47 protein-coding genes (1 of these 47 running past the window's edge) are annotated in these 57,671 nt (G+C 70.2%); 28 read left to right on the top strand and 19 right to left on the bottom strand.

Annotated features, from left to right (window positions below; all coding sequences use genetic code 11):
- Positions 1–196, top strand: partial view of a hydroxyacid dehydrogenase gene (locus ACIHAO_RS28115; protein ID WP_396562746.1) — the final stretch only. It extends 812 nt beyond the left edge of the window; only the last 196 of its 1,008 coding nucleotides appear in the window; its start codon lies off the left edge, out of view; it ends in the stop codon at positions 194–196.
- Here the strand turns inward: ACIHAO_RS28115 and ACIHAO_RS28110 are convergent.
- Positions 114–1,349, bottom strand: a complete 1,236-nt coding sequence (locus ACIHAO_RS28110; protein WP_396562744.1) for an epoxide hydrolase family protein — start codon at positions 1,347–1,349, stop codon at positions 114–116. The two genes, ACIHAO_RS28115 and ACIHAO_RS28110, sit on opposite strands and share 83 nt — an antisense overlap.
- An 81-nt stretch (positions 1,350–1,430) precedes the next feature.
- Between ACIHAO_RS28110 and ACIHAO_RS28105 the strand changes: the two genes are divergently transcribed.
- Both ACIHAO_RS28105 and ACIHAO_RS28100 read left to right on the top strand, forming a co-directional pair.
- Positions 1,431–1,994: a CGNR zinc finger domain-containing protein gene (locus ACIHAO_RS28105; protein ID WP_396562742.1), complete on the top strand. Its 564-nt coding sequence runs from the start codon at positions 1,431–1,433 to the stop codon at positions 1,992–1,994.
- Between the two features lie 792 nt (positions 1,995–2,786).
- Positions 2,787–3,032, top strand: coding sequence for a hypothetical protein (locus ACIHAO_RS28100; protein ID WP_396562740.1), 246 nt, complete (start codon positions 2,787–2,789; stop codon positions 3,030–3,032).
- 6 nt (positions 3,033–3,038) lie between these two features.
- Here the strand turns inward: ACIHAO_RS28100 and ACIHAO_RS28095 are convergent, their stop codons facing one another.
- From ACIHAO_RS28095 to ACIHAO_RS28055, 9 genes are all read right to left on the bottom strand, one after another.
- Complete coding sequence (locus ACIHAO_RS28095) at positions 3,039–4,034, bottom strand: LysR family transcriptional regulator (RefSeq protein ID WP_396562738.1); 996 nt, start codon at positions 4,032–4,034, stop codon at positions 3,039–3,041.
- The gene (locus tag ACIHAO_RS28090) at positions 4,031–4,672 is read right to left on the bottom strand and encodes a sigma-70 family RNA polymerase sigma factor (RefSeq protein ID WP_396562736.1); all 642 of its coding nucleotides are present in this window, start codon (positions 4,670–4,672) and stop codon (positions 4,031–4,033) included. Before ACIHAO_RS28090 ends, ACIHAO_RS28095 begins: the two co-directional genes overlap by 4 nt.
- A complete protein-coding gene (locus tag ACIHAO_RS28085) occupies positions 4,657–6,003 on the bottom strand; it encodes an alpha-lytic protease prodomain-containing protein (protein WP_396562734.1) in 1,347 nt (448 codons plus the stop codon). The genes ACIHAO_RS28090 and ACIHAO_RS28085 overlap by 16 nt, the downstream gene beginning before the upstream one ends.
- Before the next feature lie 348 nt (positions 6,004–6,351).
- Entirely contained in the window at positions 6,352–7,950 is a 1,599-nt protein-coding gene (locus ACIHAO_RS28080; RefSeq protein WP_396562732.1) for an alpha-amylase family glycosyl hydrolase, read from the bottom strand.
- A 51-nt stretch (positions 7,951–8,001) separates the two neighbouring features.
- Positions 8,002–8,871: a carbohydrate ABC transporter permease gene (locus tag ACIHAO_RS28075; RefSeq protein ID WP_396562730.1), complete on the bottom strand. Its 870-nt coding sequence runs from the start codon at positions 8,869–8,871 to the stop codon at positions 8,002–8,004.
- Positions 8,868–9,842 (bottom strand): carbohydrate ABC transporter permease, encoded by a 975-nt coding sequence (locus ACIHAO_RS28070; protein ID WP_396562728.1) that lies wholly within the window; start codon positions 9,840–9,842, stop codon positions 8,868–8,870. Before ACIHAO_RS28070 ends, ACIHAO_RS28075 begins: the two co-directional genes overlap by 4 nt.
- On the bottom strand, positions 9,820–11,199 hold the full coding sequence (locus tag ACIHAO_RS28065; protein ID WP_396562726.1) for an ABC transporter substrate-binding protein: 1,380 nt from the start codon (positions 11,197–11,199) through the stop codon (positions 9,820–9,822). Before ACIHAO_RS28065 ends, ACIHAO_RS28070 begins: the two co-directional genes overlap by 23 nt.
- Positions 11,200–11,402: 203 nt before the next feature.
- Positions 11,403–12,407: a LacI family DNA-binding transcriptional regulator gene (locus ACIHAO_RS28060; RefSeq protein WP_396562724.1), complete on the bottom strand. Its 1,005-nt coding sequence runs from the start codon at positions 12,405–12,407 to the stop codon at positions 11,403–11,405.
- 32 nt (positions 12,408–12,439) lie between these two features.
- Complete coding sequence (locus tag ACIHAO_RS28055; protein WP_396562722.1) at positions 12,440–13,636, bottom strand: MFS transporter; 1,197 nt, start codon at positions 13,634–13,636, stop codon at positions 12,440–12,442.
- 55 nt (positions 13,637–13,691) lie between these two features.
- On the opposite strand from ACIHAO_RS28055, the gene ACIHAO_RS28050 reads away from it, so the two are divergent.
- Positions 13,692–14,237: a hypothetical protein gene (locus tag ACIHAO_RS28050; RefSeq protein ID WP_396562720.1), complete on the top strand. Its 546-nt coding sequence runs from the start codon at positions 13,692–13,694 to the stop codon at positions 14,235–14,237.
- Positions 14,238–14,349: 112 nt separating this feature from the next.
- A complete protein-coding gene (locus ACIHAO_RS28045; protein ID WP_396562718.1) occupies positions 14,350–15,732 on the top strand; it encodes a PepSY-associated TM helix domain-containing protein in 1,383 nt (460 codons plus the stop codon).
- On the opposite strand, the gene ACIHAO_RS28040 is transcribed toward ACIHAO_RS28045, so the two are convergent.
- Complete coding sequence (locus tag ACIHAO_RS28040; RefSeq protein ID WP_396562716.1) at positions 15,722–16,618, bottom strand: SDR family NAD(P)-dependent oxidoreductase; 897 nt, start codon at positions 16,616–16,618, stop codon at positions 15,722–15,724. The two genes, ACIHAO_RS28045 and ACIHAO_RS28040, sit on opposite strands and share 11 nt — an antisense overlap.
- A gap of 78 nt (positions 16,619–16,696) precedes the next feature.
- Here ACIHAO_RS28040 and ACIHAO_RS28035 point away from each other — a divergent pair, with 78 nt between their 5' ends.
- Positions 16,697–17,272 (top strand): TetR/AcrR family transcriptional regulator, encoded by a 576-nt coding sequence (locus tag ACIHAO_RS28035; protein WP_396562714.1) that lies wholly within the window; start codon positions 16,697–16,699, stop codon positions 17,270–17,272.
- On the opposite strand, the gene ACIHAO_RS28030 is transcribed toward ACIHAO_RS28035, so the two are convergent.
- Complete coding sequence (locus ACIHAO_RS28030) at positions 17,170–18,534, bottom strand: MFS transporter (RefSeq protein WP_396562712.1); 1,365 nt, start codon at positions 18,532–18,534, stop codon at positions 17,170–17,172. The genes ACIHAO_RS28035 and ACIHAO_RS28030 overlap by 103 nt on opposite strands.
- A gap of 121 nt (positions 18,535–18,655) precedes the next feature.
- Entirely contained in the window at positions 18,656–19,297 is a 642-nt protein-coding gene (locus ACIHAO_RS28025; protein ID WP_125784501.1) for a TetR/AcrR family transcriptional regulator, read from the bottom strand.
- Positions 19,298–19,424: 127 nt separating this feature from the next.
- Here ACIHAO_RS28025 and ACIHAO_RS28020 point away from each other — a divergent pair, with 127 nt between their 5' ends.
- From ACIHAO_RS28020 to ACIHAO_RS28010, 3 genes are all read left to right on the top strand, one after another.
- Positions 19,425–20,273: a shikimate dehydrogenase gene (locus ACIHAO_RS28020; RefSeq protein WP_396562709.1), complete on the top strand. Its 849-nt coding sequence runs from the start codon at positions 19,425–19,427 to the stop codon at positions 20,271–20,273.
- The gene (locus ACIHAO_RS28015) at positions 20,263–22,026 is read left to right on the top strand and encodes a bifunctional sugar phosphate isomerase/epimerase/4-hydroxyphenylpyruvate dioxygenase family protein (protein ID WP_396562707.1); all 1,764 of its coding nucleotides are present in this window, start codon (positions 20,263–20,265) and stop codon (positions 22,024–22,026) included. The genes ACIHAO_RS28020 and ACIHAO_RS28015 overlap by 11 nt, the downstream gene beginning before the upstream one ends.
- Positions 22,027–22,151: 125 nt before the next feature.
- Complete coding sequence (locus tag ACIHAO_RS28010; RefSeq protein WP_396562907.1) at positions 22,152–23,309, top strand: DUF222 domain-containing protein; 1,158 nt, start codon at positions 22,152–22,154, stop codon at positions 23,307–23,309.
- Positions 23,310–23,770: 461 nt separating this feature from the next.
- On the opposite strand, the gene ACIHAO_RS28005 is transcribed toward ACIHAO_RS28010, so the two are convergent.
- The 3 genes from ACIHAO_RS28005 to ACIHAO_RS27995 are packed head-to-tail and all read right to left on the bottom strand — an operon-like array spanning position 23,771 to position 27,008.
- Positions 23,771–24,946, bottom strand: coding sequence for a 4-hydroxybenzoate 3-monooxygenase (locus ACIHAO_RS28005; protein WP_396562705.1), 1,176 nt, complete (start codon positions 24,944–24,946; stop codon positions 23,771–23,773).
- Positions 24,947–24,978: 32 nt separating this feature from the next.
- A complete protein-coding gene (locus ACIHAO_RS28000) occupies positions 24,979–25,749 on the bottom strand; it encodes an IclR family transcriptional regulator (protein WP_396562702.1) in 771 nt (256 codons plus the stop codon).
- 26 nt (positions 25,750–25,775) lie between these two features.
- The gene (locus tag ACIHAO_RS27995; protein ID WP_396562905.1) at positions 25,776–27,008 is read right to left on the bottom strand and encodes an SLC13 family permease; all 1,233 of its coding nucleotides are present in this window, start codon (positions 27,006–27,008) and stop codon (positions 25,776–25,778) included.
- Positions 27,009–27,111: 103 nt separating this feature from the next.
- Between ACIHAO_RS27995 and ACIHAO_RS27990 the strand changes: the two genes are divergently transcribed.
- Complete coding sequence (locus ACIHAO_RS27990) at positions 27,112–28,335, top strand: FAD-binding protein (RefSeq protein ID WP_396562700.1); 1,224 nt, start codon at positions 27,112–27,114, stop codon at positions 28,333–28,335.
- On the opposite strand, the gene ACIHAO_RS27985 is transcribed toward ACIHAO_RS27990, so the two are convergent.
- The gene (locus tag ACIHAO_RS27985; RefSeq protein WP_034316452.1) at positions 28,332–28,682 is read right to left on the bottom strand and encodes a hypothetical protein; all 351 of its coding nucleotides are present in this window, start codon (positions 28,680–28,682) and stop codon (positions 28,332–28,334) included. The two genes, ACIHAO_RS27990 and ACIHAO_RS27985, sit on opposite strands and share 4 nt — an antisense overlap.
- A 113-nt stretch (positions 28,683–28,795) precedes the next feature.
- Here ACIHAO_RS27985 and ACIHAO_RS27980 point away from each other — a divergent pair, with 113 nt between their 5' ends.
- A complete protein-coding gene (locus ACIHAO_RS27980) occupies positions 28,796–30,055 on the top strand; it encodes a PLP-dependent aminotransferase family protein (protein WP_396562698.1) in 1,260 nt (419 codons plus the stop codon).
- On the opposite strand, the gene ACIHAO_RS27975 is transcribed toward ACIHAO_RS27980, so the two are convergent.
- Positions 30,056–31,009, bottom strand: a complete 954-nt coding sequence (locus tag ACIHAO_RS27975) for a helix-turn-helix domain-containing protein (RefSeq protein WP_396562696.1) — start codon at positions 31,007–31,009, stop codon at positions 30,056–30,058. It lies immediately after the preceding gene.
- 102 nt (positions 31,010–31,111) lie between these two features.
- Between ACIHAO_RS27975 and ACIHAO_RS27970 the strand changes: the two genes are divergently transcribed.
- On the top strand, positions 31,112–32,113 hold the full coding sequence (locus ACIHAO_RS27970; protein ID WP_396562694.1) for an NAD(P)H-binding protein: 1,002 nt from the start codon (positions 31,112–31,114) through the stop codon (positions 32,111–32,113).
- Here the strand turns inward: ACIHAO_RS27970 and ACIHAO_RS27965 are convergent.
- Positions 32,103–32,603 carry a D-alanyl-D-alanine carboxypeptidase gene (locus ACIHAO_RS27965; RefSeq protein WP_396562692.1) on the bottom strand — a complete coding sequence of 167 codons (501 nt, stop codon included), beginning with the start codon at positions 32,601–32,603 and terminating at the stop codon, positions 32,103–32,105. The two genes, ACIHAO_RS27970 and ACIHAO_RS27965, sit on opposite strands and share 11 nt — an antisense overlap.
- A 154-nt stretch (positions 32,604–32,757) precedes the next feature.
- Here ACIHAO_RS27965 and ACIHAO_RS27960 point away from each other — a divergent pair, with 154 nt between their 5' ends.
- The 16 genes from ACIHAO_RS27960 to ACIHAO_RS27885 all read left to right on the top strand — a co-directional run bounded on the left by ACIHAO_RS27960 (position 32,758) and on the right by ACIHAO_RS27885 (position 57,318).
- On the top strand, positions 32,758–33,492 hold the full coding sequence (locus ACIHAO_RS27960; protein ID WP_396562690.1) for a response regulator: 735 nt from the start codon (positions 32,758–32,760) through the stop codon (positions 33,490–33,492).
- Complete coding sequence (locus tag ACIHAO_RS27955) at positions 33,489–34,895, top strand: ATP-binding protein (protein WP_396562688.1); 1,407 nt, start codon at positions 33,489–33,491, stop codon at positions 34,893–34,895. Before ACIHAO_RS27960 ends, ACIHAO_RS27955 begins: the two co-directional genes overlap by 4 nt.
- Complete coding sequence (locus ACIHAO_RS27950; protein ID WP_396562686.1) at positions 34,892–35,353, top strand: GerMN domain-containing protein; 462 nt, start codon at positions 34,892–34,894, stop codon at positions 35,351–35,353. Before ACIHAO_RS27955 ends, ACIHAO_RS27950 begins: the two co-directional genes overlap by 4 nt.
- A gap of 303 nt (positions 35,354–35,656) precedes the next feature.
- Positions 35,657–36,406: a 2,3-dihydro-2,3-dihydroxybenzoate dehydrogenase gene (gene dhbA / locus ACIHAO_RS27945; RefSeq protein ID WP_396562684.1), complete on the top strand. Its 750-nt coding sequence runs from the start codon at positions 35,657–35,659 to the stop codon at positions 36,404–36,406.
- A 155-nt stretch (positions 36,407–36,561) separates the two neighbouring features.
- Positions 36,562–37,755: an isochorismate synthase gene (locus ACIHAO_RS27940; protein ID WP_396562682.1), complete on the top strand. Its 1,194-nt coding sequence runs from the start codon at positions 36,562–36,564 to the stop codon at positions 37,753–37,755.
- Complete coding sequence (locus tag ACIHAO_RS27935; protein ID WP_396562680.1) at positions 37,752–39,374, top strand: (2,3-dihydroxybenzoyl)adenylate synthase; 1,623 nt, start codon at positions 37,752–37,754, stop codon at positions 39,372–39,374. The genes ACIHAO_RS27940 and ACIHAO_RS27935 overlap by 4 nt, the downstream gene beginning before the upstream one ends.
- On the top strand, positions 39,371–40,039 hold the full coding sequence (locus tag ACIHAO_RS27930) for an isochorismatase family protein (protein ID WP_396562678.1): 669 nt from the start codon (positions 39,371–39,373) through the stop codon (positions 40,037–40,039). Before ACIHAO_RS27935 ends, ACIHAO_RS27930 begins: the two co-directional genes overlap by 4 nt.
- Positions 40,039–40,272, top strand: coding sequence for a phosphopantetheine-binding protein (locus ACIHAO_RS27925; protein WP_125794394.1), 234 nt, complete (start codon positions 40,039–40,041; stop codon positions 40,270–40,272). The genes ACIHAO_RS27930 and ACIHAO_RS27925 overlap by 1 nt, the downstream gene beginning before the upstream one ends.
- Positions 40,269–41,123: a siderophore-interacting protein gene (locus tag ACIHAO_RS27920; protein WP_396562675.1), complete on the top strand. Its 855-nt coding sequence runs from the start codon at positions 40,269–40,271 to the stop codon at positions 41,121–41,123. Before ACIHAO_RS27925 ends, ACIHAO_RS27920 begins: the two co-directional genes overlap by 4 nt.
- Positions 41,124–41,155: 32 nt before the next feature.
- Positions 41,156–42,160, top strand: coding sequence for an ABC transporter substrate-binding protein (locus tag ACIHAO_RS27915; protein ID WP_396562673.1), 1,005 nt, complete (start codon positions 41,156–41,158; stop codon positions 42,158–42,160).
- A complete protein-coding gene (locus ACIHAO_RS27910) occupies positions 42,157–43,140 on the top strand; it encodes a FecCD family ABC transporter permease (protein ID WP_396562671.1) in 984 nt (327 codons plus the stop codon). The genes ACIHAO_RS27915 and ACIHAO_RS27910 overlap by 4 nt, the downstream gene beginning before the upstream one ends.
- Positions 43,137–44,162: a FecCD family ABC transporter permease gene (locus ACIHAO_RS27905; RefSeq protein ID WP_396562669.1), complete on the top strand. Its 1,026-nt coding sequence runs from the start codon at positions 43,137–43,139 to the stop codon at positions 44,160–44,162. Before ACIHAO_RS27910 ends, ACIHAO_RS27905 begins: the two co-directional genes overlap by 4 nt.
- Positions 44,159–44,935 carry an ABC transporter ATP-binding protein gene (locus tag ACIHAO_RS27900; RefSeq protein WP_396562667.1) on the top strand — a complete coding sequence of 259 codons (777 nt, stop codon included), beginning with the start codon at positions 44,159–44,161 and terminating at the stop codon, positions 44,933–44,935. The genes ACIHAO_RS27905 and ACIHAO_RS27900 overlap by 4 nt, the downstream gene beginning before the upstream one ends.
- Positions 44,929–54,885 (top strand): amino acid adenylation domain-containing protein, encoded by a 9,957-nt coding sequence (locus tag ACIHAO_RS27895; protein ID WP_396562664.1) that lies wholly within the window; start codon positions 44,929–44,931, stop codon positions 54,883–54,885. The genes ACIHAO_RS27900 and ACIHAO_RS27895 overlap by 7 nt, the downstream gene beginning before the upstream one ends.
- A complete protein-coding gene (locus tag ACIHAO_RS27890; protein ID WP_396562662.1) occupies positions 54,882–56,288 on the top strand; it encodes a DHA2 family efflux MFS transporter permease subunit in 1,407 nt (468 codons plus the stop codon). Before ACIHAO_RS27895 ends, ACIHAO_RS27890 begins: the two co-directional genes overlap by 4 nt.
- Complete coding sequence (locus tag ACIHAO_RS27885; protein ID WP_396562660.1) at positions 56,275–57,318, top strand: 3-deoxy-7-phosphoheptulonate synthase; 1,044 nt, start codon at positions 56,275–56,277, stop codon at positions 57,316–57,318. The genes ACIHAO_RS27890 and ACIHAO_RS27885 overlap by 14 nt, the downstream gene beginning before the upstream one ends.
- The last annotated feature ends 353 nt before the right edge of the window (positions 57,319–57,671 follow it).

Genomic DNA, 57,671 nt, shown 5'->3' with positions numbered 1-57,671 from the left:
CTGGCCCGAACCGCCCGGACCGGACTCGCCGCTGTACACGCTGCCGAACGTGGTGCTCACCCCGCATCTGGCCGGCGCGCTGGGCGCCGAACGGGCCCGGATGGGCGCACTCGTCACGCGCGAGCTTCGGCGGTTCGTGCTGGGGGAGCCGCTTCAGCACGCCGTCGCACCGGACCGGGCACACTTGCGGGCGTGATGCCCGCCGCGGCCAGCACCGCCGCGAGACCTTCTTGCAGGTCCTTGACGAAGTACCCGGGCACCTCCAGCGACGGGAAATGGCCCCCGTTTTCGGGCGACCCCCATCGGACGATCTGGCGGTACCGCTCCTGTGCCCAGGGGCGCGGATACTTCTCGATGTCGCGGGGATAGACGGTGATCGCCGACGGGACGTCGACCCGGAGTTCGGGATCGAGCGAGTTGTGGCTTTCGTAGTAGATGCGGGCCGACGACGCGCCGGTCCGGGTCAGCCAATACAGGGTGACGTCGTCGAGGACACGGTCCCGGGAGATCGTCTCGAACGGGCTGTCTTCGGTGTCGGACCACTCGGCGAACTTGTCGAGGATCCAGGCGAGAAGCCCGACCGGTGAGTCGACGAGCGAGTAGCCGATGGTCTGCGGCCGGGTCGCCTGCTGCTTCGCGTACGCCGCGCGGTGGTGCCAGAAATCGTGGGTTTCCTCGGTCCACCTGCGCTCGATCGCCGTCAGCCCGTCCGTGGTCAGCCCGGGCGGCCCCTCCGCGAACGTCGTGTGGATGCCGAGGACGTGCGCCGGGAACCGGCCGCCGAGAACCGTGGTGATATTGCCACCCCAGTCGCCGCCGTGGGCGGTGAACCTGTCGTAGCCGAGCCTGCCCATCAGCTCCACCCACGCGGCCGCGATCTTCTCGGTACCCCATCCGGTGGTGGCCGGCTTGTCGCTGTAACCGAAGCCGGGCAGCGAGGGCACCACGACGTGGAACGCCGGCGCGTCCGGGTTCGTGGGGTCCGCGAGCTCATCCACCACATCGACGAACTCGGCGATGCTGCCCGGCCAGCCGTGCGTCAAGACCAGGGGAACGGCATCCGCGCGGGCGGACCGGCGGTGCAGGAAGTGGATCCCCAGGCCGTCGACGGTCGTGCGGAACTGACCGATCCGGTCGAGACGCTCCTCGAAGGATCGCCAGTCGTACCCGGTGCGCCAGTAGTCCACGACATCGACGAGATCGGCGAGCGGAACGCCCTGCCCCCATCGGCGATCGACCGTCTCGGCCTCCGGTAGCCGCGCCGCGGCCAATCGCGCGCGCAGATCGTCGAGTTCGGCGTCAGATGCGCGGGCTTCGAAGGGTTGTACGTCGCTGGTCGGAAGGGACATGGGACCTCCTGTCATCGCGGAACCGGCTAAGACGGTTCTAGCAGGTCTTCATGCCGGGGTGCAACCGGCTAAGGTGGTTCCATGCCTGCTGGATTCCCTGACTTTCGCCTCGGCACCGTGCTCGCGACCAGCTTCACCGCGACCCTGACGGAGCGTCGCGGTGACGCTGTAGAGCGCATCCCCACGCCGCACCGACTCGTCGACTGGCTGGCGGTGAACGGCCTCGCCGTGGACTCCTGCACCGCCGCCCAGCTCGAACTCGCTCGCGAACTGAGGGAGGCGATTCACGCCGCAGCAACCGCGGGCGCACTCCAGGAAGCGCTCCCCGCTTCGGCTGTCCAGGTCATCAACGACCGCAGCACTCAGGGCCGGGCCGCGGCTGTCCTGACACCGGAAGGCAAGCGACGATGGCAGCTCGGCTCTTCCCAGGTGGAAGACGCCCTCAGCGTGATCGCCGCCGACGCGATCAGCATCATCGCCGGCGAACGCGACGGAAAGCTGGCCCTGTGCGCATCGCCGACCTGTCAGGCCGCCTTCTTCGACACCAGTCAGAGCCGCACCCGCAAATGGTGCGACATGAACACTTGCGGGAACCGTCAGAAGAAGGCGCGGTTCAATGCCAACCAGCGGAAGAGCTCTCTGTGAGCGTGTCGGTGGGTGGTGAGGTTGGGTCTGTTGCCGGGGAATGGCGATGGGCTCGGGTGGTGGGCTGGGGTCCGTTGCCGGGAAACGGCAATCGGTTCGAGTGGTGGTGTGAGGCCGGGCTGGTGACGTGAGCGCTCGAGCCGTTGCCGTTTCGCGGTAATGGGGTCGGGTAGAGGTGTGGCCGGATTGGTGGCCTTGCCGCTCAGGCCCGTTGCCGAATTACGGCGACAGGCCAGAGCTGTGGGACCGGTGCCGCTCCAGGTCGTTGCCGCGAAACGGCGACGAGCAGGGACGGCAGCGGCTTCGTGACCCAGCCGCCCGCCGTTGCCGAAGAACGGCAATAGGCGCAGGGACCGGCGTCGAGACCTGGCCACCGCCGTTGCCGCAAACGGCAACAGATCGGGCGTTGGTGGCATGAGGTTGGTCCTTGATGTGACCGCCGGGCCATTGCCGCGAAACGGCAACACTCCAGCGAAAAGCAGTCACCGGTTCCGCGCCGCAGACGCATACCCCGCCAGGCGAGATCGCCCATTTCTGGTATTTCGACATGAGAAACACCGTCCACTGTGGACAAGAACGAAATCGACCACCTTCTGGACGACGATCTCGGCGGCCGACACCGGCGGTGAGCAGAACGGAGGGCGAACTCCCCAAACGCGGCCACGAGACCCAGCCAGGAGACCCAGCCAGGAGACCCGGCCAAGACGGTCGCCGTGACACTTTCCGGTGACAACCCGGTGAACCGGCCGGATCCGGGGAATCCGCGGGTATCGAGGAGAAAAGGAGAGAACGATGAAGTCACGTATCGCTGCCTTGGCGGCCGCAGTCACGTTCTTGGTCTCCGCGGGAGCTGTTACCGCCTCGTCCGCCAGCGCGGACCCGGTGCCCGGCAACCCGAAACAGTTCTACGCGGCGTGCGCCGTCGACCTGCTGGGTTCGCCGGTGAGTTGCCTGGAAACCGACGAAGCACACGCGACGCACATCTGCCAGTACGTGCTCACGGTGTTCGGGATCGGCCTCGACTGCATCCAACGCTGAGCCGGATCAGGTGCCGAGCCAGCCGGGGTTCGCCGCCGCCCACTCGGGAAGACGGTGGCGGATCGCGGCGGGTTCGGCGATCGCGTGCATGAGTCCACTTCGGACGGTGGTGACGTCGATGGATGAACCGTCGCGCCACAGCAGGAGATGCCGTGTCCTCAGCGGAACACCGCGCAGGGCCACCACCGGGCCGGGCATCGTGGTACCGGAATCGAGGGACTGGACCGGTGCCACCGCGCGCGGATCGTTCCGGACGGCCTGCCACAGCGCCGTCGGTTCCACTTCCCGCACGGTGATCTCGCCGAGGCCGGCGCGGGCGCACTGATCGGTCAGGTGATCGCGGAGTCCGTCGTCCGCCGTGGTCAGCCAGGCCGACCCGGCGAGTTCCGCCAAGGGCACCTCGCCGCGTCCGGCGACGGGATGGTCCGGGGAGACGATCACGAACACCGGCTCCGTTCCGACGGGAAGCAGGTGGACGCCGTCCGGCGGGACGATCTCCTGTCCGGGGTGATCCACGTACAGCGCCAATTCCACCGTGCCGTCGAGAAGCGCGGTGAACAACGCGGTCCTGCCGGTCATCGTGAGCAGTTCGACCGGACGGCCGGGGGCGGCCGCGGCGACCACGCCGCTCAACGGCTCGGCGAAGACGGTCGGGAACGCGCCGATCCGGAGCAGGCCTTCGGGCGGTGCGCGGTGGAACCGGCGGATCGCCAGTTCGAGGTCGTCCGCCGCGGCCAGGACCCGTTTCGCGTGTTTCAGGAGCACTTCGCCCAGCGCGGTGGGGTGGATGCCGTGCCGGTCGCGTTCGAACACCGTTCGTTCCAGTGCCCGCTCGACCCGGTGCAGTTGCGCGCTCAGCGCGGGCTGCGAGAGACCGAGCGCGGTCGCGGCCTTCGCGAGGCTGCCCGCCGACGCGATCGCGTCGAGGAGGCGCAGATGCCGGACATCGATCTCCGCGGGCCAGGAATGGCCGTCCCCGGGACCGATCAGGGGGCTGATCACAGGTCGTCCTCGTCGATGATCGTGCGGAGTTTGTGCAGCGCGCGGTGCTGGGCGACCCGGACCAGGCCGGGGCTCACCCGCAGGATCGCGCCCGCCTCGGGCGCGGTCATGCCGACGGTGATCCGCAAGCGGAGGATCTCCTGCTGGATACCGGGCAGGGTGCTCATCAGCCGCGTCAACCGGTCGTGGCCGTCGGCGGCGAGGGCCTGCCGTTCGGGTTCGTTGGGCTCGGGCGCCGCGCGGTCGGGCAGATCTGGCGTGGGCTCCGATCGGTCTCGCGCTCGCCATCGGAAGGCGGCGGCGACCTTCCTCGCGGCGATCCCGAGGACGGCGGTGAGGAAGGAACCGCCGGTGGTCCGGGCGGTGGGCAGCGCGGTGAGCACGGCGAGGCAGGTTTCCTGTGCGACGTCTTCGGCGGCCATCACCCGCGCGTCGGTTCCGTCCATCCGGCGACGGCAGTAGTTCGCGACCACCGGCTGGACGATGCTCATCAACTCGTCGGTCGCCGCGGGGTCACCGCGGCGGGCGCGGGGAACGAGGGATTCGAGATCCGCCGCCTCCGCGCCGTCGTCAGGGGCAGGAGCCGCCCCCGGCGAGGTGAGTTCGCCGGGGGCGGTCCAGGTCAGGCGAGTTCCCAAAGCGCGGGAACGTTCGGCGGCTCCCAGCCGGGCTGGGAGGTGTGCGGCTGGATCACCCGGTAGTTGCTGCCGCCGTAGCTGGCGGTCGCGCCGGAGCCGTAGTAGGTGTTCGGCGCCCAGGTGCCGCCCGGCGGGTTCGACGTCGTCGGGCTGGTCGGGGTGGTGGTCCTGGTCGGCGTCGTGGTGGTGCTCGACGGCGGGTTCCCGGTGACCGTCAAGCGCAGGTTGTAGACGCTCAGGATCTCCGTGACCGGCTGGAAGTAGATGGTGCCGCCGGAGGTGCAGTTGCCGGAGCCACCGGAGGTGACGCCCTGCGCCTGGTCACCGGTGAGCCATGAACCGCCGGAGTCACCGGGCTCGGCACAGGCGTTCGTCCTGGTCAGGCCGGTGATGGTGCCCTCGGGGTAGGTGACCGAGGTGTTCTTCTGCAGGATGGTGCCGCAGCGCCAGCCGGTGGTAGAGCCGGAGCGGCACACCGAGGAGTTGACCGGGGCCTCGGTCGAACCGGCGACCGGCACGGTGCCGGGGTAGCGGTTCACCAGCGCGCGCGGGGTGTTGCCGGCGTCGGCGCGGACCCAGGCGTAGTCGTTGCCGGGGAAGCTGGAACCGGCGACGCTTCCGCTCGGGTTCGAAGTGCGCGTTCCGGTCGTGCCGCAGTGTCCGGCCGTCACGAAGCCGCCTTCGACCGCGAAGCCGATGGAGCAGCGGCCCGAGCCGAAGGTGTAGGCGTTGCCGCCGATGATGTCGATCAGCGGGCGCGGGTCTTCGGTGCTGGCTTCGACCCGGAACAGGTCGGACGGCACGCCGGACTCGGCCGCCCACGACTTCGCGGCGGCTTCCCCGCCGGCGTTGGCGAGTACGACGATCGAGTTGGTGGTGACGTCGGTGAACCAGCCGGGCACGGTGTTCGGTGCCTTGCCGGACTTGGCGTCCAGCCGCAGCTTCGCCGCGTCGAGATCGGTGGCACTGCGGGCGACGGTCTTCGGGGTGGCGCCCGCGGCGCGCACCAGGTCGGCCTGGGCGGCGTCGGTGACCGCCACGGTGAGCGTGGTGCCGCTGCCGTCCAGCCACGATCCGGCGTACGACGTGCCGAGCTGCTTCTTCAGCGTGTTGTCGGCGACCGCGGCGCGCTGTTCGCTCGCGATCCGGAGCTTGGCCTGCTCGGGGCTGATCTTCAGGTCGCGGGCCATCGCGGCCAGCATTTCGGACTGGACCTGGTCACCGGCGGTGGCTTGCTGACCGGCGCTCGCACTGGGGGTGAGGGCGATGGCGGTGACCAAGCCTGCCCCGGTTATGGCCGCGGCAGTGGCGGCTAAGATCTTTCTGTTCATGTCGGCGCTTTCCTCGAAAGTGGCGGGGGAGGGGGATTCGTCCCCGACCGTACGAGGCGCCTCACTCGACGGGTACATACCATTTGGGTCATATCACCCGGCTTGAACGTGGGGTGGTATGGCGGTATTCCAGGCTGATCCGGCCGATGAATTCGTTGCGGTGCAACGGGTTAGCCGCTAGCGGAAGAAGCTGGGCACGGCCGCGCGATCCGATCTGTCGCGGCGTTCCCTGTCGTGAATACCGTACTTTTGAGGGGTAGGGCAAAGGGAACACCGGAACTTCTCACAGTGTGAGGAAGTGCCCGTCGTGCCGGAGGGTGCGCCGGCACGACGGGCGAGGGCCGGTGATCAGGTGCGCAGCCACACGGCGGTGTCCGTCGGGAGTTCGCCGTCGGCAGGGCCACTGGCCATGAGCACTTCGCGATGCGAGGGCAGCGGGATCGGCGAATCCGAGAAGTTCAGTACGAAGGTGAACCCCGGTTCCCGGGTGAACGCGAGCACGCCTTCGCCCAGTTCCAGCCATTCGAGTTCGCCGGGGCCGAGTGCGGGGAGTTCGTCCCGTAAGCGCAGGCCGGCGCGGTAGAGCGCGAGCATCGATGCGGCGTCGGCCGCCTGCGCCTCCGCCGTGCTGGAGCGCCATTCCGCGGGCTGGGGCAGCCACGTCCCGCCGGTGCCGAAGCCGAACGGCGGTGTGTCGCCGGACCAGGGGATCGGGACACGGCATCCGTCACGGCCGGGGTCGGCGCCGTTCGTGCGGGTCCACACCGGATCCTGGCGGAGTCCGTCCGGGATGTCCTCGATCTCCCACAGGCCGAGCTCTTCCCCCTGGTACACGTACAGACCGCCTGGCAGCGCCATGGTCAGCAACGCCGCCGCGCGTGCCCGGCGAGTGCCGAGTTCGCGGTCCACCGGCGTGCCGTGCAGCCGATCGGCGAACGCGAAACCCGTGTCGCCGTCGCGGCCGTACCGGGTCACATGCCGGGTGACGTCGTGGTTCGACAGCACCCAGGCCGCGGGCGCGTCCACCTCCTCGTGCGCCACCAGCGTCCGCTGGACGACGTCCCGGAACCGCGCGGAATCCCACGGGCACACCAGGAAATCGAAGTTGAACGCCGCGTGCAGTTCGTCGCGGCGGAGGTACCGCGCGGCACGCGACATGTCCGGCAGCCACATCTCGCCGACCAGCACCCGGTCGCCGGAGTAGCTGTCGGCGATCTTGCGCCACGACCGGTAGATCTCGTGCAGCCCCTCCTGATCGGAGAACGGCGTCTCGTCACCGGGATCGACGTCGGGCAGTCGCGGGTCCTTCACCAGGCCGTCGGCGACGTCGATGCGGAAGCCGTCGACGCCGCGGTCGAACCAGAACCGCAGCACGTCCTCGAAATCCTGGCGGATGTCCTGGTTGTCCCAGTTGAAGTCCGGCTGGCGGGAGCTGTACAGGTGCAGGTACCACTCGCCGTCCGGGACCCGTGTCCACGCGGAACCGCCGAAGCGCGACTTCCAGTTGTTGGGCGGCTCGGCGCCGTCCGGCCCGCGGCCCGGCCGGAACCAGAACCGTTGCCGTTCGGGCGATCCCGGCTCCGCCGCGAGTGCTTCCTGGAACCAGCGATGCTCGTCGGAGCAGTGGTTCGGCACGATGTCGATGATCACGCGGATCCCCTTGGCGTGGGCAGCGACGATCAGGTCCTCCGCTTCGGCCAGGGTGCCGAAGAGCGGGTCGATGTCCCGGAAATCGGCGACGTCGTACCCGCCGTCGTCCATCGGCGACGGATACCACGGGGTGAACCAGATCGCGTCGATCCCCAGTTCGGCCAGGTAGTCCAGCCGCGCGCGGACCCCGGCGAGATCACCGACGCCGTCGCCGTTCCCGTCGGCGAAACTGCGGATGTAGACCTGGTAGATCGCCGCGCTCCGCCACCATCCGGCGGTCTGCCCCAATGCGGTCACGGAAGTGTCCTCCTCAAGTCGTTCGTGGATACCCCGAATGCGGCGAAGAATTCAGCCTTTGAGGCTGCCGGCGGTGAGCCCGGCGAGAATGTGCCGCTGGAACGCCAGGAACAGCGCCACCATCGGCAGGCTGGCCAGCACCATGCCCGCGACGAGCACGTTCAGCGGCATGTCGATGGCCACTCGTTGCAGCATCACCGACAGCGTCTGCTTCTCGGTGTCCGGGAACACCAGCAGCGGCCAGATGAAGTCCTTCCACGCGGCCACCACCGCGAGGATCGACACCACGGCCAGGATCGGCCGGGAGATCGGCAGGATGATGCGCCACAGCGTGCGCACCGGCCCGGCGCCGTCGAGCCGCGCGGCCTCGATCAGCTCGTCCGGGATCTGGTCGAAGAACCGTTTCAGCAGGTAGATGTTGAACGCGTTCGCGGCGGCGGGCAGCCAGATCGCCGCCGGGGAGTTGATCAGGTTGACGTGCAGCAGCGGCAGATCGGTGATCGTCACGTAGGTCGGCACCAGCAGCGCTGCGGCCGGAAGCATCAACGTCGCGAGCATGAGCCCCAGTACGACGTTGCCGAATTTCGGCCGCAGCTTGGACAACGCGAACGCCGCGGGGACGTCGATGGCCAGCTGGGCCAGCCAGGCGCCCCCGGCGACGATGATCGTGTTGAGGAAGTACTTGCCGAGACTCAGCTGGTCCCACGCGTCGGCGAAGGTCTCCGGATGCCACTCGGCCGGAATGAGCGTCGCCGGTGTCCGAGCCAGCTCCTGCGGCGACTTCATCGCCCCCGTCACCACCCAGTACAGCGGGAACAGGAACGCGATGACGAACAGAAGCAGGGTGCAGCCGAAAATGACGGCGTAGCCGATCTTGCCGCCGGGGCTGCGAAGCGTGCTGGGGGAGACGAGCGTCCTCATGACTGATCCGCCTTGCGGGTCAGGCGCACGTACAACGCGGAGAACACCCCGAGCGCGACGAACAGCAACAGGCTCAACGCGCTGGCCGAGCCGAAGTCGTTGTAGACGAAGGCATAGCGGTACAGCAGAAGGAGCACGGTGACGGTGGAGTCGTCCGGCCCGCCGCCGGTCATCACGTACGGCTCGGTGAACACCTGCATGGTCGCGACGACCTGCAGCAACAGGAGCACAAGCAGCACGAACCTGGTCTGCGGCAACGTGACGTGGATCAGGCGCTTCCACAGCCCCGCGCCGTCGAGCTCCGCGGCTTCGTAGAGCTCGCCGGGGATCGTGCCGAGCGCGGCGAGGTAGATCAGCGTCGTACTGCCCATGTTCGCCCACGTGGAGACGAACACCAGCGACAGCATCGACGTGTCACTCGAATCGAGCCACTGGCCGCCGGGCAGGCCGACGGCGCCGAGCGCGGAGTTGAACAGTCCGGAACCCGGGTCGTAGAACCACTTCCACATCAGCGCGGTGACCACCGGCGGCAGCATCACCGGCAGATAGACCGCGAGCCGGAAGAACGCCTTGGCGTGCCGCAGTTCGTTGAGCAGGACCGCGGTCAGGAACGGCACCACGAAACCGAAGACCAGCGCGAGCCCGGTGAACAGCAGCGTGTTGCGCCAGGCGACGCCGAACAGCGGATCTTCGAACAGGCGGGTGAAGTTGTCGAAGCCGACCCATGTCGGCGCGTTGACGAAGTCCACCTGCTGGAAGCTCAGCAGCACCCCGCGCACGATCGGATACCAGGAGAACAGCGCGAACACCACGAGCGCGGCGCACAGCAGCCCGTACGCGGTGAGGTTCTCCTTCAGCTTGCGGCGCAACCGGTTCCGCCGGCGTTCGGCCGCGGACGCGACCGGCCGACCGGCCCGCGACGACGCTGTCGCGGGCCAGTCGAGGACGCTACTTGACTTGGGCGAGGACACTGTTGACCTTCGACTCGGCCGACGACAACTGCTGATCGATATCCGCGTTCCGATCGGTGAGCACCGCCTGCATCACACTGTCGAGGACGGCGTAGACCTGCTGTGCGTTCGGCGGTTCGATGCTGCCCTTGATCCGCGAACTCGCGTCCACATAGGACCGATAGTTTTCGGCGGGGACGTTGGCGTGCTTGGCTTTGATCGCGAGCTGCTGGTCACGGACGGCGCCCTGCCAGACGTCCGGGGTCGGCTCGGCCGGCAGCCCGACCGGCTGCTTGCCGTCGACGTACTGCTGGACGTGCTTCTCGAAGCGATCCGGGTTGAGGTACTTCCAGCGGACCCATTCCAGGCCGGCCTTGATCTTCTCCGGCGAGGCCTTGGGGTTGACCATGTAGCCTTCGCCGCCGAGCAGCGTGCCCTGCCCGCCCGGCATCCCTGCGACGCCGTAGTCCTCGTACTTGCCGTTGAACTGCTTGACCAGTACCGGGACGTTGTCCGGCGCGGCCATGTACATGCCGAGCTGGCCCGCGCCCATCATGCGCTGCACGTCCTGTGCCTCCAGCAACTGCTTGGCGCCCATGGAGTCGTCGTCCCACCGCATGGCGCGCAGCTGGTTCAGCGCGGCCTTGGCCTTGTCGTTGTCGAAGGCCGCGACCCACTTGTCACCCTCCTTGCGGGCGACCTCGCTGCCCATGGAGTAGAGCCAGCCGGTGAGGTGCCAGCCGCCCTGGTTGTTCTTGCTGTAGTCGGCGTATCCGACCGTGCCGTTGCCCAGCGCGGCGATCTTCTTCGCCGCTTCGCGGACCTCGTCCCAGGTCTGCGGCGGCTTGTTCGGGTCGAGCCCGGCCTTCTGGAACAGCGGACGGCTGTAGACAAGGCCCATGCTGTAGTTCATCGTCGGCAGGCCGTAGAGCTTGCCGTCGGCGCTCCGGAAGTTGTCCAGCAACTCCGGCTTGATGTCGCCGAAGTTCTTCAGGCCCTTGGCCGCTTCGGTGATGTCGGCGGCCTGACGGCGCGCGATGATCTGCGCGGGGTCGGTGAAGTAGACGTAGTAGACGTCTTCGAGCTGCCCGCCGGCGAGTTTGGCGGAGAACGTCTTCGGGTCCATGAACCCTTCGTGCGGCTCGATGTCTATGTCCGGGTGGGACTCCTCGAACTCCTTGACGTCGGCGTCGAACACGCCGCGTTCGAACGGCTGGCTGGCCGGGGGCTGGCCGGTCACGGTGATCTTGACCTTGCCTCCGGCCCCGGTGGTTTCACCGGAGCCGGATCCGCAGGCGGCCACCCCCAGGGTCAGTCCGCCCGCAAGGAGCAGGCAGAACATCCGGCGGCGCACGGTGGGGGACCAAGTGCTGCTCATCTTCAAGCCTCATCTCGGGATCGCGACGGCTGTCACGTGATTGCGGTCACTCTAAAGTGAAGGCCCGGATTAACGCAATAACTGGATGAGAACTTGCAACTTTGCGACAGCCGATGCGTGCAAGTGTGCCTCGAATACACGAAGGCCCCCTTCCTTGCGTCTGGCGCAAGGAAGGGGGCCTGATCGACCCCGCAAGTAGGTGACTAGTTGCGGCGGGCGGTGGAGCCCCGGACGACGAGTTCGGGGGCGAAAAGCAGCTCCTCGGCCGCCACCTCGCCCCCGTTTATGCGTTTGACCAGCAGTTCCACCACGGCGCGGCCCATCGCCTCGATCGGCTGGCGGGTCGTGGTCAGCGGCGGGTCGGTGCAGTTCATCAGGGCCGAATCGTCGTAACCGACCACCGAGATGTCACCGGGGACCGACAGCCCCTGCCGCCGGGCCGCGCGGATCGCGCCCAGGGCCAGCAGGTCGCTCGCGCACAGGACGGCCGTCGCGCCGCGCGGGTACAGCCTGGCCGCGGCCGCGTGCCCGCCTTCGATGGAGAACATGCCGTGTTCGACGAGTTCGTCGAGGACGGGGAGACCGAGTTTCCCGGCGTAGGCCCGGAAAGCCTCGAGTTTGCGCTGGGACGGCACGTGGTCGCTCGGGCCGAGCACGAGGCCGATCTTCTCGTGCCCGAGCGAGCTCAAATGCCCGACGACCTGCTCGACGGCGACCGCGTCATCGCACGAGATCTGCGGCAACCCGAGGTGCTCGACGGCGGCGTTGATCAGCACCGTCGGCAGGCGGCGTTCGGCGAGGTGATGGTAGTGGGAGTGCACCGCGTCGGACTGGGCGTAGAGCCCGCCTGCGAACACGACACCCGAAACCTGCTGCTGCAGAAGCAGCTCGACGTACTCCGCTTCGGAGACGCCGCCCGCGGTGCGGGTGCACAGCACCGGGGTGAAACCCTGCTGGGCCAGTGCGTTGCCCATGATCTCGGCCAGCGCGGGGAAGATGGGATTCTGCAGTTCCGGAAGGACCAGCCCGACCAGGCGGGCGCGGTCACCGCGCAGCTGGGTCGGCCGTTCGTAGCCCATCACGTCCAGCGCGGTGAGGACGGCGGCCCGGGTGCCGGCGGAGACCCCGGAGCGGCCGTTGAGTACCCGGCTGACCGTGGCTTCACTGACCCCGACCTTGCGGGCGACTTCGGCAAGACGACGCGTCATGGCTGAAACTTTACCGCAAGCAAGCGCAAAACCTAGACATTCTTGATCGGTGCGGTGACCTTGAAGTCGCGCGAAGAGGGAACGAGCGCGGCGGCCGCCGGTGCGGCGAAACAGACGACCGCGCAGGCCGCCAAGACGGGCGCCGCCCCGAACCGGTCGATCGCGGGCGCGATGAGGGCCAGCCCGGCGGGCGCCAGGCCGTAGGAGAACAGGAAGTCCAAAGAGGACACCCGGGCGAGCTTGCCCGGCTCGACCTCCCGCTGGGTCGCGGTGAACCACGGGACGTTGAACAGTTCGATGCCCAGCCCGGCGACGGCGTAGGCGGCCACGACGAAGGCCGGATGCACCGGGAAAAGCAGGCTCAGTGGCGCGAAGCCGTAGCAGCCGAGCCCGATCAGCGCCGCCCAGCCCTGCCGCCTGGGGCGCCAGCGCGCGATGACGACGGCGCCCGCGAGCGCGCCGATCGTGTACGCGGTGAGCCCGGCGGCCAGGACGGCTTCGGTGTCATAGCGGTCGCGGCTGACCAGCGGCAGCACGACACCGGTGGCGGAATAGCCCGTCGCGATCACGGCGGTCAGCGCGCCGAGACCGGCGAGGAACCATGGATGACGTCGAGCTTCGCGAAGGCCGTCGGCGAACTCGCCGAAGAAGCGGACCTTCGTCTTGGCCGGGGCGGGCGCGAAAGTGCCTCGCGGCGGGATCAGCGCCGCACCCAGCCACAGCACCGCGGTCCCGATCACCAGGGCCGACGTCGAGGCGAACTGCGAGAGCAGCGCGGTGAGCCCCGGCGCGACCAAGGTCGTGACCCGGACAGCGAGCGTCATCGCGGCGTTGGCCTGCTGGCGCCGGTCGTCGGCGATCACTTCCGCGGTCAGCGCCTGGAACGCCGGGCGGCAAGCGCCCTGCCCGACGCCGACGACGGCGGCCGCGACGGCCATCAACAGAACGGACCGGCCCATCCCGGCCGCGATCAGGGGAGTGGCGAGACCCGCGATGAGACCGGCCCAGAGCACCACCCCGCGCCGGGAGTACCGGTCGGCGAGTACCCCGGCCACCGGGACCGCCACGAGGAATCCGGCGGTCCGCGCGGCCAGCACGATGCCGAGGTCCACGGCCGAAAGCGACCGCTCCAGCACGGCCAGTCCGAGGATGAACGGCAGCGCCCACGTCGCCAGTCCGGAGGCGGTGTTCCCGGTCCAGAGCCGGACGAACGACAGGCTGCGGAACACCGGGTGACGATAGCAAGGAGAGACAGCGGGCCCGGTCGCGCTCTACTCTGCCTCCGTGCGCACGCCGACCCCGACCGGAGGCCCGGCCAGGCGCCTCCGCGGCGGGGCCGTGGGGGTCCTGACCGGCACTTTGGCGACCGGTGCCCACGTCGGGACCAGCGGGCGAGTCCCCGACCTCGGCGTGGTCGTGCTGCTCGTCGCCCTGCTGAGCTGGGTGGCGTACGCGTTCGCGGGCCGTCGGCTCGGTCCGCTCGCCATCCTCGGCCTGGTCGCGGGCGGGCAGGTGGCGATGCACGCCTGCCTGACCTTCCTGACCTGGCAGTCGCACTCCCATCACACCGAAACCCCGGGCAACGGCCTGTCCATGGCCGCCGGGCACGCCGCCGCGACCCTTGTGGTGGCCATGGTGCTCGCGGGCGCCGAGCGCGTCCTGTTCGCGCTCACGGCGCTGATCGCTTCGGTCCTCCCGCGCCGCCTGACCCCGCGGCCGGCGACGGCGCCGCTGCGGATCCACGTCCCGCCCGCGGTGAAGTTCCCCGCGACCGAGGCGCTCCTGCGAGACGTGCTTTCGCGGCGCGGTCCGCCGGTGTCGTTCGCCTGATCCCGAAACCCTGCCGAGACCCACGCCCCGGCAGGGCTCAGCACGCGCGCCGTGACCACCCGGCGCGCGTCGAAGGCGCACGCCTCCCCACCGACGCCTCAGGAGTTCCCCCATGGCAACGCAAACCGATCCGGCCACGAGTCCACCCCGCACGTCCGGCTGGCGCGGACTGTTCCTCCGCCTCCACTTCTACGCCGGTGTTCTCGTCGGCCCGTTCGTCCTCATCGCCGCCCTCACCGGAGTCCTGTACGCGGTGACGCCGCAGGTGGAGTCCTGGATCTACTCCGATCAGCTCCGGGCACCGGTCGGGCTGAACCAGGTCTCCCTCGCCGACCAGGTCAAAGCGGCTCAAGCGGCCAACCCCGGCGGTGATGTGGTCGCCGTCCGTCCCGCTCCCGAACCGGGAGACACGACTCGAGTGCTCTTCGCCGAAGACGGGCTCGGCGAGTCCGAACGGCGCGCGATCTTCGTCGACCCCGCCACCGCGCAGGTGCGCGGGGATCTCGTCGCGTACGGCTCGAGCGGCGTCTTGCCGTTCCGGACCGCGCTCGACCAGTTGCACCGCAACCTGCTGCTCGGCGAGCCGGGACGGCTGTACAGCGAACTGGCCGCGTCCTGGTTGTGGGTGGTCGCGCTGGGCGGTCTCGTGCTGTGGGTGAGCCGCCGCCGCGCCCGCCGGGACGACAAGGCCGAGTCGGCGCGCGGGAAGTCGGTGCGCCGTCACGGATCTGTCGGCCTGTGGGTGCTGATCGGCGCACTGTTCCTTTCCGCGACAGGGCTGACATGGTCGACCTACGCGGGCGAGAACGTGTCGGCGCTGCGTGAATCCCTCGGCTGGGCCACGCCCGCGTTGAAGGTGACCGGCGCCGACGAGCATGCCGGACACAACGGACACGCGGGTCACGGTGAAGCACCCGCCGCGAAACCCGAGAGTGTGGACGCGATGCTCGCTTCGGCCCGTGCCGCCGGGATCGACGCGGCCGCCGTCGAGATCGGACTGCCTGCCAAACCCGGCGGTCCTTGGCAGGTGGCGGAAGTCGAGCGCGGCTGGCCGACGCAGGTCGACGCCGTCGCGGTCGACGGGACCACCGGGCAGATCCTCGGCGAGGTGCGGTTCGACGACTATCCACTGATGGCGAAGCTCGCCCGTTGGGGGATCGACGCGCATATGGGCGTGCTGTTCGGCTGGCCCAACCAGATCCTGCTGCTCCTGCTCGGCGGCGGGCTGGTCACGCTGGTCGTGCTCGGCTACCGGATGTGGTGGCGGCGCAGGCCGGCCCGGGCCACCGGATTGACCTTCGGGCGGCCCATCCCGCGTGGGCAGTGGCGAAAGGCCCCGCCCGCCTTGGTGGCAGGTCTTCTCGTCCTCGCGGCCGCGATCGGCTGGTTCGTGCCGCTGTTCGGCCTCAGCCTGCTGGCGTTCTTGGTGATCGACCTGCTGCTGGGCCTGCGGTCTCGCCGATCCGAACCGGAAGCCGCCGACGTCACCGAATGAGCTCCGCGCTCGCCGCCCACAACCGGGCGGCGAGCGCGGTGTCGGCCAGCCTGCCGCGGACCGGTTTCCGCCGGGGTTCACCGCGCAGGCCGAACACCCGGGGGCCGAACATCTCGCCACCGCGTACGGCGGGGTCGAGAACGGCGCGTACGGCGGGCCAGGCGCCGGCTTCCTTGCCCTGCAACAGAAGCCCGGCCGGGAACTTCCGTCCGCCCGGCGACGCGTGCACCGGCCTCGGCGGGGTCAGCGAGTCGAGCGCGCCGCCGGGATGGTCGACGACGCTCAGCACCGTGCTGCCTTCCGCGCGCAGCCGCCTGTCCAGTTCGAAGGCGAACAGCATCTGCGCCAGCTTCGAGCGCGCATAGGTGCGTTTGGGCTGGTAGTCGCGTTTGCTCTGAAGATCGTCCAGATCGAGTTCCGCGGACTTGCCGACGAAACTGCCCGTGGTGACGACGCGGCCGGCCTCCGCCGCTTCGAGTAACGGCATCAGCCGATGCGTCAGCACGAAATGCCCGAGATGGTTGGTGGCGAAGGTCAGTTCGAGGCCATCGGCGGTCTCCTGCCTCGGCTGGTCCTCCAGGAGGACGCCCGCGTTGCAGACGACGGCGTCCAGCCGCTCGATCTCCATGGTGTCCACAGAGGACCTGATGGAGGAAAGATCGGAAAGATCGAGCCGCAGGTGCCCGAGTCTCGCGTCCGGGACCCGGGACCGGATCGAGGCCATCGCGGCGTCGGCCTTGGCGGCGTTACGGCTGCCGAGGAGCACGGTGGCCCCGGAGCAGGCGAGCTGTTCGGCGACGAAGTAGCCGATCCCCGCGTTACCGCCGGTGACCAGGAAGGTCTTGCCGTCGGCTCGGGGCAGGTGGTGGACGTCCCAGTCACTCATGACGCGCTCCTCAAAATCGAAGTCACTCCGAACATACACTTGTTACGATTTCGGAGTCACTTCGAGTAAGGTGGTCGTATGGAACGCACCGAGCCGGGCAGGCGTGAACGCAAGAAGGCGGCGACTCGCCAGGCCCTGTCAGAGGCGGCGCGAGAACTGTTCCTGGAACGGGGCTTCGACAACGTCACCGTCGCCGAGATCGCGGACGCGGCGGACACTGCGGTGTCCACGCTGTTCGCGCACTTCCCGGGTGGCAAGGAGGCGCTGATCCTCGGCCATGGTCAAGAACGCGAAGCAGCGCTCGTCGCCGCCGTGCGCGAACGCGCCAAGGGCGTCTCGATCCTGGAAGCCTTGCGGGACTTCCTCGCCACTCGCGGCCCGTTCGATCCGGATCCCGGCCCCTTGGCGCGCCGGGTCGCGGATCTGGTGATCGCCACCCCGGCCTTGCGCGCCTACGCCAGGACATTGTGGACGGGCTGCGAGGACGCGCTCACGAAGGTCATCGCCGAAGAGGCCGGACAGGACGATTTCTCCGTGCGATTGCTGGCCCGCTATGTCCTGGAGGTCCCGGACCTGGCCGGCGCCGAGCCGGATCCCGCCGCGGCACTGGAAGCCGCTTTCGTCTTCCTGCGACGAGGCTGGCCGGCGTTCTGAGCGGCCGTGCCGAGGTCTGCGGTCGGGACGCGGTGCGTTTCGCGGGCGGTGAGCGCCGCCGCGGCACTGAGCAGGCAGACGGCGGCGGTGAAGACGGCGACGCCGAGCCAGTCCTCCTTCCCCGAGCCGATCGCGGCCACCACGCTCGGGGCGAACCCGGCGATGGCGAACCCGATCTGGGTGCCGATCGCCATCCCTGAAAGGCGGACCTTCGCGCTGAACATCTCACCGTAGAACGACGGCCACACCCCGTTGACGGCACTGTAGGCGACACCGAACAGCAGGATGCCGAGCGCGAAGATCAGCGGATACGAACCGTCCGAAATGGACCACAGGTACGGGAAGATCAGCACGGCGCAGGCGAGACAGCCCGCGATGAACACCGGTTTGCGGCCGATCCGGTCGGAAAGTCCTGCCAGGAAAGGGATCGCGAGCAGTGCGACGACATTGGCCAGTACGCCGACCCACAGTATCGGCCCGCGTTCGAGCCCGACCGTGTTGACCGCGTAGCTCAGCGCGTAGACGGTGAAGATCGTGCTGACGGAGGCGATGGTGGCCGCGGCGACGACGCGGAGCACGTCCTGCCAGTGCGTCCGGAACAGTACGGCGACCGGCAGTTTGGCGACGTCGGACCGGTTCTGTTCGAACACCGGGGTCTCGTCGATCTTGCGGCGGATCACGAAGCCGGCCACCACCACGACGGCACTGCACCAGAACGGGATCCGCCAGCCCCAGGTGAGCAGCTGTTCCTGGGGGAGCGCGGCGATCGGCAGGAAGACCGCGGTGGCGAGGATCTGGCCGGCCTGGGTGCCGCTGAGGGTGAAGCTCGTGTAGTAGCCGCGCCGGTGGGCAGGCGCGTGCTCCATCGACATCGAGTTGGCGCCCGCCTGTTCGCCGGCGGCCGAAAGCCCTTGCAGCAGGCGGAGAACCACCAGCAGGACCGGGGCGAGCACGCCGATGGAGGCATAGGTCGGCAAGCAGCCGACGAGGAACGTCGTGGCGCCCATCAGCAACAGCGTGAACACCAGGACCTTCTTGCGGCCGAGGCGGTCGCCGACGTGCCCGAGCACGAACGCGCCGACCGGGCGGGCCAGGTATCCGACGCCGAAGGTCGCCAGCGCCAGCAGAGTTCCGGTGGCGGGGGAGGAGGCCGGGAAGAAGACCTTGTTGAACACCAGCGCGGCGGCGGTTCCGTAGATGAAGAAGTCGTAATACTCCAGTGCGCTGCCGATCCAGGCCGCCAGCGCGGCCTTGCGGGGCATGCCTTGCGTGACAGGAGGGGGAGAGGCCACGTCGACGCTCCAATGTACTATCCAGCAATGTACGATCTAGTTAGTTAATACAGCGTGCGAGACGGTGCCCCGGTTGTCAAGAGCCGGGATTTCAGGCCGTCAGGTACTCGATCACCAGGTCGCCCAGCATCAGGCGATAGTGCGCGCGGCGCGCGGGGTCGAGCATGTCGCGGCCGAAGATCGCGGAGAAGGTGTGCCGGTTCGCGAGGCGGAACACGCAGAACGAGCTGATCACCATGTGTACGTCCAGCGCGTCGACGTCGTCGCGGAACCGGCCTGTTTCCCGGCCGCGGTCGAGGATGCGGGTGAGCACGTCGAGGGCCGGATTCGCCATGCCCGACAAGGCTTCGGACCGCGCGATGTGCTCGCCGTGATGGATGTTCTCGATGCTCACGAGCCGGATGAAGTCCGGGTTCGCCTCGTGGTGGTCGAAGGTGAGCTCGGCGAGCTGACGGATCGCGTCCTCGGGTTCGAGGTGGTCGACGTCCAGATCCTGTTCGAGGGCGCGGATGGTCGCGTACGCCCGCTCGAGCGCGGCGACGTAGAGCTGCTCCTTGCCGCCGAAGTAGTAGTAGATCATCCGCTTCGTGGTGCTCGTACGATCGGCGATCTCGTCCACTCGCGCGCCGGCGTAACCCTTGTCGGCGAACTCTCTGGTGGCCACCGCGAGGATTTCGGCGCGGGTGCGTTCCTTGTCGCGCTGGCGCTCGACCTCGGACGACGGTGCGGCCACCTGACTCCCTCCGAACCGCTGGTGGAGGCCCCACTCTAGCGCAGCCCTTCTCGCGTCGGCCGGTCCGCGCTACAGTGAACTCACTAGTTCGTACATTAACTCGGCTCGGCATCCACGGAGGATCTTGGTGACCAGCTACCTCATCGGCCTGGCAGGCACCGGCATCGGGCCGTCACTGAGCCCGGCGCTGCACGAACGGGAAGCCGACGAACTCGGGCTGCGCTATCTCTACCGGCGGCTCGACCTCGACGTGCTGAGGATGCCGATCGGCGAGGTGCTCGCCGCCGCGCGGACCGCGGGTTTCGACGGCCTCAACATCACCCATCCGGTGAAACAACAAGTGCTGCCGTACCTCGACGAGATCGCGCCCGACGCGGCCGCACTCGGCGCGGTGAACACGGTGGTGTTCCGCGAAGGGGTGGCGACCGGGTACAACACGGACGCGACCGGTTTCGCCCGCAACCTCATCCGAGGACTGCCCGACGCCGACATGGACACGGTCGTCCTCCTCGGTGCTGGTGGGGCGGGCGCCGCCGTGGCCCATGCCCTGCTCTCACTGGGAACCGGACGGCTGATCGTCCACGATGTCGACTCCGCGCGAGCCGCGACCCTGGTGGCCGGACTGCGGAAGCGGTTCGGCGACGACCGCGCCCTTTCCGGCTCCCTCGAAGACGTTCGGACCGCCGACGGCCTCGTCCACGCCACGCCGACCGGGATGGCCGCGTATCCGGGAACGCCGGTTCCCGCCGAATCGCTGCGGCCCGGGATGTGGGTGGCCGACATCGTGTACCGGCCGCTGGAGACCACGCTGCTGAACCAGGCGCGGGAGCGCGGATGCCGGACGCTGCACGGCGGCGGGATGGTGGTCTTCCAGGCGGCGGACTCGTTCCGTCTCTTCACCGGCGCGGAGCCGGACGCCGACCGGATGATCCGTCATTTCGAAGCGCTGGAAGGGAAACCCGCCCATGCCCGGTGACACCGCCATCGCGACCGTCTGCCTGTCGGGCACGCTCGAGGACAAACTCGCCGCGGCCGCCGCGGCCGGCTTCGGCGGGGTCGAGATCTTCGAGAACGACCTGATCGCCTCACGGAGGTCGCCTTCGGAGATCCGGCGGCTCTGCGCCGATCTCGGTCTCACGATCGATCTCTACCAGCCTTTCCGTGACTTCGAGGCGGTGCCGCCGGACGTGCTCCGGTCGAACCTCCGCCGGGCGTGCCGGAAGTTCGACCTCATGGCCGAACTCGGCGTGGACACCGTCCTGGTGTGTTCGTCGGTCTCGCCCGACGCCGTCGACGACGACGATCTCGCCGCCTCGCAGCTGCACGAACTGGCTTCGCTGGCCGCGTCGCGCGGAATTCGTGTCGCCTACGAAGCCCTTGCGTGGGGCCGGTTCGTGAACACGTACGAGCACGCCTGGCGGATCGTCCGGCGGGCCGATCACGCGGCCTTGGGGGTCTGCCTCGACAGCTTCCACATCCTTTCGCGGCGTAGCGATCCCCGCGCGATCCGGACCATTCCGGGGGAGAAGATCTTCTTCCTGCAGCTGGCCGACGCGCCGCTGCTGGACATGGACGTGCTGCACTGGAGCAGGCATCACCGGCTCTTCCCTGGTCAAGGCGCGTTCGACCTGGCCACGTTCACCGGTCACGTCTTGGCGGCGGGTTATCGAGGGCCGCTTTCGCTGGAGGTGTTCAACGACGTGTTCCGGCAGGCGGACCCGCGACCCGCGGCCGTCGACGCCATGCGATCACTGGTGGCCTTGCGTGAATCCGTTGGCACCCTTGAGATTCCCGGGGCTCCTCGCCTGGATGGGCACGCGTTCGCGGAGCTGGCCGTTTCGGGAACGGTGCTCGCGGATCTCGGCTTCACCCACGTCGGGACCCACCGCTCGAAGCCGGTCCAGTTGTGGCAACAGGGATCGGCGCGCTTGCTGGTGAACGAAGCGACCGAGGAGGGTGCGATCAGTGCCCTCGGCCTGACCAGTGCGAACCCGGCCGGATCGGCGCGGCGCGCGGAGACGTTGCTCGCGCCGGTGCTGCCCCGCGAGCACGGTCCGGACGAGGCGGACCTGTCCGCTGTCGCCGCGCCGGACGGGACCGAGATCTTCTTCTGTGGCAACGACGAATGGTTGCGCGACTTCGTTCCGTCCGGGACCGCGCCGTCAGGGTTGGGAATCACCGGCATCGACCACGTCGCCTTGACCCAACCCTTCGACCACTTCGACGAGGCGACCCTGTTCTACCGTTCGGTCCTGGGCCTCCGACCGGAACCGGTTTCGGAATTCGCGGCGCCGTTCGGGCTCGTGCGCAGCCGGGCGGTCGGCGACCAGGACGTCCGGTTGACGTTGGACAGCGCCCTGGTGCGGCGAGGGGAGTGGGCGCCGGGAGTGTCGTCGCCACAACACATCGCTCTCGCTTGCGACGACGCCATCGCCGTCGCGCGAGCTCTGCGCGAGGCGGGTGCGCCACTGCTTTCGATCCCCGGGAACTACTACGACGACCTCGATGCGCGGTTCGATCTCCCGTTTTCGCCGGCATTGCGCGAAAATTCGGTGCTGTACGACCGGGACGCGTCCGGCGAGTTCCTGCACTTCTGCACGGAACTGGTCGGCTCGCGGGTGTTTTTCGAGGTGGTGCAACGGATCGGCGGGTATCGCGGGTACGGGGTCGTGAACACGCCGGTGTACATGACAGCGCATCGGGAACGGCGGCTCAGCCTGGCGCGCTGAGGCTCGCTCCGGTTTTTGTCGGTGGTCGGTTGTAGGTTCGTTCCGTGGCTACCACTGGGGCCGAACTCAAGGCCGTTCTCGAGGAAATCGCCGCTCCCGAACGTTTGGAGGAGATCAATGCGTTAGTGGATTCGTTGGACGACAAGGATTCTCTGCTGGTCGCGAAGCAAGCCGGTGTCGCGCTGGCACGCATCGAGGCGCTGCGGTATCGGGCGCTGTCGCGGTTGAGCAAGGTGCGCGGTGGCGTGCGGAGTGTGGTGCAGGAAGTGGCGCTGGAACTGTCTCTTGTGGACGGTTTCGCCGGTTCTCTCGTGGCGACGGGGGTGGCGTTGACGTCGCGGCTGCCGCGGACGTTGTCGTTGATGGACCGCGGAAAGGTGAGCGGGTTCGCCGCACGGAAGGTGGCCGAAGCGACGGCATGGCTGTCCGACGAGGACTCCCTGGTCGCCGATGCGGCACTGGAGTCGCGGTTGCCGGACAAGAACAGTGAACAGGTCAGGAAGGCCGCGAGCTACGCGGCGACGAGGGCCGACCGATCCGGCGCCGAAAGACGGACGGCCGAGCGCAGGGAAGGCCGCCGCCTGTCCATGGCTCAAGGCGACGCCGGAGTCGCGTCGATCGAGGTGGTGGACGGCCCGGTCGAGAAGGTCACCGCGGCGTACCAACGAATTCACCGTGAAGCGCGAGCGCTTCGCAACCAGGGGGATACGCGGACGATGGACCAGCTCCGCGCCGATATCGCGCTCGACCTGCTCCTCGGTGGACAGGGTGGCGTCTCCGAGCGCGCCGAGGTGTTCCTGTACATGGACCTCACCACCTACCTGGGCTTGAACGACGACCCCGTGAAGATGGCCGGACACGGCTACATCCCGGCAGGGCTGGGCCGTCACATCGCCACCGGACCGGACACCGTCCTCCGGCGCATCATCACCGATCCGCTCAGCGGCCAAGTCCACGACCTGGGCAGAACGCGATATCGCCCGGACGCGGCGACGGCCGAGTTCGTCCGAGTGCGGGATCGCGAGTGCCGAAGACCCGGCTGCGACCGGGCCGCCCACACCTGCGAACTCGACCACTCGATCCCCTGGCAGTTCCAGGGCGAGACGAACGTGGCCGATCTGGTCACCTACTGCCGTCGTGACCACCGGCTGAAGGACGAACCCGGCTGGATCTATCGCCTCGACCCCGACGGCAGCCTCACCGTCACCACGCCCACCGGGCAGACCCACACCAGCACTCCGCCGCCGCTGCACGAGCCGCGGCCGGATTCCCTGCCATTCTGAGGTGTTGCCGTGGAACGGCGACGGCATGGATGGCGGGCTTGCGGTGAGGTTGCCGCGCGAAGGTGACGGTCGGGATGAGTCAGGCTTGGCGGTGAGGGCTCGGTTGTTGCCGCGAAACGGCGACGTAGGGGGGTGCGGCGAGTGGCTGGCTTGGGTTCGTCGGTGTGGCGTTGCCGCCAAACGGCGACGCCTGGTGTCCGGCTCTCATAAGCCTGCCGGTAAGCCGTGGGTTGCGGTTGGTCTTTGTCGTTGCCGTTTCGCGGTAACGCCTGTTAGGGCGCGGGTGCCGTGTCCAGGGCGGCCATCGCTCAGCCAGTTCCGTCATTGCCGCCAAATGGCGACAGGGACGGTGAGTGGCCGACCGGGTGCTTCACCGGTTTGGCATTGCCGCGAAATGGCGACGTCGCGCGCACCGCACGGCTCAAGGTGAAAGCCGTGAACCCGCCGTCCGCTCATCCGGTTCAGAAACCGATCGGCAGACCCGCGTAGTTCTCCGCCAGTCCCGCCCGCCCCGCTTCGCTCCGCGCCAGCCACCGCAACTGCGAAAGCTGCAGCTGCCGGTCGAACGGATCGTCCGACTGGTGCAGCATCGTCGTCATCCACCACGAGAAATGCGTGCATCGCCAGACCCGGCGCAGTGCGGTGTCGGAGTAGGCGTCGGCGAGCGTGGAGTCCTTGTCCCGCACCAGAGCCGAAAGGGCGGGGGCCAGGAGGGCGACGTCGGCGACGGCGAGGTTGAGGCCTTTGGCGCCGGTGGGCGGCACGATATGGGCGGCGTCGCCGGCGAGGAACAGGCGGCCGTGCCGCATGGGTTGCTGCACGAAGCTGCGCATGGGCAGCACGCTCTTGTCGGTGATCGGGCCTGGCGTGAGCGTCCAGCCGTCCTGGCCGTGGCCGAGCCGGGTCGCGAGCGCCGCCCAGATCCGGTCGTCGGACCAGGTGCCGATGTCGGTGCCGTTGGGCACTTGCAGGTACAGCCGGCTGACGGTGGCCGAACGCATCGAGTGCATCGCGAAACCGTCGGGATGCCAGGCGTAGATGAGTTCGTCGGTCGACGGGGCGACGTCGGCGAGGACACCGAGCCACGAATACGGGTAGGTGCGTTCCCAAGTCTGCTTCGCGGCGTCGGGGATCGCGGTGCGGCAAGGGCCGAAGGAGCCGTCGCAGCCGACGATGACGTCGGCGTCGAGCCTCTGAGGTGTGCCGTCCGCGTCGGTGAAGGTGAGGTAGGGCCGGTCGGTCTCGATGTCGTGCACGGCGGTGTCGGCCACCTCGTAGTGGATCTGCTGACCGGCTGCCGCTCGCGCCTTGCCGAGGTCCTTCGTCACCTCGGTCTGGCCGTACACGGTGACGCTTCGCCCGACCAGGTCCACGAAGTCGAGGTGGTGCCGTTCCCGCGGCCACTGCAGGTAGATGCCGCGGTGTTCGTCGCCCTCGCGGTCGAGCCGGTCCGCCAAGCCTGCCTCACGAAGAAGGTCCACTGTGGACTGTTCGAGGATGCCCGCCCGGATCCGCGCCTCGACGTACTCGCGCGAGCGGGTCTCCACGATCACCGATTCGACCCCTGCCAGGTCGAGAAGATGCGACAGGAGCAGTCCGGCCGGGCCGGCCCCGACGATGGCGACTGGGGTTCGCATGACCGGAGTCTGATCGCGGGGCGGGCGAACTCCTAGCGTTCGCTTCCACTCAGTGAGACCGGCAGGCTCCGCCCGATTCCGGCGGCCGCGACCTGGAGCGCGGACACCAGCCGCGCCCGGCCGCGGCTCAGATCCGGGACGACCAGGCCGAGCGCCGCGACGACCTCGCCACCGGACGGCCGGATCGGGACGGCGACCGAGCAGGCGCCTCGGCTCATCTCCTCGACGGTCTGCGCGAAACCCTCCCGGCGGACGCGCCGCAACTGCTCGCGGAGCCGTCCGGGCTGGGTGACGGTGTACGGCGTGACGCGGGTCAGGGAGGCGAGGACCTGCCGCTGGACGTCCTCCGGAGCCCAGGCCAGCAGCACCTTTCCGACGCCGGTGGCGTGCAGCGGCAGCCGTCCGCCGATCCGGCTGACCACCGGCACGGACGCGTTCCCGGAGAGCCGGTCGAGATAGAGCACCTGAACGCCGTCCCGCTCGCCGAGGTGCACGGTGGCGCCGGTCGCGCCGTAGAGGTCCTGGAGGAAGGGAGCGGCGACCTGCCGCAGCTCGAACTGGACGGGCGCGAGCAGGCCGATGTCCCACAGCCGCCTGCCGACGGCGTACCGATCCTCGCGTCGCTCCAGCGCGCCAAGGCCCACGAGTTCGCGGGCGATCCGGTGCGCGGTGGGCAGCGGCAGGCCGGCCCGGCCCGCGAGTTCGGTCAGTGACAGTTCACGATGGTCGACGTCGAACGCGCCGAGCAGCGCGAACGCCCGTGACGTGACGCCGGCGCCCGGCGTGGAGAGATTCCCGGCCATCCGGGCATCCTCTCACTGAGCGGAAGTCAGGGCAGCAGGATCAGCCCGGTCCACAAGCCGGCGACGGCGAGCACGATGGACGCCGGAACCGTGAGCAACCCGAGCCGGGTGAACTCGCCGAGATCGGGCCGGGTGTCGTGCCGGTGCAGGATCCGCCGCCACAGCAGCGTGGCCAGTGAACCGACGTAGGTGAGGTTCGGCCCGAGGTTGACCCCGATCAGCACGGCCAGCACCACCGGGGTCCCGCCCGCGGTGGCGAGCGGCAGCAGTACGAGCACCGCGGGCAGGTTGTTGATCAGGTTGGCGAGGACGGCCGCCACCGTGGCGGCGCCGAGCAGGGCTAGGAACGAGCTCGAAGCCGGCACCAGGTGGCTGAGCGCCTCGTCCAGCCCGTTGTCGACGACGGCGCGGACCACGATCGCCAGTGCGAGCACGAACGCGAGGAACGGGATGCTCGCCGACCGCACGATGGCGGCGGGCGAGGTCCGCCGCTGTGCGAGGGCGCGGCAGGCCAGGACGGCGGCACCGGCGAACGCGGCCCAGGCCGGACTGATGTCCAGCAAGGAGGTGAGCACGAACCCGGCCAGCGTCAGGGCGAGCACGACCAAGACGAACGCCGGGACCTTCGCGGCCGGGACCGCTTTGCCGCCACGAGCCCGCGCCGCCAGGTCGGCGGCGAAGAACCGGCGGAACACCAGGTACTCGGTGAGCACCGCCGCGAGCCAGGGCAGCGTCATCAGCGCGGTGAACCGGAGGAACGAGATACCGGTCGCGGCGACGGCGAGCAGATTGGTCAGATTGGACACCGGCAGCAGCAACGAGGCCGAGTTCGCCAGATGCGTGCAGGCGTAGGCGTGCGGCTTGGCCCGCGCGCCCATCCGCGCGGCGGTGGCGAACACGACCGGGGTCAGCAGGACGACGGTGGCGTCCAGGCTGAGCACCACCGTGACCGCCGCGGCGACCACGAACACCGCGGGCAGCAGCCGCTGCGGCCGTCCCCGGCCGAACCGGGCCATGAGCGTCCCGGCCGCCTGGAACAGGCCTTCGTCGTCGCACAACTTGGCCAGGACGAGGACCGCGCCGAGAAAGCCGACGACCGGGGCGAGCCTGGCCACCTCGTCGACGGCGTCGGGGAACGAGATCGCCCCGGCGGCCAGCACGATGGCCGCGGCGGGGACGGCGGCGACCGCCTCCGGAAGGCCGCGTGGCCGGATGACCGCGAAGGCCAGGACGATCAGCAGGAGGGCGATGGACACCAGTTCGCCGGGAATGCCCGTCAGGGTCGACCTCCTCGTGAAGTCATACCCGGCAATCTAGCCTGGGTAGGCTCGGGGGCCGGACGCCGTAAGGAAAAGGGGCTTGGTGCGCGAGACGAACTGGGCGGGGAATCAGACTTTCACCGCAGACCGCATTCTTCGCCCTCGGACCGTCGAAGAGGTCCAGGAAGCCGTCGCCGGGGCGACGGCGGTCAAGGCACTGGGCAGCAGGCATTGCTTCAACGACATCGCGGACTTCCCGGGCGGTGTCCAGATCGACCTGGCCGGGCTCGACCAGGTGGCCGGACTCGACAGTGACGCGGCGACGGTCACGGTGCCGGCGGCGGCGCGTTACGGTGACGTCGCCATCCAGGCGCATGCGGCAGGGTTCGCGCTGGCCAACCTCGCTTCGCTGCCCCACTGCACGGTGGCGGGCACCGTCGCGACGGCGACCCACGGTTCCGGGCGGCGCAACCAGAGTCTCGCGTCGGCGGTGTCCGGTTTGGAGCTGGTCACCGCGGACGGTGAGGTGAAGACGTACTCACGGCACGACGGTGTGGTCGTCGGCCTCGGTGCGCTGGGCGTGGTAACCCGGCTGACCCTCGATCTGGTGCCGTCCTTCGACCTCCGCCAGGACGTCTTCGACGGCTTGCCGTGGGAGTCGGCGTACGAGCACTTCGAAGAGATCCAGGACGCGGGTTACAGCGTCAGCCTGTTCACGAACTGGGCCCGCGAGACGATCGACCAGGTGTGGGTCAAGGGGCCGGGGCGGCCGGGCGCGGACTTCTTCGGCGCGAAGGCGGCGGACGGGCCGCGGCATCCCGCTCACGCGGCGGGTATCCCGGCGGACAACTGCACGCGGCAGCTCGGGGTCCCGGGGCCGTGGCACGAACGGATCCCGCATTTCCGCCTCGACTTCACGCCCAGCGTGGGGAACGAACTCCAGACCGAGTACTTCGTGCCGATCTGGCACGCCGTCGCGGCGATGGAGGCGATGCGCGGCATCGGGGACCGGCTGGCGCCCGTCCTGCTCACCTCGGAGATCCGCACGGTCGCGGGGGACGACCTGTGGCTCAGCCCGTTCCACGGCGGCGACAGGCTGGCACTGCACTTCACCTGGCAGCCGGACGAAGACGCGGTTCGCGCGCTACTGCCCGTCATGGAGGAACGCTTGGCGCCCTTCGGTGTCCGGCCGCACTGGGGGAAGCTGTTCCACCACGCCGCGGACTACCCGAAGCTGGCCGATTTCCGGGCGCTGGCCACCGAACTGGACCCGGACGGGAAGTTCCGGAGCCCGTTCGTCCGGCAGCATGTGTTCGGGGAGCGTTAGTCCGATTGCGACCAGGCCGCGACGGGCAGTGAGAGGTACACGCCGACGTCGTCGATGCCGGTCGCGGATTCGATGCTCGTGCGCAGCAGGTCCACCCGCTCCTGCCGGTTGTCCGCCCGGCTCGGGAACCACTTCGAGCGGACCTCGACCAGGAGATCGAGCCCGAACCGGTCGAACGGTCCCGGCGTGCGGAACCGCAGTTCCACGTCGCCCGGCTGGAGGTCGCCGTCGTAGGGCTCCTCGGGGCACTCCACGGCGACGGACACGAGATGCGGCAGAACCGAACCGAGCTCACGCAGCTTGGCTTCGGGAAGATGGGGCGCGTAGGTGATTTCCACGAGAGGCACGAAGACAAGCCTAGGGGAGCCGGACCGCTGATATCCTGGCGGCAGTTGCTTGCTCGCGCGGGAAGATCCCCGGCTGCTGCACTGGAGCCGCACGTTTCTCCCGAGGAGCCTTCATGTCTCTTCCCCTCGCCCGTCGTATGGACGGCGTCACCAGTTCTCCCGTGCGCGATCTGCTCGCGCTCACCGCCCGTCCGGGCGTGATCTCCTTCGCCGGCGGCATGCCCGCGCCGGAACTGTTCGATGTGGACGGCCTCCGCGCCGCCTTCGACCGGGCACTCGCCGACAAGTCCGCGTTACAGTATTCGCCCACCGAAGGGAATCCGCGGCTGCGCGAGCTGCTCGCGCGGCGGCTGGCCGGTCGCGGACTCCCGGCCACTGTGGACGATCTTCTGATCACCACGGGTTCACAGCAGGGGCTTCAGCTGCTGAGCACCGCGTTGCTCGATCCCGGAGCCACCGTCCTGGTGGAAGAACCGGTGTACTTGTCCGCGTTGCAGTGCTTCCAGCTCGCCGAGGCGCGGATCGTGCCCGTTCCCGGCGACTCGGAGGGGATCGACCCGGCCGCGCTGGACGAGATCGCGGCCAGGGAACGGCCGTCGCTGCTGTACCTGGTCCCGACGTTCTCGAATCCCTCCGGCCGGACGATCAGTCCCAGCAGGCGTCGTGCGCTCGCGGATGTCATCGCGCGCCACGGGTTCTGGCTCGTCGAGGACGATCCATACCACGAACTGCGATATCGCGGCGAACGCGAAGAACCGATGTCGGCCCGTCCGGAACTCGCCGAGCGCGCGATCTATCTGGGCAGTTTCTCGAAGGTGATCGCCCCGGGGATGCGGCTCGGGTGGCTCCGGGCGCCGAGGGACCTGCTGCGCCGCGTCGCGATCCTCAAGCAGGCGAGCGATCTGCACACCTCGACGGTCGATCAGGCGGCGGCGGCCGAGTACCTGGCCGCCGCGGATATCGACGCCCACGTGCGGAAACTGTGCGCGACCTACCGTGTGCGCCGCGACGCGATGCTGGCCGAGCTGCCCGCGATCACGCCGCCCGGCACGACCTGGACCGATCCGGACGGCGGGATGTTCGTCTGGGTCACCCTTCCCGGCGCCGCGGACACGGATTCGCTGCTTCCCGAAGCGTTGCGCCACGACGTCGCTTTCGTGCCCGGTTCGGCGTTCCAGGTGGGGGAGCCGGACCGGTCTGCGTTGCGGCTCACGTTCGCCACGCACGCGCCGGAGACGATCGCCGAAGGACTGCGGCGGCTGGGCAAAGCCCTTTCCCAGGGCGCTAGTCGGCCTACGGCGGGTACGCGGCCGCGCCGGGACGCGTTCCCTATCACTCGAACGAAGCCGGGATGGCGGCCGTCGCGGAGCTGATCACGGCGCGGCTGCGATAGCCGCGCGGAAGGTGCGGCGGTAGCTGTCCGGCGGCACGCCGACGGTCCGGTTGAAGTGCCGACGGAGTGTCGCGGCGGTGCCCATCCCGGTGGCCTCCGCGATCAGGTCGACGCTGTCGTCGGTCCGCTCCAGGAGCTCCTGCGCGCGGCGGATGCGCTGGTTCAGCAGCCAGCGCAACGGGGTCGTCCCGGTCGCCGAGCGGAAATGCCTCGCCAGATTGCGGGAACTCATGTTGGCGTGGCGGGCCAGATCCTCGACGGTCAGCGGCCGGTCCAGCCGTTCGGTGATCCAGGGGAGCAGGCCGCCGAGCGGATGGTCGTCCTGTTCGGGCACCGGGGCGGTGACGAACTGGGCCTGCCCGCCCGCGCGGTGCGGCGGGACGACCAGGCGGCGGGCCACGGTGTTCGCGATCGCCGAACCGTGGTCGGAGCGGACCAGATGCAGGCACAGGTCCATCGCGGCGGCCTTGCCCGCCGAGGTGAGCACGCTGCCGTTGTCGACGTAGAGGACGTCCGGATCGACCTCCACCAGGGGATGGCGGGCGGCGAGGACGTCGGTGTGCGCCCAATGCGTCGTGGCGCGGCGGCCGTCGAGCAGGCCGGCGGCCGCCAGCACGAACGCGCCCGTACAGAGGGATGCGACCCGCGCGCCCGCTTCGTGGGCGGCCCGCACGGCGTCGACGAGGTCCGCGGGCGGATCGACGTCGATGTCGGCCCAGCCGGGGACGATGACCGTGTCGGCACGCGCGAGATGGCCGAGCCCGTGGTCCGGTTCGAGGAGGAAGCGGCCGACCTTCACCGGCTTCGATCCGCAGACGCTGAGTTCGTACCAGGGGCCGTCGAATCCCGGCAGGCCGGTGCCGAAGACCTCGTTGGCGATGGCCAGTTCGAAGTGCAGCATGCCGTCAGTGGCGGCGAGGGCGACCGTGCTCATGTCCGAAAGTGTACGCATGATGGCGTTCCGGACACTGTCGGCGGTCGGGATCCGGCGACAGGATGGTCCACAGTGGATCAGTCGAGGACAGGAGAACCCCTCATGGGTACGTACGACGTCGCGGTGTTCGGGGCTTACGGGCACACCGGGCGCTTCGTGGTGGAGGAGTTGCGCGAGCGTGGTTTCGGCGTGCTGGCGGTGGGGCGTGACAAGGCCAGACTGCGCGCTCTGCCGTGGTCCGATCTCGACATCCGGCAGGCGTCGGTCGACGACGCGGCTTCGCTCGACCGCGCGTTCAAGGGTGCCCACGCGGTGATCAACGCCGCCGGGCCCTTCGCCGACACCGCCGCTCCGGTGATCGAAGCGGCGTTGCGAGCGGGTGTCCCGTATCTGGACGTGGCGGCGGAACTCGAAGCGAACATGGACACTTTCGCGCATTTCGGCGACCGTGCCGAGGGAGCGACGGTGATCCCGGCGATGGCGTTCTTCGGCGGTCTCGGCGACCTGATGGTCACCGCCGCGATGGGCGACTGGACGTCCGCGGACGAAGCGCACGTCGCCTACGCGCTGAGCAGCTGGCAGCCGACCGAGGGGACCCGCGCGGCGGGCAAGGTGTCGCGGGAACGGCGAGGCGGTCAGCGGATCCGGTTCTCCGGCGGCCGGATCGAGTATCGCGACGACGCGCTGCCGGAACTGGACTGGGACTTCCCCTCGCCGCTCGGGACCCGCGCCGTGCTCGGCGAGTTCACGATGGCCGACGTCGTCACCGTCCCGACCCACCTCGGCATCCCGGAGGTGACCACGTACATGACCGTGAACGCGGCTCGTGAGGTGGTGACACCCGAGACGCCCACGCTGGGATCGGACAGCGCGTCTTCGCAGGAGTTCCTGGTCGACGTCGTCGTGCGCTCCGGTGCCGCGGAACGGCGGATCGTCGCGCGGGGCCAGGACATCTACGCGATCACGGCACCGCTGGTGGTGGAGGCCGTCCAGCGGGTGCTCGACGGGCGGACCAAGGCGACCGGGGTCGTCTCGGCAGGGAAGATCTTCGACGCGGCCGACTTCCTGGCGGCGCTGGCCCCGCGGATCACCGTCACCGGGTGACACCCGCCCGCCAGCCCGGATGCGGTAACCGCACGGGCGGGGCTTCGCCGGGCCGGTACTCGAAATGCCACCATTCGTTGTCGTAGATCCGGTAGAGCGCGAAGCGGGCACCGTGGTCCTCCAGCCACTGCGCGCCTTCGCGCGGCCGGACGTCCAGCGCGGTACCCCGGACGTGCGCGGAATCCTTCGGCGGCAGCACCCGCTTTCGCCCGGCCTCGGCGAGGAACAGCCGATGCTGCTCGGCGGCGTCACGATGTCCGGAGGTGACGCCGAGGAGCGTGCCGTGCCGCCAGAACGCCTCGGTCCTGGCGGCGGTGAACGCGTCGAGGGTGCCGCCGGTGAGCCCGGCGAGGTTCTCGGCAGGGAACCGCAGCGACAGTGCCCAGCCGCAGGCGAGCCGCCGGGCGTTGCCGGGGGACCGCAGCCACGCCGGGATCAGCAGCAGCACCGCGAGGACGCGGGTGATGGCCGCGAGCACGAGTTCTTTCATGCCGTTCACAGTCGACGTCGCTTGTCCGAGGCCGATCGCGGCGACGTGCGCGGACGCCGACGAAAATGTCACCGTTCCGCACGGAGCACGCCGTGACAGAACGAAGACATTCCGCGAACGCTCCGCGGAAACAGGATGGGCACCATGGCGTGTCATGGACGAGCGGATCACGTCCGGCGCTGCGATAGTCGTCGGCATGCCCAGGGTGCTGCTCATCGAGGACGACCAAGCCGTGCGTGACGGGCTGTGCATGGCGCTGGGCGGCCGCGGCCACGCGGTCGACGCGGTGGCCACCGGCGAGGAGGGTCTCGCGCGGCTCGCGTCGCGGCCGCCGGACATCGTCGTACTGGACCTGATGCTGCCCGGACTGGACGGCTTCGAGGTCTGCCGCCGGATCCGGGCCGCGGGCGACCTGCCGATCATCATGCTCACCGCGCGCAACGAGGACATCGACGTGGTGGCAGGCCTCGCCGCCGGCGCGGACGACTACGTGGTCAAACCCGCCAGGGCACAGGTGCTGGAGGCACGGATCCGCGCGGTGCTGCGCCGCAGCGGGCAGCCGTCGCACACGGCGCCCGCGCCGTCCGGGATCGAGCACCACGGCGACCTCGGCATCGACCGTGCCGCGCTGACGGTGACCAAAGGCGGCGAACCCGTCGCCCTCGCCCCGACCGAGCTGCGGCTGCTGCTGGAACTGACCCAGGTGCCGGGCCGGGTGCTCAGCCGCCAGTACCTGCTGGAAAGTGTGTGGGAGCACGGCTACTTCGGCGACTCGCGGGTCGTCGACGCCTGTGTGCAGCGGCTGCGCGCGAAGATCGAGGACGACTCTTCCGCGCCGGTGTACGTGCAGACGGTCCGCGGGTTCGGCTACCGCTTCGGGCCACTGTGAAGCTTTGGGGTCTGCGGACACGGCTGCTGATGGCGTTCAGCCTGCTGGTCGTGATCACGGCGGCGACGGTCGCCGGCTTCGGCTACGTCCAGTCCCGCACCGTGATCCTCCAGCAGGCACAGGACGCCACCGCCCGTGTCCTGGTCGACAAGGCCACCGCGCTGTACCCGCTCGGCCCGCTGCCGCCGGGCGACGGGACGCTGAGCCGGATCAGCGGCGAACTGTCCGACCGCGACTTGAGTTCCCTGGTGCTGTACGCGGACAAGTCGAGCGGGAACGAGCAGATGCGGGCGCTGATCTCGCCGGGACTCCGCGAGCGGGTCCAGGCGGGAAACGTGGCCTGGCAACGGGTCGACGTCGCTGGCAAGCCGATGCTGGTGGTGGGCACCAGGTTCACCGTGCTGCTGCCCGGTGGACAGCAGCGGGCTTCGGGGATCGAGGCATACATCGCCCGCAGCATGGTTCCCGAGGAACAGAGCATCGACGAACTCGCCACCCGTGCCTGGCTGATCGGCGGGGTGGCGCTCGTTTTCGCCATCGGACTGGCCTTGCTGGCCGCGCGTGGCGTCCTGCGGCCGGTGCGGGAACTGGGCGACGCGGCGCAACGGCTGGGCGCGGGCGATCTGCGGGCCCGCATCAGTGTCCGCGGTTCGGACGAGCTGGCGGGCGTGGCACGGACTTTCAACGAGACGGCCGAATCGCTGGAACGGCATGTCGGCGAGTTGCGGCGGATGGAAGCCGACGCGCGGCGGTTCGTCGCGGACGTCTCGCACGAACTGCGCACCCCGCTGGCCGCGATGACCGCGGTCGCCGACGTGCTGGAGCAGGAGGCGTCGCGGCTGCCGGGGGACGCCGGACGTGCCGCGCGGATGAGCATCGACGAGACGCACAACCTGACCCGGCTGGTGAACGACCTCATCGAGGTGTCCCGGTTCGACGCCGGGGCCGCCGCCCTCGCACCGGAAGAGGTCGACGTCGCCGAGGTGGTCACGGCGAGCCTGCGCATCCGCGGCTGGGCCGGCGAGGTGGAAGGAGACCTGCCCGCGGGGATCTTCGCCGGGCTGGACCCGCGGCGGATGGACGTCATCGTGGCGAACCTGGCCGGCAACGCGTTGCGGCACGGGGAAAAGCCGGTCTCACTGAGACTTTCCGAAGCGGGGGAGTGGATCACGCTGGAGGTCACGGATCGCGGGCCGGGGCTGGCGCCCGAGGTGCTGCCGCACGTGTTCGACCGGTTCTACAAGGCCGATTCGGCCAGGGCGCGCTCCGGCGGCAGCGGGCTCGGTCTCGCGATCGCCTGGGAGAACGCCCGTCTGCACGGCGGCACCCTGAGCGCGGCCAACGGCGTCGACGGCGGCGCCGTGTTCACCCTGCGCCTGCCTCGCCGGGTGGTGACGGAATGAAGCGGATCGTGTTCGCACTGCTCTTGATCGCGTCGGTGGTCGCGGGCTGCGGTGTCCGGCCCAGCGCGGTGATCGCCGGAGCGCCGGCGCCGACGGGGCCCGCCAACGGCGCGGTGCTCTACTTCCTGTCCGGCGGGCAGCCGGTCCGGGTGCTGCGCCCGCTCGCCGAGGAACTCCCGCCGGCGAGCCCCATCGATCTGCTCGCCGCCGGACCCGACGAGAGCGAGCGGGAACGGGACTACACCACGGAAGTCCCGCCCGGCACCGCGGTCCTCGACCAGACCGCCGGGCCCAACGGGGTCACGGTGACCCTCTCGATCGGCGTCGCCGGGCTGTCGGCGATGGCCGTCGACCAGATCGTGTGCACCGCCAGGGACGCGCTCGGCGGAAGCGCGCAGATCACCTTGCGGGACGAAGGAACCACACGCGGTCCACTGTCCTGTCCCTTGCCCGGTTAGCGCCGCAGGGCGCCCTTGTCAGCCTTTATGTACCGGGAAAAGGGTCCTTCACGCGCAGCTGGTACGCCCGGCGACCACGGGTAGCGAGGGCCTCCTTCCCTGCCTTCAGGGTAGGGAAGGAGGCCCTCACGGACTGAACCCAGCCGGGACCGGAATGCAGACACAAGTGGCACGTGCCACGGCATTTTTACCGGGTCCCGTCCGGACGGAAGTGTCACGGATCACCGGTGTCGGTCCCTCGCTTTGTCCGGATCCGCCCGCTAGCTTAGGCAAGGCTAAGCATAGGGAAACGGGGGTTGTGGCGTGGAAGGGATCGAGGGCAAGGTCGCGCTCGTCACCGGAGGCGCGCGCGGGATCGGGGCGGCCGTCGTGGACGGGCTCGTCGGAGCGGGCGCGATCGTGGCGGCGGTGGACCTGACCGAAGGGCCTTCCCGGGACGGGGTGACCTCGTTCGTCGCGGACGTCGGGGATTCCGCGGCCGTCGCGCGGGTGGTCGACGAGGTCGAACGCGAACTCGGGCCGATCGGGATCGGGGCGTCCGTCGCGGGCGTGCTGAAGCCGGGGTCGGTCTGCGAGACGAGCGATGAGGACTGGGCGGCGACGTTCGCGGTCAACTCCACCGGAGTCTTCACCGTCCTTCGCGAGATCTCCCGCCGGATGGTGCCTCGCCGGAGCGGTGTCCTGGTGACGGTCGGGTCGAACGCGGCGGGTGTCCCGCGCGCCGGGATGGCCGCGTACGCCGCCTCGAAGGCCGCGGCGACGATGCTGACGCGGTGCCTCGGGCTCGAACTCGCCGGTTCCGGTATCCGCTGCAACATCGTCTCGCCCGGCTCGACCGACACCGAGATGCAACGTCTACTGTGGACGGACGAGAACGGCGCGGACCGTGTCATCGCGGGAAATCCGGAGCAATACCGCGTCGGCATACCGCTGGGCCGGATAGCCGAACCCGGCGATATCGCCGACGCCGTCCTGTTTTTGGCCTCCGATCGAGCGCGGCACATCACGATGCAGAATCTCTACGTCGACGGCGGCGCCACGCTCCGCGGGTGATCTCGATGACGCAACGAAGACTTTTCGGGTCCGTACGATTAGGTTAGGCTAACCGAAAAGGCGCGTCCGGGGGTTGCGTTCCGCGCCGCATATGGCACCGCAGCACCACACGGGTGCCGACCTGGTCAGTAGTATTCGCGAAAGGGAATCCAGTCGTGTCCTCACCTGCACCGGCCCGACCAAGGCCGGTCCACCAGGCGGCCGATCTGCTGGCGGCGTACCTGCCCGGATCGTTCTACTACTCGTCCGCTCGAGGATCGCTCCTCGGCGACGGGGTGTACTCGCCGGTGCACGCGGCGCCGGGCAAACGTGCCCGTGCCGCCGCCAAGATCCTCGACGCCGCTTTGGTGGCGGGAGTGGACGAACCGGTGGTCGCCGGGGCGATCGGGTTCCGGCCCGACGCGCCGAGCAGCCTGGTGGTGCCCGCGGTGGTCCGCCGGGCCGGACCACCGAAGAAGAGTGGTCCGGTGGCACCGCTCGGCGGGAACTGGTCGGTCACGCCGCGGCCGGCGCCGGAGGTCTACACCACTGCCGTCGCCAGGGCGCTGGACGAGATCCGCGACGGTGGCCTGCGCAAGATCGTGCTGGCCCGCTGCCTCGACGTCACCGGCGGAGACCCCGTCGCCGTGCCGCGGCTGCTGGCCCGCCTCGTCCACGCGGACCCGGCCGCCCATGCCTTCGCCGTCGACGTCAGCGCGCCGGGTGATGCCGCGCCGCGCACCCTGATCGGCGCGAGCCCGGAGCTGCTGGTCTCCCGCCGCGGCCGGATCGTGACGGCCAACCCGCTGGCCGGATCGCGGCCGCGAGTGGCCGACGACGCCGAAAACGCGCGCCGGATCAGCGATCTGCTGGCGTCCGAAAAGGACCGTGCCGAACACGCCCACGTCGCCGCCCAGGTGGCCGAAGTGCTGGGCCGGTTCTGCGTCGACCTCGACGCCCCCGCCGAACCCGAGGTGATCGGCACGCCCACGATGTGGCACCTCTCGACCAGGATCAGCGGACGGCTCGCCGACCCGGGCGACGCCGGTTCTTCCGCGCTCGGACTGGCGGAGGCACTGCATCCGACACCCGCCGTCTGCGGGGTGCCGACAGCGCTCGCCCGCGACACCATCGCCGCGCTCGAACCCGAGGACCGGGGCTATTACGCGGGTCTGGTCGGCTGGACCGATCAGGACGGTGACGGTGAATGGGTCGTCACCATCCGTTGTGCCGAGGTCCGTGACCGCACCGTGCGGCTGTTCGCCGGCGCGGGTGTGGTGGCGGGTTCCGATCCGGAAGCCGAACTCGCCGAGACCGGCGCGAAGTTCGGCACCATGCTGCGCGCGCTCGGCCTGGAGGGAGCGGCGTGAACCCGGATCACGTGCCCTGGCCGCCCGAAACCGCGGCGCGGTACCGGGCTTCGGGATACTGGCGCGGCCAGACCTTCGGCAAGCTGCTGACCAGCTTGGCCGAGGCGTACGCCGAACGTCCGGCCGTGATCGGCGAGACCGCCCGCTGGACGTTCGCCGAACTCGACGAGCGGGCGCACCGGCTCGCCGCCGGGTTCGCCGGGGCCGGGATCCAGGCGGGTGACCGGGTCGTCGTGCAACTGCCGAACGTGCCGGAGTTCGCGTCCGTCGTTTTCGGACTGTGGCGGGCGGGCGCGCTGCCGGTGTTCGCGCTCCCCGCGCACCGGGCGAGCGAACTGCGGCATTTCGCCGAGCAGAGCGAGGCCGCGGCGATCCTGACCGTCGGCGAGCACGAACGGTTCGACCACGCGGCCATGGCGCGCGCGGTCGCGGCCGAGATCCCTTCGGTGCGCAACGTCTTCGTCGTCGGCACGGAGGAGTTCGCCGTGCTCGAAGCGGCGACTCCGCGCGCTCTGCCGGATCCGGATCCCGCCGGTGTCGCGTTCCTCCAGCTGTCCGGCGGCAGTACCGGACTGCCCAAGCTGATCCCGCGCACGCACGACGACTACCTCTACAGCGTCCGCGAAAGCGCCCGGATCTGTGGTCTGCGCCCGGAAAGCGTGTACCTGGCCGCGTTGCCGGTCGCGCACAACTTCCCGCTCAGCTCGCCCGGCCTGCTCGGTGCCCTGCACGCTGGCGCGGCCACGGTGTTCGCGCCGCGTCCCGACGCCGACACCGCGTTCCGGCTGATCGAGGCCGAGGGCGTGACGATCACCGGGCTCGTGCCGCCGCTGGCCGCCGCGTGGGCACAGGCGGCCGCGCGGACCACCCGCGATCTGTCCTCTTTGGACGTCCTCCTGGTCGGCGGCGCCAAATGCGCTCGTGAGCTGGCGGATAAGATCGGGCCCGCGCTGGGCTGCCGTCTGCAGCAGGTGTTCGGCATGGCCGAGGGACTGGTCTGCTACACCCGGCTCGACGATCCGGACGAGTACGTCCTCGCCACGCAGGGACGGCCGATCTCGCCGGACGACGAGATCCGCGTCGTGAACCCGGACGACCCACTGTCCACTTCGGACGATGTCGTCGCGCCGGGGGAGATCGGCGCGTTGCTGACCCGCGGCCCGTACACGATCCGCGGCTACTACCGCGCCGCCGAGCACAACAAGACCGCGTTCACCGAGGACGGCTTCTACCGCACCGGCGATCTCGTGCGGCAGCACCCGTCGGGACACCTCGAAGTCGTCGGCAGGGCCAAGGAACAGATCAACCGCGGTGGCGAGAAGGTGGCCGCGGAAGAGGTCGAGAACCACCTGATGGCCCATCCCGGCGTGCTCGACGCCGCCGTCGTCGCGGTGCCGGATCCGTACCTGGGCGAACGCACCTGCGCCTACGTCGTCCCCGCTGCCGGTGCCGAACCCGGCGCCGCGGAACTGCGCCGGTTCGTGCGCGAACGCGGAGTGGCGGCGTTCAAGGTGCCCGATCTGGTCCAGGTGGTGCCGGAGTTCCCGGTGACCGGGGTCGGCAAGACCAGCAAACGTGAGCTGCGGGCGGCGCTGGCCGCCCTGGCGAAGGAGAAGTGAACGTGTCACTGCCCAAGATCCAGCCGTACGCCCTGCCGACGAAAGCCGAACTGCCCGCCGGACGGGTCGGCTGGAAACCCGACCCCGCCCGCGCCGCGCTGCTGGTGCACGACGCGCAGCGGTACTTCCTCGCGCCGTACGAGGGCGCCCCGGTCCCGGAGATGGTCGCGAACATCGCCGCGCTGGCCGAGGCCGCCCGCGCCGCGGGCGTTCCGGTGTTCTACACCGCGCAGCCCGGTCACCAGGCCGCCGAGGACCGCGGTCTGCTCACCGAGTTCTGGGGCGACGGCATCGGCGCGGTCATCGAGGACGACCCCGCGGCCGCGGACGTGGTGCCCGAACTCGCCCCGAAACCGGGTGACACCGTCCTGACGAAGTGGCGCTACAGCGCGTTCCAGCGCAGCACGTTCACCGAACAGCTCGCCGAAGCGGGCCGTGATCAGCTGCTGATCACCGGCGTCTACGCGCATATCGGCTGCCAGGCCACCGCGGTCGAGGCGTTCATGCGCGACATCCAGCCGTTCCTCGTCGGCGACGCGGTGGCGGACTTCTCCCGCGAACGTCACGACCAGGCCTGCGAATACGTCGCCCAGCGCTGTGGCGCACTGACCACCACGGCCGCCGCGCTCGGCGCGCTGGCCCCGATCCACGCCGGAGCACGGTAATGAGCCTGACCACCGCGAAGATCCACGCCGACGTCGCCGAACTGCTCGGCTGCGACGCGGCCGAGCTGACGCCGGACACCGATCTCACCGACCTCGGCCTCGACTCGATGCGGATCATGGGCCTGGTCGAGCAGTGGCGCACCGAGGGAGCCGACACCCTGGAGTTCGCCGACCTCGCCGAACAGCCGACCCTCGGGCACTGGACCCGGGTTCTCACCGGGAGCCCCGCGTGAGCCGCGCCGACCACCGCCACCGGCACCTCGAACGCATCGCCGAGGTCCGCGTGGGCGAGCACGCGGAGAAGGTGGGCTACCCCATCCGCGTGCGGACGGCCGAAGTCGTCCGCACCGCGATGATCGGCTCCGGACTGGTTCGCGTGACCCTTGGCGGGCCCGGCACGGCCGGGTTCGAGGCGCATTCGCCCGACGAGCACGTGAAGCTGATCTTCCCGGAGTTCGACCCGGAGCCGAGGTTGCCGGAGCCGAACGGCGACATGCTGCGCTGGCCGAAGCCGTTCCCGACGACGCGTGAGTACACGGTCCGCCGCTACGACCCGGTCTCCGGGGAACTCGACCTCGACGTCGCGCTACACGAGGGTGGGCTCGGTGCCGAATGGGCCAAGGCCGTCACGCCGGGTACGCCGGTGCACGTCGCGGGTCCGCCCGGCGGGCTGATCGTGCCGCACAACTACGACCGGTACCTGCTCGCCGGCGACCTCACCGCCCTGCCCGCGATCGCGCGCTGGCTGGAGGAACTGCCGCGCACCGCCGCGGGCTGGGCGTTCATCGAGGTCGCGGACGCGGCCGAGGAGATCGAGCTGTCCGCGCCCGAGGACGTCGAAGTGCACTGGCTGCACCGGGGTGCCGCCGCGCCGGGCACCACCGACATGCTCGCCCGCGCGGTACAGACGATCGAGGTTCCGGCAGGCGAGCGGCTCTACGCCTGGGTCGCGGGCGAAGCGGGGCAGATCAAACCCCTGCGCCGCTGGCTCAAGAACGACCTCGGGCTCGGCAAGGCCGACCACGACGTCACCGGCTACTGGAAACTCGGCGTCGCCAACTTCGACGACGACCACGACCACTGATCCCCACCCCACTGAAATAACGAGGAAATCTCATGCGCACCACCAGAACCCGCCGCTTTGCCGGAGCGATCGCGCTCGCGTTGACGGTCGCGACCGCGGCCGCCGCCTGCGGTTCCGGCGAAGACGGCAAGGCGGCCGACGGCGGCCAGACGCGGGTGTTCGCGGCCGACAACGGCCAGATCACCATCCCGGTCTCGCCGAAGCGGGTCATCGCCACCGGTTACGCCGTGCCCGCGCTGCTCGAAGCGGGCGCGCCGCTGGTCGGAGTGTCCAGCTGGAAGCGCGGTGTCCCGCTGTTCAACGAGCAGGAGCGCAAGAAGTACGACGAACTGGCGAAGGTCGCCGGCGAGACGGCGGCGGAGACGAACTACGAAGCGATCGCGCAGGCCGATCCCGACCTCATCGTCATCGGGGTGCCGAAGCCGGTGCTCGCCGACATCGACGTCAAGCGACTCGAAGCGATCGCCCCGGTCGTGGCGATCGGCCCGTCGGTGCCGTCGATGTGGCGTGAGCTGTCCCGTAAGCAGGCCGACGCCGCGGGTGCGGCCGCCGGGTTCGACGCCGTCAAGGCCGCGTACGAGGCCAAGGCCAAGGGACTGGCCGAGAAGTACAAGGCCGTGCTGCCGCAGCTGAAGCTGGGTCACGTCGGCGCGTACGGCGAGGTCGCCAAGGGCAACTTCCAGCGCGAGTTCAACGGTTCGTGGGGCACCAACGCCGCACAGGACATCGGCGCCACCTACTACGGCCAGGTCAAGGTCAAGGGCGGCGGCTCCAAGGACGTCAGCGAATACCCGTCGATCGAAGAGCTGCCGACGGCGTTCGCCGAGGCCGACGCGATCAGCTACTCGGTCGGCCCGGACGGTTCCGTGCCGGCGCCGGTCAAGTACGTCCTCGACTCGCCGCTGTGGAAGGAACTCCCCGCGGTGAAGGCGGGCAAGGTCTACGCGTTCCGTTACACCGAGGCCGCCACCTACCGGGCCGCGACGTCCACTTTGGACGCCGTCGACCAGGCGTTCGCGCCGCTGCTCAAGAAGTGACCACCACCGGGCGGTCCGCGCTGCTCGGCGCCGCACTGCTCGGGCTCGTCGTGGTCGCCGTGCTGAGCGTCGGCATCGGCGCGCACGCCATCGCCCCCGGCGAGGTCGTGCGCGCCCTGCTCGGCGACGGGAACCCGAGTGACCGGGCGATCGTCCTGGACATCCGGATGCCGAGGGCGGTGCTCGCCGTCGGCGTCGGCGCGGCCCTCGCTGTCGGCGGCGTGCTCGTGCAGGCGTTGTCCCGCAACGCTTTGGCCGAACCCGGCGTGCTCGGCGTGACCGCGGGGGCGGGGTTCGCCATCGCGGTGGGTTCGTCGTTGGGCCTCGCCGCTTCGGCGCCCGTCGAACTGGGCCTGGCGGTGGTGGGCGCGTTCGGCGCCTCGGCGCTGGTGTACGCGGTCGGCAGCCGGTCGCCGTTGCGACTGGTGCTCGCCGGGACCGCGCTGAGTGCCGTGCTGCTGGGCCTCACCCTTGGCCTTCGCCTGTTGTTCCCGGAAACCTTCGACGTCTACCGGTTCTGGTCGGTGGGTTCGCTGGCAGGCCGCGAACAGGCGCCGACCACGGTGCCGCTGATCGTCATCGGGCTGTCCCTGCTGGGCGCGTTCGCGGTGAGCCGTCAGCTGAACGCCATCGCGCTCGGCGAGACGGTCGCGCACACGCTCGGCGCGAACGTCGCCAGGGTCCGGATGATCACGCTGCTGCTGATCACGCTGATGGCGGGCGCGGCCACGGCGCTGGCCGGGCCGATCCTGTTCGTCGGGCTGATCGTGCCGCATCTGGCCCGGCGGGTGGCGGGCGCGTCGATCCCCTGGCTGATCGCGTTCGCCGCACTGCTCGGCCCGGTCCTGATGCTGGTCGCGGACGTCGGATCCAGGGTCCTGCTGCCGACCGGTGAGGTACCGGTCGCCATCGTGACCGCGTTCATCGGCGGCCCGGTGCTGATCTGGGCCGTCCGCAAATACGGGGCGGCGCCGCTGTGAACACCGCATTAGTCCTGCGGCGCGGGCGGTTCTCCGCCCGGATCGAACGCCGCACCCTCTGGTTCCTCGTGGCGATGATCGTGGTCATCGCCGGGCTGACACTGCTCGGCCTCTGCTACGGCGCGGCGTGGGCGAGTCCCGCCCGCGTGTTCGCCGCGCTCACCGGTTCCGGTGGTGGCCCCGGGGTGGTCATCCGGGAATGGCGCCTGCCCCGGGTTCTGGCCGGGCTGGTGTTCGGCGCCGCGCTCGGGCTGGCGGGCGCGATCTTCCAGAGCCTCACCCGCAATCCGCTCGGCAGCCCGGACGTGATCGGCCTCGACGCCGGCGCCTACACCGGCGCGCTGTTCGCGATCACCGTGCTGTCGGGGACCTCGACACAGCTCACGATCGGTTCGGTGCTCGGCGGTGTGGTCACGGCGGCGATCGTGTACGCGTTGTCGCTCGGCGGCGGACTGTCCGGGCTGCGGCTGATCGTGATCGGCATCGCGATCAACGCGATGCTGATGGCGTTCAACTCGTGGATCGTGCTGCGCGCGGAACTCGAGATCGCGATCGCGGCCGTCGGCTGGAACGCCGGTTCCCTCAACGGGGTCGGCTGGGACGACGTCGCCATCCCGTTCGGCGTGCTCGCGGTGCTGTTCGTCGTGCTGTTCACCAGGGCGCCGGCGATGCACCAGGCAGGGCTCGGCGGCGCGCTGGCGGTCACCACGGGCGTCCGGTGGGACCGGCTGCGGTTGGTACTGGTGCTGATCGGGGTCGGCTGCACGGCCACGGTCACCGCCGTCGCCGGGCCGATCGCGTTCATCGCGCTGGCGGCCCCGCAGATCGGGCGGCGGCTGGCCCGCACACCCGGTATCGGCCTGCTGCCCGCCGCCCTCACCGGTGCGGTGCTGCTGACCGCCGCTGATTTGGCCGCCCAGATGTTACTCGCGCCGGAAGCGCTGCCGGTCGGTGTGATCAGCACCGTGATCGGCGGCGGCTACCTGATCTGGCTGCTCACCAAGGAGGTGCGGCGCACATGAGTGCCCGCTTGACCGCTCGGGAACTGACCCTCCGCTACGGCGACCGGGTCGTGTCGACCCGGCTGAGCCTCGACGTGCCCGACCACGCGTTCACCGCGGTCGTCGGACCGAACGCCTGCGGCAAGTCGACCTTGCTGCGCGCGTTCGTCCGGCTGCTGCGCCCGGCCGAAGGCGAGATCCTGCTGGACGGCAAGGACGTCGGTTCCTTCCACGGCAAGGGTTTGGCGCGGGAACTCGGTTTCCTGCCGCAGGATCCGGTCGCGCCGGAGGATGTCCGTGTCCGGCAGCTGATCGCGCGCGGACGATTCCCGCACCAGTCGCTGTTCGCGTCGTGGTCCGAAGAGGACGAACGCGCGGTGCTCGACGCGATGACCGCGGCAGGCGTGGCGGGGCTGGCCGATCGGCCGGTGCAGGAACTCTCGGGTGGACAGCGGCAGCGCGTGTGGGTGGCGCTGGTGCTGGCGCAGAAGACGCCGTACCTGCTGCTCGACGAACCGACCTCGTTCCTCGACATCGCGCACCAGTACCAGCTGCTGGGGTTGCTGGCGCGGCTGCGCGACGAAGGCCGCACGGTGATCGCCGTCCTGCACGACATCAACCAGGCCTGCCGGTACGCCGATCACCTCGTCGCGTTGCGCGACGGCCGGATCGTCGCGGAAGGCGCGCCGGCCGACATCGTCGACGCCGAGCTGATGAAGGAGGTCTTCGATCTCCCCAGCGTCGTCGTGCCCGACCCGGTGACCGGAACCCCGATGGTGGTGCCCTCATGCTGAACCTGACTGGTGCCCAGCTGGGCATCTGGACCGCGCAGCGACTGGAGCCCGATTCGCCGTACTACGTCGTCGGCGACGTGATCGAGATCGCCGGGGACCAGCCGGTCGACGTCGACGCGCTGACCGAGGCGATCCGCGCGACCGCGGAGGAAGCCGACAGCCTGCGGCTGCGCGTCTTCGAGACGGCGGACGGCCCACGTCAGGTGGTCTCGGACGACGCGGTGCCGTCGCCCGAGGTGGTGGACCTGCGCGGCGAGGCCGATCCGGTGGCCGCGGCGCACGCACGGGTCGAGACCGAACGTCGCCGGGTCGCCGAGGCGTGCCGTGACATGGTGGACCGGCCGCTGTTCGCCCATCTCGTGCTGCGGCTTTCCGAATCGCACGTGTGGTTCACCCAGCTTGGGCACCACCTCGTGTTCGACGGCTACACCGCGGCGATGCTCGCGCGCCGGACGGCCGCTCGCTACACCGCTTCGGTCCTGGACAAGGACGTGCCGCCCTCGACGTTCGCGCGGTTCGCCGATCTCGTCGAGGCCGCTCGTGACTACCGCACCAGTGAACGCTTCCAGCAGGACCGGGAGTACTGGCGCGAGCGCTTCACGCCGTTGCCGGATATCGACGACGGCAGTGGCGCGTCGGGGCCGCCCGAAAGCACGGTGACCGCCCGTTCGGTGTTGCCCGCTTCCGACCTGGCCCGGTTGCGAGAGCTGGGCAAACGCGCCGGGACGACGTGGGGCGACGCGCTGATCGCCTGCTACGCGGCCTTCCTGCACCGTGTGCTCGGCTGGACCGACGTCGTGTTCGCGATGCCGTTGATGTGCCGCGAAGGCGCGGCACTGCGGACCCCGGCGATGGCGGTCAACGTGCTGCCGCTGCGGGTCACGGTGCTTCCGGAGGATTCGGCGGCCGAACTGACCGCGCGGGTCGCGGGCGCGCTGAAGGAGATGCGCACGCACCAGCGGTATCGCGGCGAGGACCTGCCGCAGGACCTGGCGGTGCCCGGTGCCGGTGCACTGCTGCACGGCCGCGGCATCAACCTCAAGGCGTTCGACCTGAAGCTCGACTTCGCCGGCTCCCACGGCACCATGCGCAACGTCGCCGGTGGACCGCCGGAGGACATGGGCCTGTCGGTTCTCCCGACCTCGGATGGCGGGCTGCTGCTCGGCTTCGAGGTCGACGCGCGGACCCACGACCAGGCCGCCGTCGACGCCAAACTGACCGCGCTGCGCTGCTTGATCACCGCGCTGACCGAACCGGACGGCCCGGCCGTCGGCGGCGCCGACCTCGTTCCGCCGGGGGAGCGGGACGCGTTGCTGGAGACGTGGACGACACCCGCGCCGGACGGCGAACTGCTTGGCGTACCTGAACTTCTGGACCGGCTCGATCCCGAACAGACCGCTCTGGTCTTCGGCGGCGAACGGCTGACCGCGGGCGAACTCGTCACGCGTGTGCACCGGCTCGCCCGGGCCTTGCGGGCTCGCGGTGCCGGGCCCGACGACGTCGTCGCGCTGGCCCTGCCGCGATCCGCGGACCTCGTCGTCGCCCTGCTGGCGGTGCTCGACGCGGGGGCCGCGTTCCTGCCGCTGGATCTCGCCCATCCCGTCGAGCGGTTGCGTGAGCTCGCCGCCGAAGCCGGTGCGGTGCTCACGATCGCGCTTGACGCGGAAATCGTGCCCGGACCGCATCTGCTGCTCGGCGAACCTGATCTGTCCACACTGGACTCTTCGCCACTGGATGTTCCGCGCCATCCGGACCATCTCGCGTACGTCATCTTCACCTCCGGCTCGACCGGGCGCCCCAAGGGCGTCCTCGGCCGGGTCGGCGGACTGGCGACGCTGCTGCGTCATCACCGCGCGACCACGGTCGCCGAGACCGAACGCGCCGCGGGCAGGCGGCTCCGGGTCGCGCACACCTACTCGTTCGCCTTCGACTCCGCGCTCGACCAGCTGATGTGGCTGCTGTTCGGGCACGAACTCCACGTCTACGGCACCGACATCGCCCGTGACGCCGACGAACTGCTGGCCGCGTTCGCCCGCGACCGGATCGACATCGTCGACACCACACCGTCGATGGCCGCGCCGCTCGTCGACGCCGGACTGCTCGACGGCCCGCACCCGCCCGCGCTGCTCGTCCTCGGCGGCGAGGCCACTCCGCCCGCGCTGTGGCACCGGGTCGTGGAGTCGGGTGTCCGCGCCCGCAACATGTACGGTCCGACCGAGGCCACTGTGGACGGTGCCGGATCCTGGTTGGACAGCGGGGAACCGACGATCGGGACCGCGGTACCCGGCACGGCGGTGCGGGTGCTCGACGCCGCGCTGCGTCCCGCGCCCGCGGGCTCACCGGGCGAGCTGTACCTCGCCGGACCGCATCTGGCGCGCGGCTATCTCGGCCGCCCCGGAGCGACCGCCGAACGGTTCGTCGCCGATCCGTTCGGTGCGCCCGGCGACCGGATGTACCGCACCGGAGACCTCGTCCGCTGGGTGCCCGGTCGCGGGCTGGAGTACCTGGGCCGCCGCGACGGCCAGGTCAAGGTGCGCGGCCACCGCGTCGAACTCGGCGAGGTCGAGGCCGCGCTGGCCGCCGTACCGGGAGTGCGCGCGGCGGCGGCCGCCGTGCGTGGGCCGAGGCTCGTCGGGTACGTCGTCGGGCAGGTCGTCCCGGACGAGGTCCGCGCCGAGCTCGCCGGGCGGGTGCCCGAGCATCTCGTGCCCGCCGCGGTGGTCGTGCTCGACACGCTTCCGTTGACCTCCAACGGGAAGATCGACCGGGCCGCGCTGCCCGCCCCGCGCGCGGCGGCGGGCCGGACCGCGGCCACCGAACGCGAACGGCTGCTGTGCGCCACCATCGCCGAGGTGATCGGCGTCGAAGAGGTCGCGGTAGACGACGACTTCTTCGCACTGGGCGGCGATAGCATCACCGCGATCAGCGTCAGCAGCAGGCTGCGCGCGCACGGGCTCGACCTGCGGCCGCGCGATCTGCTCGCCCGCCGCAGCTTCGAGGCGCTGGCCGCGGCGAGCGCGGAGATCGGCGGCCCGGCCGCACCACCGGACGAGCCCGTCGGTGAGGTGCCCGCCCCGCCGATCGTCCGCGCCCTGCTCGACCCGCATCCGGACGTCACGACCGTCGCCGGATACACGCAATGGACCGCGATCCGGCTCGACGAGGACCTTCCGCCCGGCCTGCTGATCGAAGGCGTGCAAACGCTCCTTGACCACCATGACGTCCTCCGGCTGCAAGTAGATGACGAATTGCGGGTCCGGGAACGCGGCGTGGTGAAGGCGTCCGACGTGGTCGTCGAGACGACCGGTGAACCGGCCGAGGTCGCGGCGGAACTGGCCGAGTCCCTTGATCTCCGAACGGGCGTGCTGAAGGTCGCGTTGCTGCCGGATCACCTCGTCATCGTGATCCATCACCTGGCGATCGACGGCGTCTCCTGGCGGGTCCTCCTGCCGGATCTGCGCGCCGCGTGCGCCGGTGAACCGCTCGACCCGGTCGGGACGTCTTGGCGTCGGCACGCGCTTCACCTTGCCGAGCAAGGGACTTCCGGTGCCCGGCGCGACGAACTCGAGCACTGGCGGGGCGCGCTCGACGGCCCGCGTCTCGGCGACCGGCCGCTCGACCGGGCCGTGGACACGGTCACGACCGCGCGGCGTTCGGTCACCCTCGCCTCGCCGGAGCAGACCGACGCGGTGCTCAACGGTTTGCCCTCGGCCTACCGCGCCGGACCGGACGACGTCCTGCTCGCCGCGCTGGTGCTCGCCCTTCGAGCGTGGCGGGGTGCACCGGTCGAGGCGGAAACCGTGTCCCTCGAAGGACACGGCCGGGATCAAGACGGGATGGACCTGTCGCGCACCGTCGGCTGGTTCACCGCCGAGCATCCGTTGCGGGTACCCGTCGGCGCGATGGCGGCGACCGCGGACTTCGACAGCGCGCTCGCGGGCGGCGACGCGGCGGGAAAGCTGCTGCGGGCCGCCAAGGAGGCCAAACGCGCCGTCCCGGACAACGGCGTCGGTTTCGGTGTCCTGCGCTACCTCGACCCGCTGACCCGGGACGAACTCGCCGTCGTCCCACCGCCGGACGTCGTCCTGAACTACCTCGGCCGGTTCGCGGCGCTGCCCGGCGCCGGTTGGCGGCTGCCGGAGGAGGACCCGTTCGCGGTCACCGAACCGGACGCCAAATCGCTGGAACAGGTGCTGGCGCTGAACTGCTTCGTCCGTGAGGACGGCCGTCCCCGGCTCGCCGTCGAGTGGACCGCGGCAGGCGAGGTTCTGCCGGAGGAAAGCGTTGCGGCGCTTCAGGAAGCCTGGTCGAACGCGCTGGAAGCCCTGGCCGCGCACGCGGCGCTGATCGGTCCGGACGGCGGTGGGCTCACGCCGTCGGATCTGCCGCTGGTCGGCCTCGACCAGGCCGACATCGACACGCTCGAACGCCTGGGCCGGGTCGAGGACGTGCTGCCCGCGACCCCGTTGCAGACCGGGCTTTCGTTCCACACCCTGGCGCGTGGCACCGAAGACACCGACGTCTACGTCGTGCAGGCCGTCACCCTGCTCAGCGGCGCGCTCGACGCCGGCCGCATGCGGGAGGCCGCGGCGGAGGTACTGCGACGGCATCCCGCGTTGCGCGTCCACCTGCACACCACCGACGCGGGCGAGGTCGTCCAGGTCGTGCCCGCCGAGGTCACCCTGGACTGGCGGTTCGCGCAGGTCTCACCGGAGCAGGTCGAAACCGAGTGTCGCGCCGAACTCGCGCGGCCGTTCGACCCGGCGACCCCGCCGCTGATCCGGTTCCTGCTGCTGACCCTCGCCCCGGACGAGCACCGACTGGTGCTCACCAACCATCACGCGCTGCTCGACGGCTGGTCGATGCCGCTGGTCGGCCGCACGCTGCTGGCCACCTACGCCGAACTCGGCGGCGGCCCGGCCGCCCCGGTCGCGCCGCCGCTTTCGGAGTACCACCGGGTGCTCGGAGAACGCGATCCGGCCGCGGCACTGGAGGCCTGGCGCGAGGCGCTGGCCGGGCTCGACGAGGGAACCCGGCTCGCCCCGGCGAGTGTCGAGTCCACTGTGGAGCGTCCGGATCGCGTCACCGTCGAACTGGGCGGGGAGCTCAGCGAGCGGCTGCGCGCCTTCGCCCGCGAACGCGGGATCACCCCGACGACGGTGTTCCAGACCGCCTGGGGTGTGCTGCTCGCCAGGCTGACCGGCCGCCGCGACGTCGTCTTCGGCTGCCCGGTCTCCGGTCGCCCGGCCGACGTTCCCGGCGTCGAGCGCATGATCGGGCAGCTCGGCAGCACGATCCCGGTGCGCGTGCGGTTCGACGCCGCCGACACCGCGGCCACCGTGCTGGAGCGTGTGCACACCGAAAGCGTCCGGCTCACCGATCACCATCACGCCGGGCTGCCGGACATCCAGCGCGCCGCCGGCGTCGGCGACCTGTTCGACACGATGCTGGTGATGGAGAACTTCCCGCTCTCCAGCCGCGCCCGCACCACCCTGGCACCCGGGCTGGACCTCGCCGGGGTCGACATCACCGACGCCACGCACTACCCACTCACGGTGATCGTGCTGCCCGGCGACGAGTTCACCGTCGGCCTCGGCTATCAGCCCGAGGCTTTCACCCGCGACGAGGCCGAGTCCTACGGCCGCTGGCTGCGTGCCGTCCTGACCGAGATCGTCACCGATCCGTCCAGGCCGGTCGCCCGGCTGCGCGCACTCGACGCCGGCGAAGAACGCGCGATGCTGCGTCTCGGCGAAGGCCCGGAACCGAAGCGCGAACGCGGCGGCATGCTGGAGGAGTTCGGCCGCTGGGTCCGGGAGACTCCCGACGCCGAAGCCGTCGTGTGCCGTGACCGGAGCCTGACCTACGCCGAATTGGACCGTCGCGCCAACCGGCTCGCGAACACGCTGATCGACGCCGGAGTGAAACCGCAGGATCCGGTCGCGGTCCTGCTGCGCCGCGACGTCGACCTGGTGGTCGCGTTGTTCGGTGTGATCAAGGCGGGCGCGGTACACGTGCCGATGGATCCGGACTACCCGGCCGACCGGCTCGCGTACATGCTCGACGACATCAGGCCCGCCGCCGTCGTGTCCACTTCGGACGTCGAGGGTCTTCCTGTCGTGAGCCCGGACGAGCTGTCCACTGAGGACACGGATCCGGCTGTCCGGTTCAGCGAAGACGCGCTCGCCTACGTCATCTACACCTCCGGCACCACTGGCAAGCCGAAGGGTGTGGCGGTGCCGCATCGCGGTGTCCCGAGCCTGATCGCGCTGCAGGAGGACATCGTCGGGATCGGGACCGCCGAACGGTACCTGCATTTCGCCTCGACGAGTTTCGACGTCGCCTTCTGGCAGTTCATGCTGCCGCTGCTGTCCGGCGGCACCTCGGTGATCGCGCCGGAGGAGGTGCGGGTCTCCGGCGACGACCTGCTGGCCTACGCCGCCGAACACCGCGTCACCGGGCTCAACCTGCTGCCTTCGTTCCTCTCCGCGATGCCCGACGACGCCACCGTCGACCCGGACGTGTTCTTCGTCGTCGGCGCCGAACGGCTCGACCCGGAGCTGGCGCGGCGCTGGGGGAACCGGCGGGCGCTCTTCAACGCCTACGGACCGACCGAGGTCACCATCAACTCGGTCACCTGGCATTACGACCCCGCCGACCCCGGGCCGCTGCCGATCGGCCGCCCGGATCCGGAGGTCCGCGCGTACGTGCTCGACGGCGGGCTGCTCCCGGTCGGCACGAACGTCACCGGCGAGTTGTACCTTGCCGGGCCGAAGCTCGCCCAGGGTTACGTCGGCCGGGCCGCGCTGACCGCGGAACGGTTCGTCGCCGACCCGTTCGGGCCACCGGGGGAGCGGATGTACCGCACCGGCGACCTGGTCCGCTGGCGGCCGGACGGGCAGATCGTCTTCCTCGGCCGCGCCGACCACCAGGTCAAACTGCGCGGGTTCCGGATCGAACTCGGCGAGATCGAGACCGCGCTGACCGCGCACGACGACGTGCGCGCCGCCGCGGTGATCGTCCGGGAGGACCGGCTGGTCGCCTACGTCGTCCCCGTGGACGGCGCCGAACCGGACGCCGCCGCGCTGCGCGAGTACCTCGCCGCGGAGCTGCCCGCGTACATGGTGCCGACCGCGTTCGTGGCGCTGGACCGGCTTCCGCTCGGTCCCAGCGGCAAGCTGGACCGGGCCGCGCTGCCCGCGCCGGAAGCCCGGTCGGACGGCGGGCGCGAACCCGCCACCCCGGCGGAAGCCGTGCTGCTGCGGGTGGTCCGGGACCTGCTCGGCCCCGGCGTCGGCCTGGACGACGGCTTCCTGGACGCGGGCGGGGACAGCATCGCCTCGTTGCGGGTGGTTTCCCGCGCCCGTCGCGAAGGGCTGAACCTGACCGCTCGGGACGTCCTCGAAGGTGGCACGGTCGCCGGGATCGCCGCTCGCTGTGGTGAACCTGCGCAGGCCGAAGAGGCCCACGCGGTCGGAGACGCTCCGCTCACGCCGATCATGCGCGATCTGTTGCTGCGTGCGGGGAAAGCGGCCGACGGCTTCTGCCAGTGGATCGAGATCTGCGTGCCTTCGGCGGACGACGTCCCTCGCTGGCGGTCGGTGCTCGACGCCGTCCTCGCCCGCCACGACGTGCTGCGCGCGCATCTGGTCGAGGACGCGTTGCGCGTCCCGGACGTCGGCGCCGTGACCGGTGCCGACGTGCTCACCGCCGTCCGCCTGTCCGGCGATCCGCGTGCGGCCCTGGACGCACAGATCGAGCAGATCGTGACACGGATGGACCCGCGCACCGGGCCGCTGTTCCGGGCGGTGCTGGTGGACGCGGGGGACGAGCGGCCAGGACGGCTGCTGCTGGTGGCGCACCATCTGGTCGCCGACGCGGTGACCTGGCGCGTGCTGCTCGACGACGTCGAACAGGCCTTCCACGGCAACGCCCTGCACCGGCGCGGGCAGTCGTTCCTCGGCTGGGCGCGGTCGCTGCGCGCCGCCGCTCCGCATCGAGAGGACGAATTGCCGTACTGGCGGGGGATCGCCGCCGCGCCGGAGACCACGCTCGGCCGCACCCGGCTCGATCCGGCACGGGACACTGTGGCGACCGCCCGGCACCACCGGGTCGACATCGGCGAGGACACCACTCACGCCGTGCTCACCGCGCTGCCCACGGCCTATCGCACCGGCCCGGACACCGTGCTCCTGACCGCGCTCGCCCGCGCGGTCGCGGCCTGGCGGGGGACCGGGGCCGATCTGCTCGTCGCCGTCGAGAGTCACGGGAGGCCGGGGCACACGCCGGACTTCGCGGGAACGGTCGACCTGGCGCAGACCGCCGGCTGGTTCACCGCCGTGCATCCCGCGCGGATCACTCCGCCCGCCGGACCGCTGCCGGACGCGCTGCGGGCCGTACGTGACCATCTGCGCGCGGCGGGGGACGGCCTCGGGCACGGAATCCTCGGCGTCGGCGGCCCGCGGCCCGAGATCGCCTGGAACTATCTCGGCCGATTCCCCGAGGCTCCGGTCGAGGAGACCCTGTGGCAGCGGCCGCCGGACGCCGATCCGCTCGGTTCCGGCGGCGGCGCGGAGATGCCGCTGCCGTACGCGCTGACGGTGAACGCGATGGTCCCCGACGGCGGCACACTCGGTGTCCGCATCACCTGGCCGTCCGCGCTGTTCACCGAAGACGAGATCGCCGTCCTGGGTACGCATTTCCGTCGCGAACTGGACGCACTCGCCGCCGACGTGCCGGGCCCCGGCGAGGTCCTGCCGTTGACGCCGTTGCAGGAGGTGATCCTGCGCGAGTCCCGCGCGGCGGAAGAGGATCCGTATCCGGTGCAGGCCGCGTTCACGTTGTCCGGTGACCTCGACGTCGAGGCACTCCGGGCGGCGGCGGCCGCGCTGGTGCGACGGCAGCCGAACCTGGGCGCGGTGTTCCCGCCGTCGCACGAGGTCCAGGTGATTCCCGCCCAACCGCGGGCCGGGTTCCGGGTCCGTGAAGTGTCCGAATCGGACGCCGCACTGGACGAGGAGCTCGCCGAACCGTTCGACCTTGCCCACGGTCCGCTGTGGCGGGTCACCGTGCTCCGGCACGGACCGGGCCGCCAGACCCTCGTGCTGACCAGTCACCATCTGCTGTCCGACGGCTGGTCCGCGCCACGGATCCTCGGCGAGTTGTTCGCGCTGTACGCGGGAAAGCCGTTGCCGGAGCCGGTTCCGCCTGCCCGGTACACCCGTCTGCTCGCCGCGGCCGACCACTCCGCCGACGTCCGGGCATGGCGGGCGGAACTCGACGGCCTGCCCGAAGGTGACCATCTGCCGCGCACCGGCGGATCCGCCGAGCCCGCGCTGTTCACTGTGGACGGTCAGCTGGTCGCGGAACTGACCAGGCTGGGCTCGTCGCTCGGGCTCACCGTCAACACGCTGTTGCAGGGTGCCTGGGCGGCCGTTCTCGCGACCCACGCCGGGCGCTCCGACGTCAGTTTCGGGGTGATGACCTCGAACCGAACGTCCGATGTGGACGGTGTCGAAGAGATCATCGGCCTGCTGGCGAACAGCGTCCCGGTGCGCGCCCGGTTCACCGGGACGGTCGCCGAGACCCTCGCCGACCTGCAGGCACGGCAACAGGCGATGGCCGCGCACCACCGGATGGGCCTGCCCGAACTCGCGTCGCTCGCCGGACGCGAGCGGCTGTTCGACAGCCTGCTCGTGTTCGAGAACTACCCGGTGGATCCGGCGAAGCTGCGCGAACCCGCGCCCGGCCTGACCGTCACCGGGACGAGGTTCCGGGAACGGACGCACCATCCGGTGAGCGTCACCATCGTTCCCGGCGAGAACGGCTGGGAAGGCGTCCTCTACGCGCGGGACGCCGACGCTCGGTCGCTGGCAGGCGATCTCGTCGGCTTCCTCCGGGAACTGCCGACCTGGCTGGACGGCGACGCCGCCCGGTTCGTGGGCGAACGGTGACCGCGCGCCCGATCGACGCCGCGCTGTGGCGCACGGCGGCCGTGCTGGTGCTCGGCACGTTCATGGCGACCCTCGACAGCACGATCGTCTCGGTCGGCGTCGACACCCTCGCCGACGAGTTCGGCGCGCCGGTCACCGGCGTCCAATGGGTGACGACGGCGTACCTGCTGGCCGTGGTCACGGCGGTGCCGGCGTCGGGCTGGCTCGCCGACCGCTTCGGCGGCCGCCGCGTGTGGCTCACCGCCGTCGTCGTGTTCCTGCTGGCGTCCCTGCTGTGCGCGCTGGCGCCGACGCTGCCCGCGCTCATCGCTTTCCGTGTCCTGCAAGGACTCGCGGGCGGCCTGCTGCCGCCGATCGGGCAGGCACTGCTCGCGCGGGCCGCCGGGCCGGACCGGATCGGCCGCGTGATCAGCGTCGTCGGACTCGTGCCGCTGTTGTCACCGGTGCTCGGCCCGCTGGCGAGCGGCACGATCCTCGCCGTCGCCGACTGGCCGTGGCTGTTCTACGTCAACCTCCCGGTCGGCGTGGTGGCCGTGGTACTGGCGCGGCGCTGGGTCCCGGCCGGCGAACCCGGCGGCAAGGGTGAGCGGTTCGATTTCCGGGGCGCGATGCTGCTTTCCCCGGGGCTCGCGGTGCTGGTCTTCGGGCTCACCTGGTTCGAACAGGGGTCGCCGGTGGTCGCCGGGATCGCGGTCGCGGCGGGCGTCGTGATGCTCGCGGCGTTCGTGCGGCACGGTCTCCGGGCCGAAGCGCCCCTGCTGGATCCGCGGTTGTTCACGAAGCCGCCGTTCGGGGTCGCCGCGCTGGCGCTGGTGCTGCTCGGCGCGTCGGTGTTCGGCACGATGTTCCTGCTGCCGCTCTACCTCCAGCGCGGCGCCGGACTGTCCACATGGGACACCGGACTGCTGCTGGTGCCACAGGGCATCGGCGCGGCGGCCGGATCGGTGCTGGTGAACCGGCTCGTCGACCGGATCTCGCCACGCACGCTGGTGCTGAGCGGGATCGGGCTGGTCGCCCTCGGCACCGCCCCCTTCACCCAGCTCGGCCCCGGTCTCCCGGACTGGGTGATCGTGGTTTCCCTGCTGCTGCGCGGTTTCGGCGCGGCGCTGATCGGCGCGCCGGTGATGACGATCGTCTACCGCCGGGTCGAACCCGCCCGGCTGCCCCGCGCCGCCGGGGCGCTGAACCTGCTCAACACGCTCGGCGGCTCGATCGGCACCGCGGTACTGGCCGTGGTGCTGCAGGCCCGGCTGGCCGCGCGCGGCCCGGACGTCGCCGGGGCCTTCGCCGACGCCTTCTGGTGTGTTCTCGGCCTCGCCGTCGTGGCGGTCGCCGGTGCGACGCGGCTGCCCCGGACCGGGGTGGCCACCCCCGACAAGAAGAGAGGTCATGCGGATGCTTGACCAGCTGCCCAGTCCGGCCGAGGTGGTCACGACCGGCTTCGTGCCCGAGGAGATCGTCCGGCACCGCGAGACCGTCGCGAACGTGCTCGCCAGGCGGGACTCCCGGCTGCTCGTCGTCGTGGGCCCGTGTTCCGTGCACGACACCGGCGGCGCGCTCGAATACGCGCACCGGCTCGCCGAGGCGTCCCGCCGGTTCGCCGACGACCTCGTCGTGGTCCTGCGCGCCTACCTGGAGAAACCGCGGACGATCGCGGGATGGACCGGCCTCGTACCCGATCCCGGCCTCGACGGCAAAGGCGATCTCGCCTCCGGTGTCCGGATCGGACGGAGGTTCCTCGACGACGCCGCCGCGACCGGGCTGCCGCTGGCGTACGAGTTCGTCGACCCGTTCCTGGCGCCCTACTTCGCGGACACCATCAGCTGGGGCGCGATCGGCGCGCGGACCGTCGCCAGCCAGCCACACCGGCAGCTGGCGTCCTGGCTGCCGATGCCGATGGGCATGAAGAACTGCGTGTCGGGACGGCTCGACACGGCCATCGCCGCGGTCCGGGCGGCCGCGCTGCCCCACGTGTTCCCCGGCGCCGCGGCCGACGGACGCCCGCGGATCCAGCGCAGCGCCGGGAATCCGGACGCCCACCTCGTCCTGCGCGGCGGCCCGAAACCCAACCATCACGCGCACGCCGTCGCGGACGCCCTCGACGCGCTGACCACCGCGGGGCTGCCGCACCGGCTCGTCGTCGACGCCTCGCACGGCAACAGCGGCAAGGACCACAACCGGCAGCCCGTGGTCGTCGCGGATCTGGCGGACCAGATCTCGGCGGGCAACGACGCGCTGGCCGGCGTGATGATCGAGTCGTACCTCTCCGACGGGCGGCAGGACGTCGGGTCCGCGCCGCCGCGACCCGACCTGAGCATCACGGACGCCTGCCTGGGCTGGGAGCGGACCGTTCCGCTGCTGGAGTCCCTCGCCTGCGCGAACGCGGTGCGGCGGCTGAGCGCCCCTGGGCGCTCTTCGCATTCAGTCCTCTAAATGCGGCGGGCTTGCGGCGCCTCGGTCATCGATCGGGACTTCGGTACGTGAAGGAACCCTTCACTGCGCTGAGGGTAGGGATGCGGCAAAGTCGCATAACCGCTGTTCGGTTCTGGAGTCGTGAGCTAATCGAGGCACGCGTCAAGCGCCTGAGTGTCCACAAGGGACACTTTCGAGCGGTGAAATGTCTGATTGATGGCTAGATGCGCGGTTCTCGAGGGTGGTGGGGGGGGGGGTTTTTTTTTTTTTTTTTATGATTAAAAAAAAACACCCACCCAGACAAAAAACCAAAAACGCAAAATAAAATGGGAAATTGTGATGGGGGGGGGGGGGATAGTGGGATTTTTGAGTGG

Source organism: Amycolatopsis sp. NPDC052450, assembly GCF_044547565.1.
Classification (GTDB): Bacteria; Actinomycetota; Actinomycetes; order Mycobacteriales; family Pseudonocardiaceae; genus Amycolatopsis.
The sequence above is the reverse complement of the archived record's forward strand: the minus strand, read 5'-3'. Positions and strand labels throughout refer to the sequence as shown.

Excerpts from the sequence above, each read along its gene's own strand:
- ACIHAO_RS27925 (WP_125794394.1), top strand. The coding sequence starts at position 40,039 with ATGAGCCTGACCACCGCGAAGATCCACGCCGACGTCGCCGAACTGCTC.
- ACIHAO_RS28110 (WP_396562744.1), bottom strand. The coding sequence starts at position 1,349 with ATGTCCCTTCCGACCAGCGACGTACAACCCTTCGAAGCCCGCGCATCT.
- ACIHAO_RS27885 (WP_396562660.1), top strand. The coding sequence starts at position 56,275 with ATGCGGATGCTTGACCAGCTGCCCAGTCCGGCCGAGGTGGTCACGACC.
- ACIHAO_RS28105 (WP_396562742.1), top strand. The coding sequence starts at position 1,431 with ATGCCTGCTGGATTCCCTGACTTTCGCCTCGGCACCGTGCTCGCGACC.
- ACIHAO_RS27970 (WP_396562694.1), top strand. The coding sequence starts at position 31,112 with ATGGGTACGTACGACGTCGCGGTGTTCGGGGCTTACGGGCACACCGGG.
- ACIHAO_RS28000 (WP_396562702.1), bottom strand. The coding sequence starts at position 25,749 with ATGGCCGGGAATCTCTCCACGCCGGGCGCCGGCGTCACGTCACGGGCG.
- ACIHAO_RS28085 (WP_396562734.1), bottom strand. The coding sequence starts at position 6,003 with ATGAACAGAAAGATCTTAGCCGCCACTGCCGCGGCCATAACCGGGGCA.
- ACIHAO_RS27980 (WP_396562698.1), top strand. The coding sequence starts at position 28,796 with ATGTCTCTTCCCCTCGCCCGTCGTATGGACGGCGTCACCAGTTCTCCC.
- ACIHAO_RS28045 (WP_396562718.1), top strand. The coding sequence starts at position 14,350 with ATGGCAACGCAAACCGATCCGGCCACGAGTCCACCCCGCACGTCCGGC.
- ACIHAO_RS27975 (WP_396562696.1), bottom strand. The coding sequence starts at position 31,009 with ATGAGCACGGTCGCCCTCGCCGCCACTGACGGCATGCTGCACTTCGAA.
- ACIHAO_RS28060 (WP_396562724.1), bottom strand. The coding sequence starts at position 12,407 with ATGACGCGTCGTCTTGCCGAAGTCGCCCGCAAGGTCGGGGTCAGTGAA.
- ACIHAO_RS28015 (WP_396562707.1), top strand. The coding sequence starts at position 20,263 with ATGCCCGGTGACACCGCCATCGCGACCGTCTGCCTGTCGGGCACGCTC.
- ACIHAO_RS28030 (WP_396562712.1), bottom strand. The coding sequence starts at position 18,534 with ATGCCCCGCAAGGCCGCGCTGGCGGCCTGGATCGGCAGCGCACTGGAG.
- ACIHAO_RS27895 (WP_396562664.1), top strand. The coding sequence starts at position 44,929 with ATGCTGAACCTGACTGGTGCCCAGCTGGGCATCTGGACCGCGCAGCGA.
- ACIHAO_RS28040 (WP_396562716.1), bottom strand. The coding sequence starts at position 16,618 with ATGAGTGACTGGGACGTCCACCACCTGCCCCGAGCCGACGGCAAGACC.
- ACIHAO_RS28035 (WP_396562714.1), top strand. The coding sequence starts at position 16,697 with ATGGAACGCACCGAGCCGGGCAGGCGTGAACGCAAGAAGGCGGCGACT.
- ACIHAO_RS28005 (WP_396562705.1), bottom strand. The coding sequence starts at position 24,946 with ATGCGAACCCCAGTCGCCATCGTCGGGGCCGGCCCGGCCGGACTGCTC.
- ACIHAO_RS27950 (WP_396562686.1), top strand. The coding sequence starts at position 34,892 with ATGAAGCGGATCGTGTTCGCACTGCTCTTGATCGCGTCGGTGGTCGCG.
- ACIHAO_RS28100 (WP_396562740.1), top strand. The coding sequence starts at position 2,787 with ATGAAGTCACGTATCGCTGCCTTGGCGGCCGCAGTCACGTTCTTGGTC.
- ACIHAO_RS27915 (WP_396562673.1), top strand. The coding sequence starts at position 41,156 with ATGCGCACCACCAGAACCCGCCGCTTTGCCGGAGCGATCGCGCTCGCG.
- ACIHAO_RS27960 (WP_396562690.1), top strand. The coding sequence starts at position 32,758 with ATGGACGAGCGGATCACGTCCGGCGCTGCGATAGTCGTCGGCATGCCC.
- ACIHAO_RS28075 (WP_396562730.1), bottom strand. The coding sequence starts at position 8,871 with ATGAGGACGCTCGTCTCCCCCAGCACGCTTCGCAGCCCCGGCGGCAAG.
- ACIHAO_RS27900 (WP_396562667.1), top strand. The coding sequence starts at position 44,159 with ATGAGTGCCCGCTTGACCGCTCGGGAACTGACCCTCCGCTACGGCGAC.
- ACIHAO_RS27965 (WP_396562692.1), bottom strand. The coding sequence starts at position 32,603 with ATGAAAGAACTCGTGCTCGCGGCCATCACCCGCGTCCTCGCGGTGCTG.
- ACIHAO_RS28065 (WP_396562726.1), bottom strand. The coding sequence starts at position 11,199 with ATGAGCAGCACTTGGTCCCCCACCGTGCGCCGCCGGATGTTCTGCCTG.